Below are 54,663 nucleotides of genomic sequence, written 5' to 3' on the forward strand. Positions count from 1 at the left end.
GGAGTTCGAACGGACCATCACCGAAGCACGCAAGAAGAGCGACCAGAGGTGCCAGGCCGCATAGGAGAGGTCTCTACGAAACCAGGGGATTGACACGCCGCTGTCCATGAACACCTGCCCGGGGCTCGACAGGCTGGCCAGCAGGTAGGTGTGATCCGCCAGTCTCTCGATGGCCTTCTTCCTCCGCCCGATCAGGAGAAGTTGCCGGACCAGGCCCGTGGTGCGCAGAAGGTACTCCTGCCCCGCGCGGATCTCCTCGGTGTCACTGCCTTTGCGGCCGTCGAGGCCGTCCGTGCCCGCCAGGGAGCCGGCCGGCCGCAGCCGTACCGTCTCGTCCGGGACGTCGGCGTCCTTGTCCTTCAGCTCCCAGGGCCCGATGCCCGGGACTCGGATGCGCAGCTCCTCGGAGTCCGGGGAGCACAGCAGGATCTCGTTGCTGCCCGGTTTACCGCTGTACTTGTCCCGGAGCAGGAAGGCCGCCATGCCGCCGTCGGGCCGGAACATCTCCAGGGGCGGCCGGTGCCTCGGCACCTCCTGGACCTCGATCCACTCAATGCTGCCGTCCTCCCGGCGGCGGACGTCGGCGACCTGGCACCGGAAGACCTCGGCGTCCCGGATCAGGAGGTCGATCTGGTTGGTCAGCCGGATGAACTCCGCGAGATCCTCCTGCTTCTTCTGCCGGTCGCTCACCTCGTCCGGCGCGGGGATCACCAGCTCCCAGCTGCGGGCCGACGGCTGGCTGCCCTGATTCTTCGCCGTGGTGATGAAGGCAAGCTGACCGGCAGGGATCGGGATCTCCCAACTCCGCCGCGCATCCGGGTCGAAGAAGTCGCTCACCCCATGACAGAAGGCCTTTTCCCAGCTCTGGATGTCCCCGTCGTCGTGCTTGCCCAGCTCGAGACGCAGGCACTTGCCGGACAGCACCACCCTCCCGCCGGTATTGCCGGGGGACAGCAGGCCGCCGTCGGAGAAGTCGTCGTAGAGGAAGCCGAGCAGCTTCGTCACGTGCTCGCTGTTGAGGGAACTGAATGCGTCGCCGGGCTGAAGCCCCAGTGCGGTGCGCAGCCCCAGGGCTTCCATCGCCTCCATCAGCCGCGCGTTGCGCGTATTGACCACGACGAAGTACCGGTCACTGGCGTCCCCGCTGCCGGAGAGCTCTTCAAGGGAGTTGACGACGTCCCTGACCAGCGCCAACACCTCGTCGCCGCGCCGCAGTCGGTCCGTCGGCTCCTCGGCGATCAGCCTGCCGATCGCGTCCTGTTCCAGTTGTGTCAGGCGGGTGTTCGGGACGGCAGCGGTTCGTCTGCGCCTGTCCCCCACCCGGCCTTTGCTCAGCCGGTCCTGGACGAGCCGGTAGCGCTCGGCCGGGTCCTCGACGGTGCCCAGGTGCTCGATGTCCAGCATGCAGCGGGCTGCCAGCATGCCGAAGGCGAACCAGTCGGCATCGGGGCCGAACGCCTGCCGGCCAAAGGCCCACTCGGGCGGTGTCTCCCACCCGCGCCGGGTCCGCGCCACCGCGGGAGGGCGGCCCAGCCGGACGCTCCACTCGAACCCACCGAGCCGCGCGGACTCGGGGCCTGTCTCCGGATCCAGGAACACGGTCTCCGCGGACACACAGCGGTGGACGACCTGTTGCCGGTGCAGCAGGTCCAGGCCCGAGGCCAGGCGGCCGAGCATCCGCCACAGCGAATGTCGGTCGGACTGCCGTCCCGACAGCCAGGGCCAACTGCGCCGGTCGGCCAGCATGGCCGCCAGGGTCCGGTGACCATTCGTCTCGAACACCATCACGAAGCAGCGGTGCTCGTGATCGATGCCCACGTTGTGCAGCTGAAGGAGCGAACGCTCCGAGCCGGGACTGCTCCTGACCTGGTAGAGAGAGCGCAACTCGGCGTCCCATAACGCCCTTTGTACCTGGTCCGGCCCGTCGTCGGAGAAGTGCCAGGTCTTCAGCAGGTACGGTTTCACGTACTCCTCGGTGTCTTTGGCCGTCCACAGCCTCCCTTCGTCGGACGGGGAGTCGAGCGGGCGTAGGAGTTCGTAGCGCCCTCTCAAAAGGGCATCTCCCGGGCCGGGTTTCACGCATACCTCCTGTCGGCACAGGCAACAGGGCTTGTGTCCAGCCGCCTGGTGAGTCGGCCTCACATTGTGAAGGTGTTTTACTCCCTTGGTGAGCAGGGTCACAAGCGGTTCGGGCAACTTGTGGGTGAGGGGCGCCCAGTAGGGTGGCGGCAGCAGGAACATCTGCGGAGCGGTGAGGAGGTTGCACAGTGGCCACTGGCACGCCTCAACGGATGCGTGGCGGCACGCGGCGCGCACGACTGCGCGAGCAACTCATCCAGGACTGCAGGGACTCGGCCCGGGAGATCATCGCCACGGACGGACTGAGCGGTCTGACGGTGACGGCGGTGGCCGGCGAGGTGGGCGTCACACCGGCCGCCCTCTACCGGTACTTCGACGGCAAGCGCGGACTGGTGCGCGCACTGTACGGCGACATCACCGCCGAACTCATCCGTACGGTTCAGGCTGCCGTGGACCACCAGGAGCCAGACGACCTCAGTGCCAAGCTGCACGCCGCGACGCACGCCGTCCTGGTCTGGTCCGTGGCCCATCCTGGCGAATTCAGCCTGCTGATGGGGGCCGGCTTCCCGGAGGCCACCGAATCCGGGGACGAGATACCACAGGCGATCTCCCGTGCACTCGGCGGACTGTTCGCCGAGCTGTTCGCCGAGTTGGTCCGGCAGGGGCTGCTCGACGGCGAGGTCGACGAAGGGGTACCGGAAGACCTGCGGAACCAACTCGTCGTCTATCAGCAGGCCGTCAGTCCGGGACTTCCGCTGGGCGCCATCAGGGCGATGATGTACTGCTGGCGCCAGATCTACGGCCTGATCTGCATGGCCGTCAATCACCATCTCGCCTTCGCCTTCGACGACGGCTACGAGGCCATGTTTGAGGACATGATGGCTGATTTGCTGCCCAAGCTGGGGGTTCTGCCGAGTCCAAAGCGTCGATACCTGAACCTCGGCCCTGAGCAGCCTGTGGTGGCGGAGAAGTCGCGAGGAGAAGGGGTTCTTCGCAACAGCAGATGACACCCCCAACCGTTCCGGCGTGCTCGTTGGTCCCACAACGGAAGCGGCGGCGCCGGAATCCTCCGGTGCCGCCCCTTCCGGCTGTCTGTCTACGTGCTCAGGAGCCCGACATGGCGTCCCCGAACATGGGGTCGGCCCCCGAGTTCCCGATGCCCACGGACGACGCACCGAGGCTCACCGCGCCGGTGGCCGTGACGCCTCCGGTGGAGCCGCGCAGGACCCATACGGCGCCGTCGTCGCTGTTCTCGCCGGCCGCGCCCACTGACAGATCGGCACGGCCGTCCTTGTTGTGGTCGGCGAGGTGGATGGCATCGCCGAACAGGTCCGACGACTCGTTGGCGCCCGGGACACCCGAGGTGCCCTGGTTGAAGGACTGGGCGCCGGTCCCCGTCAGGCCGGAGGCGCCGCCGCGCAGCACCCAGACGTTGCCTGCGTGGGTCGCGGAGCCGATGGTCTCGAAGTTCGCGCCGACGGCGAGGTCCGGGTAGCCGTCACCGTTGACGTCGCCCGCTGCGAGTGCGCCGCCGAACGAGTCGTAGGACTCGTCCGCTCCCGGCACACCCGCGGTGTCCTGGCTGAAGACGGCGCTGCGAGTGGTGTCGACGCCCGCCGTACCGCCGTAGAACACGGTGGCGTAGCCGCCCTTCGCCGTCTGGTCCGTGACAGAGACGGAGTCGGAGCCGACGACCAGGTCGTCGTGCCCGTCGCGGTCGAAGTCGGCCACGGTGAGCGCGCCCGCGTACCCCGTGCCCGCCTCGGTCTGCAGCGTGAGCCCGGTCGAAGCGCCCCGGTAGACGAAGTTGCCCGCGGAGGACCCCACCACCACGTCGTCCGCCCCGTCGTTGTCGAAGTCCCCGTCGGCCAGTTGGACGGCGCCCTTGGGGTACGCGCCGGACTCGATGTGCGCGTCGAAGCGCAGCTTCCCGGCCACGCCGCCGGACTTGGTGAAGCCGCCCTTGAAGATCCACACGTCCTTGCCGGTGGAACCGACCGCCAGATCGGCCTTCCCGTCACCGGTGAAGTCGCCGACCACGAGGGACTGGCCGAACCGGTCGTGACCCGACGCGTTCGGGTCGCTGATCGTCGTGCCGCCTGACAGGCCGGACGAGCCGCCCCACAGGATCGTGACCGAACCGCCGTCGACATCGCCGCTGACGTCCTCCAGCGGTGTGCCCACGACGAGATCGCCGTAGCCGTCGTTGTTGAGGTCGCCGTGCGCGAGTTCGGTGCCGAAGCGGTCGGAGGTCTCCGAGGCGCCCGGCACGCCGGAGGAGCTCTGCGATGTGGTCTTGTGGCGCGCGGCGCTGATACCGCTCGACGAGCCGTAGTTGACGACTACGGCACCCGCCTTCGCTTTCCCGCCCGCGACAGCACCCGGGGCGCCGGTCGCCAGATCGCGGTAGCCGTCACCGTTGAAGTCGTCGGCGAGGCCCGACGCGGCGGCACTCGCCCCGCCGGGCAGGGTGATGAGCAGGCCACCGGCCAGGGTGGCCGCGATGGCGGCGGCGCCCAGGACGACGGGACGCCGGGAGCGCCTGTGGTGAGGCCGGGGCATGGGTTCCTCTCCAGGACATACGTGCGGACTCAGAGATGACCTCTGGTGAGCCTGAAGGGTTGTACGGGAGAGGGGAGGCAGCACTACAGCAGCGAAGTACAGACGGTCTCCCGGACGAGCTCAGGGAGCTGAAGGCGCTGGCCAAGGAGGTGCGCGGCACGTTGTCGGGCGAGCGGGCCCGCGTCGAGGCGCTGATGTCGGCCGGGCGCAGCTGGCCGTACGACGAGTGGCGCCGACACTATCGCGGCCATCCGGTCACCGGCGTCCTCGTCCGTGGGCTGATCTGGGAGTTCCAGGGCGCGGACGGTGTGTGGCGCCCGATGGCGCCGATGGGCGAACCGCACGGCGAACCCGAGCGCGTCCGGTTGTGGCATCCGATCCGGGCGTCGGCCGACGACATCAGGGAGTGGCGGGCGCGGATCGTCGCCGAGCGGCTGCGACAGCCGTTCGAACAGGCGTTCAGGGAGATCTACCTGCTCACGCCGGCGGAGGAGGAAAGGGTCCATCGCCCGCGGCGGGGCAGTCGCGGCGGCCGGCCGCCCGGCTACGACCGCGAGACCTGAACCTTCGACGACTACGCCTGGAACGGCCGCCGTACGACACCGTACGTGCTCAAACGCTCAATGCTCGCCAGTGATCACCGAGGTTGCCGGATCCGTTCATCTAGTCTGGCCGTATGATCACGCTCGCTCAGTTGGCCGAGGACCCTCACCCTCACCTGGCCCGACTCCGGGACACCGCCCCGGTGGCGTGGCTTCCGGCTCTGGGCGGATGGATGGTCACCTCTCGGGCCCTCGCGCTCACCGTGATGCGCGACGCCGAGACGTTCACCGTGGACGACCCCCGGTTCACCACCGCGCGGGTCACCGGACCCAGCATGCTCTCCCTCGACGGGCCCGAACACGCCCGCCACCGGGAGCCGTTCACCGAGCCCTTCCGCCCGGGCGCCGTTCACGGATCCTTCGCGGACACCGCGCGGCACGAGGCGGACCGCCTGCTCGACGGCCTCGCCGGACGCCAGGAGGCCGAGCTGCGGCGGGAGTTCGCCGGACCACTGGCCGCCACTGTGATGGCGGAGGTACTGGGTCTGGACGGCGTCCCCGTAGCCCAGGTGCTGCGCTGGTACGACGCCATCGTTCACTCCGTGCACGAGCTCACCGAGGGCCGTTCGGCTGGTCCCGACGGCCCCGCTGCCTACGCGGCGCTGCGCTCAGCCGTCGCCGGCACGGTGGACGCCGGGGCGCCTCGCTCCCTGCTGGTCACCGCCGCCCAGGCGCTGGACCTGTCGGACCTGGCCGCCAACGCGGCCGTCCTGCTCTTCGGCGGAATCGAGACGACCGAAGCGATGATCACCAACCTCGTGCTCCACCTCCTGAGCGTCCCTGAACAGTTGACGGAGCTTCAGGCGGAGCCGGAACTGATGGACAACGCGGTCGAGGAGTCGCTGCGGCTCGAACCCGCCGCCGCCGTGGTCGACCGGTACGCCACCCGGGATGTGCAGCTGGCCGGGGCGGATATCCGCGAGGGCGACCTGGTCACCGTCTCGCTCGCCGCAGCCAACCGCGACCCCGAGGTCTTCCCCGACCCCGACCACTTCGATCTGCGCCGCCCCAACTCACGACAGCAACTCGCCTTCGCCCACGGTCCGCACTACTGCCTTGGAGCCCACCTGGCCCGGCTGGAGACCCGCATAGCGCTCCGTTCCTGCCTCGACCGCCTGACCGGACTGCGCCTCGACCCCTCTCGGCCGGCCGCCGCCCATGGCCTTGTCTTCCGCAAACCGCCTGCCCTGTGGGTGCAGTGGGCAGCTTGATCGGCGCGGGTTGGGGAATCCGCGGAACCGGCCGGGCGAAGGCCGGCGACCGACCAGGGTGTTCAGCCGGTTCGCCGGGTGGCCGGAGCATCCACCGCTCGCTTCGTGCCAGGCTGCCGGGCGCCTCGATCGGCAGAGCGCGCCCGGCCTTGCGGACCGCACGGCATTCCCCTGCAGCGCATAGTGATCGCTTGGGCGCCGGCCCCTGTTCGTGTGCGGCGGCCCCGTCGCACACGAAAGGGGCCCGGCCTCGGCCGCTCAGCCCGAGTTCTCCGCCTCGGACGCCTCGAACGTCACCTCCGCCGTGTCGACGGTCCCGCCCCGGCGCCCGGGTGCGCTCTGCCACTTCCAGTAGAGATTGGTGTGCGCGATCACCTGCTCCGGGGCCGGCGCGCCGTACTCGGTGAGGTCCTCCGTCGTGTGTGCATCGCCGACAAGCGTCACGTCGTACCCGCGGACGATGCCCCCGTGGAGGGTGGAGCGGATACAGGCGTCGGTCTGGGCGCCCGTGACGACGAGCCGGCCCACGCCGCGCTCGGCGAGCACCGCCTCCAGCTCGGTGTCCTCGAAGGAGTCGCCGTAGAGCTTGTGGACAAGCGGTTCCTTGTCGTGGCGGACCAGCTCCGGCACGTACTGCCAGCTCTCACTGTCCGGCTTGAGCTGGTCGTCGGAGTGCTGCACCCAGACCACGGGCACGTCCTCCGCGCGGGCCTTGTCGATCAGGGTGTTGATGTTCGCGATCACGCTGTCGCGGTTGTGGCTGCCTGCCACCACCCCGTTCTGCACGTCTATGACGAGCAGCGCGGTGTGCGGCCGGTCGGGCAGGGTCGTCATGGGAGCTCCGTTCTCGTCAGCGATCCTGTGCCGGCTCCACGGTAGGGCGGACCACTGACATTGACGGAGCGTATTCGGGCGTTTCGTCAGCGCAGCAGCTCGGCCAGGCGGCGCCAGGCGGCCCGGGGGAGCGAGTCGCGCGACCCTTCGTCGAGCACTTGGAGGGCGACGTGGTCCGCGCCCGCCTGACGGAAGGCCTGGATCTGTGCGCGGATCCGGTCGTCGTCGCCCCAGGCGAAGAGCGCGTCGACCAGGCGGTCGCTGCCGCCGTTCGCGAAGTCGTCCTCGGTGAAGCCGAACCCGAGGAGGGCCTTCGTGTAGTTCGGCAGGCCCAGGTAGAAGGCGAGGGTGTCACGGGCCGTGGTACGGGCGCTGTCCGGGTCCGTGTCCAGGATCACCTTCGTCTCCGGCGCGAGAAGCGGCGCGTCGCCCAGGGTCCCGCGGGCCATCGTGGTGTGTTCCACCGTCATCAGATACGGGTGCGAGCCGGCGGCGCGGTCGCGGGACAGCTCCAGCATCTTCGGCCCGAGCGCGGCCAGGACGCGGCGCCCGGCGGGCACCCCGGCGGCGTCGAGTGCGTCCAGATAGGCGACCATGGCCGCGTACGGGCGGCGGTACTGGTCCGCCATTTTGGCGTGGCTCACGCCGAGTCCCAGCAGGAAGCGCCCGGGGTGGGTCTGCTCCAGCTCGTTGAAGTGCGCCGCTGTCTCGGCGGCCTCGTACTGCCAGATGCTCTGGATACCGGTCGCCACGACGAGGCGCGAGGTCGCCTCGATCAGCGGCACCGCGTGGCGTACGGCGCTGCTGCCGCCCAGCCAGACGGCGCCGAAGCCGAGTTCCTCCAGTTCGGCGGCACCTTCTGCCAGTTCGCCGCGCCGGGCCGGGTCCTCCGAACGCAACCCCACACTCCAGATGCCGTACCGCCCGACGGTCTCCTTCAGCAGACTGCCGCCGCCGGCGCTCGTGACGTCGCTCATCGGTTCAGACTCCTCCGTACTCGTGCCGTGCCCTGCCCGTGGATCACTTGATCACAGCAGAGCCGAACGGGCAGCCGTTGTGGGGTATTCCACGCCGGAGATACTCCCAGTGAGTCATATGCGGCCGAGAACGCCGGGCGCACCGGGTGTGCGCACACCGCGTCGTCGGCGTTCGCGCGGGTCACCGCCGGGGTGGGATGACCTCCCCGGAGCCTGCGCCGTTCGGAGTCTTCACGCGGCGCACCCCTTGGCTTCACAAGACCCCCGCGCGACGTTCCCTGACGCTACATCAGAAACCCGGCCACGCTTCGGGGAGTACCGCACCGTACCGAGATCACGCGCAGAACACCGCACGCGCCACCGTCCCCGCGCCCCCGGTCCCCGACGCCTGTGACTCCGGCGCCGCCCACAGGGCCTGGACCCTGGACGCCCTGGCCGGTCGGATCGGCGTCCCCGCCGCCGTGCTGCGCACCACCGTCCATCGCTTCAACTCCCTTGTCCTGAAGGGCAAGGACACCGACTTCCACCGCGGCGACAGCGCGTACGACCACTACTACACCGACCCCGCCGTCCTCCCGAACTCCTGCCCGGCGCCTCTGTGGTTCGCCCCGTACTACGCCTTCAAGATCGTCCCGGGCGATCTGGGGACGAGGGCGGGATGCGCACCGACGCCCGGGCGCGCGTGCTGCGGCCGGGCGGCTCGGTGATCCCGGGTCTGTACGCGGCCGGACCTCCAGTGCCGCCGTCATGGGCCGCAGCTACGTGGGCGCGGGCTCGACGATCGGCCCGGCGATGACGTTCGGGCACGTCGCCGCGTTGGACCTCGCGACAGTGCAGTGAGGCCCTTGCCGTGGGGGAGTCCGGTGCAAAGCCATGGGAACGGGCTCATATAGGCTCCTCGCTTGGGTTCCACACAGTCCGCGAGTGCCCGGGAGTGTTCCCTGTGACCGTAGCGATCGACCCGTCCGGGGCGGCCGGTTCGCCCGATGACGAGAAGTCCGCGAAGGAGGCGTCGATCGTCGGCGTCCCCGCCGCCGGGGAGCCTTCCGCAGACGAAGGGTTCTGGGTCGAGCCGGGAGCAGCCGGTGCCGGGGAGCCGTCGTCGGCGGAGTCCGAGGTGGCCGAGACGGTGGCGCGCGACGCCCGTGAGTTCGGGGTGTACGCCCGGACCGGCGGCTGGGCGTTCGCGCTGAAGGTGGCGCGCAGCGTACGGCCCGGCGGGCAGCCGGCCGGGGAGACCCCGAAGATCTCCGCCAAGCGCTTCGCGGAGCTGGCAGGGTGCTCCGCGGAGCGAGTCATGCGCTACTACAAGGCGTGGGACAGGGCGGCCGACGACGGTCTCGTACCGCATTTCGAGATCCTGGTCCCCGGCCAGGAGATCGAACTGCCGGACTCCGACGTGTGGCACTCGTACTACGCCTCCCGCTCCAGCGCCGCCTCCGAGCGCGGCACGGCCATCGCCGCGGCTGCCGAGGCCGAGGGCATCCGGCCGACCAAGGCGCTGGAGGTCGCCGAGAACCCCACCGCGCTCCGCGCGGCCATCCTCGCCGACCCCGCCACCGCCCAGACCGCCCGCGCCGCGTTGCTCGACCGGCTCAGGGAGGACCCGGCCCTGCAGACCGAGCTGGCCCGTGACATCGCGCGAACGGACGAACTGAAGAAGGCGGTGGCCACCGAGACCCGGGCCGCGGACCGCATCGGCTATGTGCGGCAGATCATCGAGAACGGCCAGGTCAAGACCCCGGCCGGGCAGACGATCGACGCGCCCGCCGAGCTCCGCGCGGAGGCCGAGCGCCATCTGTCCCTCATCGACGAGCTGGACGACGGCGAGGAGGCCGGACCGTGGGCCACGGAGGCGTACGACACGGTGAAGGAACTCGTCGCCCAGGCCGTGGAGGCCGATCCCGAACTGCGCCTTCAGGAACGGCGTACGAAGTTCTACAGCAGCCTGCAGCGTGCGACGAAGGTCTTCGAGGAGCTGACCCTCGATGACGCCGACGACCTCGACGACCTTTACGAGGACGACATGCTCCAGCGCCTCGAGGAGCTCCAGGCAGCCATCGGCACGTGCATCTCGACGCTCCGCAAGGCGGCTCCCGCACAGCCGTGACCTTACGGTGCGGGGCCCGACCGGCCCGGGCGCCGCAGGCCGACGAGAGGTGATGAGGGCCGCAGAGACCGTCGCATACCACCGGTGAGGAGGGGACCGGGATCTTCGGTGCGACGGTCCACGCGTTTCTGCTCGGGAAGGTCATCGCGGGCTTCGAGTACGGCGAGGGCGGAGCCGACCCGGGTGGCGACCTGCCGGGCGATCAACCCACGAGCAACTCGGCCCATCGACTGGACCCGCCGGAGTGCACTACCACACCGCACCTGGCCGACAGCGCGGTGACGATGCAGATCCCCCGGCCGTGCTCGTCCGGGTCGATCCTGGAGGCCGACAGCCCGGCGGGAGCGGCAGGCCCCGTGTCGGTGACCTCGACCCGTACGGCCCTGTGCCCGTCCACCCGGACTCTGGACAGCCGCAGCGAGGCCGGCGGCAGGGCATGGACGACCGCATTGGTGAGCAGCTCCGAGATCACCAGGAGCACGTCGTCGGCGACGTTCCCCGGCAGGTTCCAGCTGGTGAGCACCCTGTCCGCGCGTCCGCGTACGGCCGAGACGGCCCTGGGGGCATGCGGGAGCGGAAAGACGTATTCGACTCCCTCGCCGGGTGCGGCGCTGAGCTGCGCAACTGTCATGTACCCTCCTCTGCCCGTCGCGCTGTCGGTCGGCTGCCGGGCGTTCTGGCACGCTAGGGACGGAAATGAGCCGGGTCAATGAACCGGGGTCGGCATTACCGAACGCTGTCCTGAACCGGGGCACGATCCGGACTAGGATCGCTTCATGGCCGGCCCAGTCCAGTCGATCGAGAGGGCGGCGGCGATCCTGCGTCTGCTCGCCGGCGGTCCGCGTCGGCTGGGCCTCGGCGAAGTGGCCTCCTCGCTGGGGCTGGCCAAGGGCACCGCCCACGGCATTCTGCGCACCCTTCAGCACGTGGACTTCGTGGAGCAGGACGAGGCGACGGGAAAATACCAGCTCGGAGCGGCGCTGCTGCACCTGGGCACCAGTTACCTGGACGTCAACGAGCTGCGGTCGCGCTCCATCAACTGGGCCGACGCCCTGGCCGCCCGCAGCGGGGAGGCCGTCCGTCTGGGCACGCCCCTGGAGGGCAGGGTGCTCGTGGTCCACCACGTCTTCCGGCCGGACGACACCTTGCAGACCCTGGACGTGGGAGCACTTCTGCCGCTGCACGCCTCCTCACTCGGCAAGGTCCTGCTGGCCTTCGGGGCCGAACCTGTCGAGCCGCTGCTGGAGACCGGACTGGAGGCGTACACCCGGCACACCCTGGTGCTCCAGGAGGACCTCAACCGGGCGCTCGCCGAGGTCCGCGAGCTCGGCTGGGGCGCCGAGGTGCAGGAAATGACCATGGGTGAGGCCGGAGTCGCCGCGCCGATCCGGGGCCACGGCGGCCTCGTGGTGGGCGCCATCGGAGTGTCCGGTCCGGTCGAGCGGATCTGCGACAGCAAGGGCCGGCCGCAACCGCCCCTGATCACCTTTCTGCGGGAGGCAGCGCGGGCGATCTCCAGAGACCTGGGCGCGGCTCGCTGGTAGCTCCCGGCGCCGCCGCGACGCTTCGGAAGGCAGGCCCGATCATGGTTGAACGGTATGTGATGTCCATCGACCAGGGCACCACCTCGACTCGATGCATCCTGTTCGACCACCGCGGCCGACTGGTGTCGGTGGTCCAGCGAGAGCACCAGCAGTACTTTCCCCGGCCCGGCTGGGTCGAGCACGACGCCTTGGAGATCTGGCGCAATCTGCAGCGCATCGTCCCCGAGGCGTTGTCCAACGTCGGCATCGACGCCGGGCAGATCGCCGCCATCGGGATCGCCAACCAGCGCGAGACGACGGTGCTCTGGGACCGGCGGACCGGCCTCCCGTTCGGCAGGGCGATCGTCTGGCAGGACACCCGTACCGCTCCGCTCATCGAGGACCTGAGAAAACAGCCGGGGGACGAGTTCTTCCTGGAACGCTGCTGTCTCCCTCCCTCGACCTACTTCTCCGCACCCCGGATCCGCTGGCTGTTCGACCACGTCGAAGGGCTGGAACAGCGCGCCCACGACGGCGATGTCCTGTTCGGCACGATGGAGACCTGGCTGATCTGGAACCTGACCGGCGGTCCGGACGGCGGCCTGCACATCACCGACGCCACCAACGCCAGCCGCACCATGCTCATGAACATCCGGACGCTGACCTGGGACGGAGAACTGATGGAGTTCTTCGGTGTCCCGCGTGCGATGCTGCCGGAGATCCGGCCCTCGATCGAGAACTACGGTGAGGCCAGTACGGTGCTTCCGGGCGTCTGCATGACGGCGGCCCTCGGCGACCAGCAGGCGGCCCTGTTCGGACAGACCTGCTTCTCGCCCGGGGAGGCGAAGTGCACCTACGGGACCGGCAGCTTCCTGGTGATGAACACCGGTTCCGACCTCGTACGGTCCCGGCACGGGCTCCTCACTACCGTCGCCTACAAGATCGCGAACCAGCCCACGGTGTACGCCCTGGAAGGCCCGATCGCCGTCACCGGCTCGCTGGTCCAGTGGTTCCGCGACCGTCTGGGCCTGATCAACAGCGCGCCCGAGATCGAGACCCTGGCACGTACCGTCGAGGACAACGGCGGCTGCTACATCGTTCCAGCGTTCTCCGGTCTGTTCGCACCCCACTGGCGCAGCGACGCCCGCGGCGTCATCGTCGGGCTCACCTCCTACATCACCAAGGGCCACCTCGCGCGGGCCGTCCTCGAGGCCACCGGGTGGCAGACGCGTGAGGTCGTCGACGCCATGAACGCCGACTCCGCGCTCGCTCTGAAGGAACTCAAGGTGGACGGGGGCATGACGTCCGACAACCTGCTCATGCAGTTCCTGGCCGACGTGCTCGACGTTCCCGTAGTACGCCCCCTGGTCGCCGAGACGGTCTCGCTGGGCGCGGGCTATGCCGCCGGCCTCGCGGCCGGCTACTGGTCGGACCTGGAGGTCCTGCGCCGCAACTGGCACCGGGCCGCCCAGTGGCTGCCGGACATGGACCCCGAACGGCGGGAGCGCGAGTACGAATCTTGGCAGCGAGCCGTCGAGCGGTCCCTGGGGTGGATCCGGCCCTAGGAACGCTGGTGCTCCGGCTCGCTCTGGCGACGCGCGTGCTGTCTGCCGGCGCGCAGGGGACATGATCGGCCCGGCGCGGCAGACGGGATCGTCCCGCTCCGGACGCACCGCCATGCCCCCGGCTTGTGGTTGAAAGTTGCATGACATCGGCAGTGGCGCCTTTTGTTCCCATTGATGCGGTGACGTCCGCCAAGGCCATCTGGCTCACCTTTCAGGTCTTTGTGCACGCTACGTCCGAGCCATGTCTTCCATTCCATTCCCGCTGATTCAGGTGATTTGTTTCACGCGGGTGGTTCATTGTTCAACTACGTGGGAATGCGTAGCTTGAACAGCGCCGGGACAACGGCAGGTCCCACCGTTCGCAGTCACAGAGCGATGGGCTGTGCAAGGAGGAATGACCATGAACAAGCTGGCGCGGCGTCTCGCTACCGCAGGCGTCTCCGCTGTATTCGCCGGAGGCGCTCTCTTCGCCACCGGTGGCTCCGCGATCGCAGCCACCCCTCAGGCAGCCGGGCACGCCCCCGTTCGCACCCCTCTGGTCGAAAACACGAAGATCGTCACAATTCGCGACGCGCACCGCACCGACCCCTGGATCGCGGACCAGCTCGCGATGATCGACCCCTGGATCACGGATCAGTTCGAGCTGTTCGCCCCCTCGGACAATGCCGGCCATAGCTACGTCCTGAGGGATCTTCCGGCCGCGGGCTACCGCCGCTGACGCCAGGTGCCTGCCGACCGCGCCGTGGGCGATGCGCCTGGGCGAGATCCGAGGCTCGGCAGAGCCAGGACGTTCTACGAAGGTCCGCGGGTGAGGACTGGACGCCGACTTCGTCGCCGGTGAGGGCGTTCGCGTGGTGCGGTCGACCTCGGCCGGTTCGCGGTGCTCGATCTTCCTCTACGCTCCGGCTGTGATAGTGCGCTGCCACCAGATCCTCAGCCCTGTCAGCGGTGAGGCCGTGCCGGACCATCCGGGCATACGGATCGGAGCGGAGTACCCCGTTCTGGAGATCATCACCACAGCAGGTCGGGTTCTCCTGCGTCTTCCAGAGCAGGGCTACAGCGGAGGGTTCAGAGAAAACCCCGGGGCTTGGGGACGCGGCCATGTTCACGGTCGTCGGCGACAGTCTTCCGAGGTGCTGGGTTACCGACCTCGACGACGGAAGGTTGACGCTGGCGCCCCCCGAGTGGCAGCGACCTGGGTTCTGGGATGACTACTTCGACGGTGTGCCGCAGGCGGTCGCAGAGTACGACCGTCTGCGGGCCGAAATCCTGGCCCAGGCTTGACCCCTGTCTTGCAAGCCGGCATTCGCGTCGGCAGCGGGCAGCGGGCAGCGGGCCGCTTCAGCTGACGGCAATGTGATGGCAACGGCGACGGACGTTACGGTACGCAGCGGTAGGTCACGGCTGTCGACCTCGGTGGCAGTCCGGCGCCAGGGGTCTACGCGTCGACCCCGTAGGTCCCGTACTCCGGAAGTCCCGTCGATTCGAAGACGTGCACCGACAGGCCGCCCGGTGTCGTTTGAGGGCTGACCAGTCGCAGACCGGCCGGTGCGCCGCCGTCTGGGAACAGGCGTCGGCCCTGGCCCACCACGACCGGGGCGATCACGACCCGCAACGTGTCGATCAGTCCGGCGGCCAGCAGGGACTGGGCCAGTCGGGCGCTGCCGTGGATCTGCAGTTCGCGTCCGGTCTGCCGCTTCAGTTCGGCGACCTGGGTGGGGATGTCGCCGGACAGGATCGTGGCCGGGTTCCAGTCGGCCTTGGTCAGGCTGTGGGAGGCCACGTATTTCGGCAGGCCGTTCAAGATGCCGGCGAAGGGGTGCTCGGTCATCTTCGGCCAGTCCCGCGCGAAATTGCGGTAGGTACGGTGGCCAAAGAGGAACGCGTCCGCCTCGCCGAGCCAGGTGCCGGCCAGCCGCTCGAACTCCTCGTCCAGGTACGGCACGAACCAGCCGCCCCGCGTGAACCCGTCGCTGGTGTCCTCGTCCGGGGACCCCGGGCTCTGCGAGACACCGTCGAGCGTCAGGAACTCCTGCAAAACCAGCTTCATCGAGCATCACTCTCTTCGGCTGCTATGGCCGATTCAGCCTCTTCGATGGGGGTCGCGACCGTCCCTACTCCTTGGACGTCGTGACACGCGGAAGAGACGGCGTCGAGCCCTACTTCGTCGCGTATTACTCGTGCGGATCAGGAGGGCGTGAGGGGGGTGGATGCGGAGCCATTCGGTGTCCCGGGGCCCAGCGGATTCGGGGATCCCTATCCGGCCACCCCCCTTGGCCGCCATGTTCCTCTTCGCGAACATCGAACCGGCTCATCCCTGCACTGGAAGCTAACACCCGCCACTGACAACGCCATCCGGGAGTTCAGCGCCAGCGTCCCCGCCGGGCCGCCCCTGGGTCGTCTGTGGGCCCGTCCAAGGGCGGCCGACGACGACCGATGAGACCCCCGACAAGCGTCCGCCGCAGGGGCGCATGTCGGCGCATCTCCAGGCAGAACGGCAGCTAGACCCAGGTATCCAGCCACATCCGCGACCGCCAGTAGTCGATCGGGATCGTCGCGCCCGTGTACAGGGGCCAGAACTGGATGAAGTTCCAGAGGACCAGGAGCGTGAGTGTGCCCGCGCTCACCAAGCCATGGAGGCGGCGTCGCCGACTGGCTCCAGGCGGTCCGATGAGGGCACCGGCCGTCATCGCCACGGTCAGGCACAAGTAGGGCAGGAAGACGACCGCGTAGAAGGAGAAGATGGTGCGGTCCTGGTAGAGGAACCAGGGCAGCCAGCCCGCCGCCACGGCGCACAGGATGGCGCCGGCGCGCCAGTCGCGTCGCAACGCCCACCGGTACAGCAGATACACCAGGGCGCAACACGCCGACCACCACAGCATCGGTGTGCCCAGAGCGATGATCTCTCGCACACAGCCACCGGATGCCGCGCAGCCGTGCTGTCCGTAGGGTGATTGCTCGAAGTGGAACGGCACGGGGCGACCGAGCACCGGCCAGCTCCAGGGATGTGACTGGTACCGGTGGGGCGTCTCCAGCCCGACGTTGAACTGGTACACCTGGTGTTCGTAGTGCCACAGGCTGCGCAGGGACGCTGGAATCCACGCCCACGTGCCGCCCCGGCCGTCCGCCCAGTGCCGACCATACCCCTTGTCGGACAGGAACCATCCGGTCCATGTCGTCACATACGTGGCCAGAGTGACGGGGATGAGGGACGCCACGGACCAGCCGAGGTCCTTGCGCAGCGCCGCGCGGTACGGGTGCCCTGCACCGGCGACGCGGCGGGAGGCCACGTCCCACAGCAGGGACATCGCCGTGAAGCCCAGCAGGAAGTAGAGAGCGTTCCATTTGCTTGCCGCCGCCAGGCCCAGGGAGACTCCGGCAGCCAATCGCCAAGGTCGCCATCCCGTGCCGGCCCGGTCGGCTGTGCGCCGATCCGGCCTTACGCTGCCCATGTCGTCCCTTGGCAGCGCCTGGACCAGCCGTGCCCGTGCCCAGTCACGGTCGATCAACAGGCAGCCGAACGCGGACAGGACGAAAAACATGACAACGATATCCAGCAGCGCGGTGCGGCTCATCACGTAGTGCAGGCCGTCCACGGCCATCAGCAAGCCGGCCAGGCAGCCGAGGAACGTCGAGCGGAACAGACGCCGTCCGATGCGGCACAGCATCAGCACGGACAGCGTGCCAAGGAAAGCCGTCATGAAGCGCCAACCGAACGGATCGAGGCCGAACAACCACTCACCGACTGCGATGACGTACTTGCCCAGCGGCGGGTGCGCGACGAACGCCCCGGTGTCCGAAAGGGGGATGACCTGGGGGTCGGCGATGATCTGGGGGTCGGCTGTCTTGCGGTCCGGCCACACACCTTCGTAACCGAGCTGCAGTTGAGCCCAGGCGTCCTTGGCGTAGTACGTCTCGTCGAATATCAGCTCGTGAGGCCGGCCGAGTCGCCAGAAGCGGATCATTCCGGCGAGGGTGGCTATCAGCAAAGGTCCCAGCCAGCCAGTGGCCTTGACGGCACGGTGGGCGACTTCCGCAGGACAGCCCAGAGCCTGCCACAGACGAGTCGGTGGTTGAGGGTAGCCCGGCGTCAGGCGTTCCGCTGTATCCGTCCGCGGAAGTGCCACGTAACCGAAGCGGCGCAAGCGGTCCACCCATGCCGGGGATTCACTCAACGCTGCCCGCTCGGTGTCGCAGCCGCAGTGCTGCCTGCCCGGACGCTTCCGCTGCCGGCCGTGCTCAGCGCGCAGTACGGACATGCCTGAACCGGGCTGCTCGCCAGGCCGCTCTCGTTCCCCCACCACCACACCTCTCACTCATGGCCCAGCTCGTCACGAGTCCTCCGACGACCGGGGTGTCGCGGTCGGAGGGCGCCGCGACGGCAGCCGCCGCAGGCCCGGCGGAGACCAGGCGCGCGGCGGCGCGGGCGGCCGGAACGTGCGCGCGATCGATCTCATGTTCCTTCCTTGCCCCTCGGGCTCGAAGGTGCGGGGGAGCGGGTCGGTGACGTGTGCGCACTTCCTGACCTGCCCGACCGGACCCCGGAAGGAGCGCTTGGGGACGGTGACGGCTCCCCTGCCACGGGCTTCGTGGGTGCGCCGCTTTGGGACTCGGACGGACGCGCGGGCTCGATCGGCCCGAACGGCTGACGTCCGATCACAGCGAGCAGGATGCATACGGCCATTGCCACGAGGCCGAGGCCGAAGGGGACGACGCGTCGCGCCGGGAATCGCGGTCGGGCGCGTCCCGTGGGTGGGAAGGCGGGCCGCAGGTCGTTGACCTCGACGATTCGGGCCTTCGCGTCGAGAGCGGCTCGCAACCGGTCTTCGAGCTGTTCATGCCTGAGTTGAGGACTTGATCCGTTCACCGCGCTGCCCCCAGGTGTCTGCCCAGGGCGTCCAACGCCCTGCTGGCCGTGGACTTGACCGCCCCGCGGGACAGTCCGAGTGTCTCGGCGATCTGCGCTTCGGAAAGATGCGCCCAGTACCGCAGCACGAGAACCTCGCGCTGGCGTCTGGTGAGTCTGCGCAGTGCGTCGAGGACCTCGCGGTGCTCTTCTCGCAGCAGGACGTGCTCTTCCGGCGGCGGAGCGTGGCCCTCCCTTTCAGGGACATGTGCGCGTGCGGTTCTGCGCCGACGCAGCACCGACCGCGCGCCGTTCACGACACTCGTCCGGACATAGGCCGCCGGGTCGTCCACGCCGGTCAGACGGGCGCCGTGCTTGCGGAAGAGCGAGGCGAACGCGTCCTGCACCAAGTCCTCGGCCGTGGGCAGGTCATCGACCAGCAACAGCGCGAGCCGGACCAGTTCCAGCCGGCGGTCATGGTAGAGCTCGTCGATTCCCGGCGTGCCGTCCGCCGCGTACGCGGCGGGGGATCTACTCGAGGAGGGTCGCGACAAGGCAGGGTCGGGTTGTTGCCGCCTCTGCACCACGCTGCGAAGCAGCCGTGCCCATCCGCTTCGTACCGTGTATCTCGTCAGGAAGGGCAGTGGGAAGGCGTACATGGCTGTCGTCATGGTTCTCCTGGACGTGACGGGCCGAGGTCGGAAACGGGCGGGCGGGCTTGCCGCAGTGTCCGGCAACCTCCTTCGCCGCGTAGGGGTTACCGCGGCGGAACCGGCGCGGTAACGGCAACGTCCGAGGCACAGGCACAGGCCGGACCGCCGTGAGCTGGTGCCGATCCGCCGTCGACCACATGGGAAATGCGGCAGGGCGGGGCATGACGTGCGGACATGACGGTTCCTCAACGATCTCGGCTGTAGCCGGCAGTTGCTGCTGGTCGTGTGTCTGCTGGCGGGTTCCCACGGGACGGCCCTTGAACGAAGGCGCCTTCACCTCGACAGACGTGTGGACCGGGCCCAGGTTGCAGGTGGTGGAGAGAGTCAGCGCGAAGATTCGGTGTGATCTACGCCACTTCAGAGTTTGCCCGTTGCTGGGAAGGCCGCGGCTCTGACGCATCGCGGCACCGCGTGGCGGCCCTCAGGGACTCCGGAGGAAGCAGCCGGCCGCCGGGACGACCTGGCCCAGGGTCTTGGTGCAGACGTGCCGACCGTGCGGGGCCGTCGGCGACTCGCCGTTCGGCAGCTGTCACGGGGCTCCGGTCTGCGGCCCGTCACCCGTGATCCCGGCACGGGCCAGACAGCGGGCGAGGTCCGAGCGTGAAACGGACGCCCAGCTTGCGGTATATACGGGTGAGATGCGCCTCGAGCGTCTTGCGCGACAGGAACAGCGACGCGGCGGCCTCGACATCGCTGAGTCCCTCACCGATGGCACGCGCCACCTGGAGCTCCTGCGGCGTGAGCATTGCCACCGGTGGCGGTTCGTTCCCGTGTATGACGGATCGGCCCACTGCAGGTCGTCGACAAGGACCAGCCATGGCCCCACGCCTCGCCGGCGGCGGCCAGGACGCCGAGCGCGCCCGCACACGCGGCGTACGGGTTCGCCTCGGCCATGTCCGCGAGCGCGAGACAGCCCTCTACGGCTCGCCGCTGGGCCGGCGGCAGCTCGCCGAAGTGGCGGCGGAGCGGCAGCAGGACATCGGCCAGCACCGCGTACGGCAGCACGGCCTCCGACTCCACCCCGCCGGCCCATAACACCCGGGCGCCTTGGCAGCGGGCTGCCGCGTGGCGCAGCATCGTGCTCTTGCCGATTCCCGGTTCACCGCTCAGCAGCAGAGCTCCGCCCCGATGGGGCAGTGCGTCCACCAGGCCGGCCACCCGGTCGCGTTCGGCGCTCCGTCCGACGAGGGCGTCGGGTCCGGGGACGGGCGTCGCCTCGTCGGGTGCGGCGGTGACCGAGACACAGCACGGCTCGTGTCTCGCGGTGGGCGTCGACCCGTTCACACCCATGTCGCCCGGTGCGCGGACCGCTTGCCCTTCCGGCGCGCCGGTCATCGTTGTTTCGTCCATGACGCCCCCGGTTGCCTACCGCTCCCTGCGGACGTCCGTCACTTCTCACCAGAGTGCCCCCGGGAGGATGATCGGCGTGGGCGGTCGGGCCTCCTGGTCCGGGGTCGCGCGCGGTCCCCGTGCCACAGGCAGGGACCGGCACCCGGCGGCGACAGTGGATCGCCGTCGTACGACGGGCGCCGCCTGAGGCCATCGGCCGCACGAGAGCGCAGACTCCTCTGGTGGTACGGGGTCCGCAGGGCCCGGGGCCCGGCAGCATCGTCGAGACCGCGTGCCCTACGCCCCCGCCAAGAGCCCTACGGCCGCCTCCGTACGGTGCTGGCGCGATGGTGCCGAGACCCTGCCATGTGCATTGCGTATGCGTCCCACGCCCCCGTCGAGCTGCTTCGGCGGGGGCGCACGTCCGCTCTAGTGATTGCCTCGAAGCGCGGGGCGTCCCGGTCTGTGGAGCCTGCGCGCATGGACCTACGACAGCAGCAGCGGAGCATGGCTGTGAGTGCCTCGCCCTCTCTGTCGGGTCGCGGGCCGTAGGCAGTGAGCACTCCTCCCGACTCAGGGCGGCTATTGCTGGGGTCGAAACTGACCCAGCAGTAGCCGCCCTCCCGCGCCCGCCCCTGTCGGCCGGAGCGCGAGGCGCCCGTTTCCCCTTCCTACTTCGCGAGACGGGTGCCCGAAATGTGAGAAAAGTTCTTATTAATCCAATACATTCATGTACCCGCTTCGTATACAGGCCATGACGTCAGAACCGAAGCTCGCGTCAAGCCCACCCGGACCCGTTGCCGGCGACGGCGGGCCACGGGGCCGACCCGGCGTCCGTGAAGCACCGGCCGAAGCGGAAGCTGCCTCGACTTTCGCGCACCCCGATATGGAGCACGCTCTCGCGGAGGTGCTGGCCGGAGTCTTGGGTGTCGAGCCGGTACCGGTCGACAGCCACTTCTTCGACGACCTGGGTGCGGATTCCCTGGTGATGGCGCATTTCTGTGCGCGACTGCGCAAGAGAGCAGATCTGCCCTCGGTGTCGATGAAGGAGATCTACCAACATCCCACGATCAGGGGTCTGGCGGCGGCGGTGCCGGAGGTAACCCGAGACGGGCCCCCGCTCCCCGCGCTCCCGCAGGCTCCGGCCCGGGAGTTGCCGGCTCCGGGCGGGCAGCCTGGTGACGTGGCGGGCATGCCGCATTACGTCCTGTGCGGATTCCTGCAGGCCCTCGCCTTCCTCGGCTACACATATCTCGTGGCGGTGGCCACCGCTCGGGCGTACGAGTGGATCTCCGCCGCGTCCGGCGCACTCGATGTGTATGTGAGGTCGGTGCTGGTCGGCGGCGCCGCCTTCGTGGGATTGTGTGCCCTCCCGATCCTCGTGAAGTGGACGCTCATCGGTCGGTGGAAGCCTGAGCAGTTCCGCATCTGGTCCCTGCGATACGTCCGCTTCTGGATAGTCAAAACTCTGATCTATTCGAGTCCGCTGGTGTTGTTCCTCGGCTCGCCGTTGTACGTGCTCTATCTCCGCGCGCTGGGCGCCCGCATCGGGCGGGGTGCCGTCATCCTCTCCCGCCACGTGCCTGTCTGCACCGACCTGCTCACCATCGGTGAGCGCACCGTCATCCGGAAGGACTCCTTCTTCCCCTGCTATCGCGGCCACGCGGGCCTGATCCAGACGGGGCCGGTCGGCATCGGGACATCAGTACTCATCAGCGAAGCCACGGTGATCGACATCCGGACAGCGCTGGGCAACGGAGCCCAGCTCGGCCATGCCTCCTCACTGCACAGCGGGCAGGTTGTGCCCGACGGCGAGCGCTGGCACGGATCCCCGGCACAGCGGGCCGAGACAAATTTCCAGGTCGTCGGCGAGACGCCCCACGCCATGCTGCGCAGAACCCTGCACAGTGTCCTGCAGCTGGTGGCCGCCGTGTTCGTGTACGTGCCGTTCGCGGTCGGTGGCGCGGTCATGCTGCTGGTGACGGTTCCGCGACTCAGAACGGTCATCGAGCCGGGGCCCGCGGTCCTGATCAGCGGCACGTTCTATCGCGAGGTCGCGGTGGCTGCTGCGGTGCTGGTCTTCGGGGGTGTGCTGCTCGATCTCCTACTCGTCACCGTTCTGCCCCGTGCGCTTCGTCGCGCCCTCGTACCGGACCGCGACTACCCTTTGTATGGATGGCGCCATTCGATACACCGAGCTGTCGGGCGGCTCACCAACAGGAGACTCCTCACCCGCCTGTTCGGCGACAGTTCCTGCATCGTCCACTATCTGCGCGGCATCGGCTACCGCTTCTCCCACATCGAGCAGACGGGGTCGAATTTCGGCACGCTGGTGAAGCAGGACACCCCCTTCCTGAGTGTCGTCGGCGGCGGAACCATGGTTGCCGACGGGCTGTCGATCGTGAATGCCGACTTCTCCAGTACCGCGTTCCGGGTGTCCCGGACATCGATCGGGGCGCACAGCTTCCTGGGAAACTGGATCGCCTATCCGGCGCGGGCACGCACGGGCGACAACTGCCTGCTGGCGACGAAGGTCATGGTTCCTGTCGACGGCGAGATCCGGGAAGGCGTGGGGCTGCTGGGCTCACCCAGCTTCGAAATCCCGCGGTCGGTCCTGCGCGACAGACAGTTCGACAGGTTGAGGAGCGGTGAAGCGTTTCGCCGCGGTCTCGCGGCGAAGAACAGGCACAACGCCGCCACCATGGGCTGGTACCTGCTGGTGCGGTGGATCTACGTTCTCGGTGCCGTCCTGATCACCGCTGGGGCGGCCGACACCTATGCCCTGCTGGGCGCGCCCGCCATTGCGCTGGCCGATGCTCTCCTTCTGTTGTTCACAGTGGTGTACTACGTGCTGGTCGAGCGTGTCATCACTGCGGTGCACCCTCCATGTGCTCTGTACTGCTCGATCTACGATCCCCGCTTCTGGTGGCGCGAGCGCTACTGGAAGGTGCCGTCGGAGACGTATTTCCGCATCTTCAACGGCACCCCGTTCAAGAGCGTGATCTGGCGGCTCCTGGGGGTCCGGATCGGGCACCGGGTGTTCGACGACGGCTGCTACCTGTCCGAGCGGAGCATGGTGGCCATCGGCGACGCGTGCACGCTGAACGCGGGAAGCACCATCCAGTGCCACTCGCAGGAGGACGGCACGTTCAAGTCCGAGACCTCCGCCATCGGCCGCGGCTGCACGATCGGAGTCGGTGCCCTTGTCCACTACGGCGTGACGGTGGGCGACGGCGCGGTGCTCGGCCCTGACTCCTTCCTCATGAAGGGTGAGGTGGTCCTCCCGCACTCCCGGTGGGGCGGGAACCCGGCCCGGGAGCTGGATCGGGGCCGGGACGACGCAGGAAGGTGCAGCCGATGACTGTCGCACCCAACGTCCATGTGGTCGAGCCCGGCGACGAGGACGTCCGGCGGTCCGTCCTCACTCGGGGCGGGATCACCACCATTCCGCGCTGGTCCCTCACGCCGGTGTCGGGCGTTGCAGAGCACGAGGTGTTGATCCCCGAAAACGTCATGACCGCAGCGCACCGTTTGGCCGACGACCTGGCGGTGCCGTTCAGCTCGGTTCTGCTGGCGGCGCACGCCAAAGTGCTGGCGGCGTTGTCAGGCGAGCACGACGTCACGACCGGCTACGTCGCCGAGCCAGGTACCCGGCCGCTGCCTTGCAGGCTGACGACGGATCTCCCGTCGTGGACGGCACTGGTGCGGGAAGCCCGGCGCGGCGAAACGAACCTGTCGGCGCACCAGCAGGCTCCGGTCCAGGACCTTCAGCGCGAGTTGGGCGTGACCGGAACGCTCGGTGAGGTGTCGTTCGTTCCGTTCCCCGCCGACCGCGAGGCCGATGTCCGCCGGGATGGCGAAGTCCCCGAGCTCCCCGCCGGCACGGTGTTGCAGGTCATGTCCGCATGGAGCGACAGCGGACCCATCCTGCGGTTGCAGTACCGCCGCGATGCACTGGACGCCCAGTGCGCCGCGCGGATCGCCGGCTACCACCTGACCGCCCTGTCCTTGATGGTTGCCGACCCCAGCGCACCGCACGGGCCGCAGAGCCTGCTTTCCGCCCAGGAGATCCGCTTCCAGCTCGACGGACTCGCGGGGGCGCGGCGAGATCTCCCGCAGCGCTGTGTCCACGCGCTGTTCGAGCAGCGCGTACAGGACCACGCGAACACCGTGGCCATAGTGCACCGGGCCCGGCAGTGGACGTACACCGAGCTCAATGAGCGTGCCAACAAACTGGCTCGGGCCCTTCTCGGGCGAGGAGTTGGTCGCGAGGACGTCATCGCAGTGGTGACGGAGCGCAACCTGGACTGGGCGGCCGCCGTCCTGGGAGTCTTCAAGGCCGGTGGTGTCTATCTGCCCATCGAGCCGCACTTTCCCGCCGACCGCATGGCGACCACGCTCTCCCGCGCCGGGTGCCGACTCGTGCTGACCGAGCCAGGCAGCACCACGACCCTCTCCCAAGCCGTCGCCACCCTGCCCGAGGTGCGGACACTGTTCATCGAGGCGGCCTATGACGAGATGCACGCGGCCGGCAACCTCGACATCGACGTCTCCCTGGACCAGCTCGCCTACATCTTCTTCACCTCTGGATCCACCGGAGAGCCCAAAGGCGCGATGTGCGAACACGCAGGCATGCTCAACCACATCCATGCCAAGATCGACGACCTGCGGATCGGCGACGGGCAGGTCGTCGCCCAGACCGCGCCTCAGTGCTTCGACATCTCCTTGTGGCAACTGCTGGCGGCGCTGGTGGTCGGCGGCCGGACACTGCTCGTTCCTCAAGAGGTGATCGAGGACGTCCCGCGCTACGTCGACACCGTCACCGACGGCCGAGTCAACGTTCTGCAGGCCGTGCCCTCGTACCTGGACGCGGTGCTGTCGTCGCTCGAGAAGCGCCCGCGCCAGTTGCCGGACCTGCGGTGCGTATCGGTCACCGGCGAGGCCCTGAAGAAGGACCTCGTACAGCGCTGGTTCCGCACCCAGCCCGGGATCAGGCTCGTCAACGCCTATGGGCTCACCGAGACGTCGGACGACACCAACCACGAAATCATGGACCGGACACCGGGCACCGAGCGGATCCCCCTCGGCCGGCCGGTCAACAACGTCCAGGTCCGCGTCGTCGACGAAAACCTGTCACTGGTACCGCTCGGCGCCCCCGGCGAGATCGTCTTCGCCGGAGTCTGCGTCGGTCGCGGCTACGTCAACGATCCCGAACGTACGCGCCGGTCGTTCACGACCGATCCCTACCGAACGAGCGACCGGCTGTACCGAAGCGGTGACTACGGCCGCTGGCTGCCCGGGGGCAAGCTGGAGTTCCTGGGCCGCAGGGACAGCCAAGTCAAGATCCGTGGGTTCCGCGTCGAGATCGAGGAAGTCGAGAACGCCCTGCTGCACGTCCCCGGCGTTCACGCCGGCGCAGTCACGGTCGCCCAGGGCGGTCGGGGCCACCGCCTGGTCGCCTTCTGCTGCGGTGAGCGCCCGCTTGCGGACAGCGCCATGCAAGACCACTTGGGCAGGCGGCTGCCCGGCTACATGGTCCCCTCAGCCTTCCACTGGCGCGATGACCTCCCGCTGACCGCGAACGGCAAGGTCGATCGCAAGATCCTGGCGTCGCTCGCCGGGGAACTCGACAACACCGGGCCCCACGGCACCTCCGACGCGACGGCCTCGGAGGCCGGCCAACCGCCGCGCACACCGACCGAGGAGCGCCTGGCCGTCGCCTGGGCCATGGTGCTCGGCATCCCGCAGCACCGGATCGGTCGGCACGACCACTTCTTCGACGCGGGTGGCACCTCACTCACCGCGCTCCAACTCGCCATCCGGCTCGACCGCGCGGTGTCCCTGAAAGACCTCACCCGCCATCCGGTCCTCGCCGACCTGGCCCGACTGATCGACGTCCGAGGCGCGTCGTCCTCCACCGTTTCGTGAACCACTACCGGAGGAAATGCGAAATGTCCTTCTCATTCACCACGCGACCGGTCCGGCTGGGCCTTCGGCTCGGGGCCGTACCGATACCGGCCAGCGGCCCCACTGACGATCCGCCCGGCCGGGCGGCCGATCACCGGGACCTGCTGCGCAGCCTTGTCGAGGCGCACGGTGCCGTCGTGGTGTGTCCGAGTTCGCCCACCAGCGGCGTCGCGACCATCCTCGCCGACGCACCCGCCGTACTCGACGCCCTTCCCGAGGAATGCGTCGATCGGTTCGAGCACGAAGGCGGGACAGCAGAAAAGCCCAGGAAGGACCGCGCAACGTCATGGCAGCCCTGGCCGCCCCCGTGCAACCGGCCGACTGCTCGCCGACCGTGGAGGTGATCACTTCATGACCACGACCTATTCGTCCGTCACCCGACTCACGCCGTACGGGACGCTGCGTGTGCCTCCCTTCGCCGTCATCTCCGGCGCGCAGGTGCAGCATGTGCTGCAGGGACGCGAACAGCACGTCGTGGAGCTGGTCCAGGACGCCTATCGGCTGCACGCCGCAGGCGACTCGGTGGACCCTCCCTCATGTTTCCTGCGTCTTGACGATCGTCCGTACTCGCGGATCGTCGCGCTCCCCGCGTCGCTCGGTGGCGAGACACGGGTGGACGGCCTCAAATGGATTTCCAGCTTTCCTCAGAACGTGACGGCCGGCATCCCTCGGGCATCGGCGGTGCTCATTCTCAACGACCATGACACCGGCTACCCGTTCGCATGCCTGGAAAGCTCGATCATCAGCGCTTCCCGAACGGCTGCGTCGGCCGCGCTGGCGGCCGACTGGCTCAGCCGAAAGCGGCCACACCCGACGCACCTCGGTTTTGTCGGAACGGGGCTGATCGCCCGTTACATCCACAGGTTCCTGACGGGCACCGGCTGGACGTTCGAGAACATCGGTGTGTTCGACCTGTCGCCCGACAACGCGGCAGCCTTCCGTTGCTGCCTGGAGCAGGCCGGGGCTGCGGGACCCGTCACCGTGCACGACAGCGCCGAGCAGGTGATCCGCCTCAGCGACCTGGTGGTCTTCGCCACGGTCGCCGCCCGTCCTCACATCCACGACCCGGCATGGTTCGCGCACGGTCCACTCGTGCTCCACATATCGCTGCGCGACCTGGCACCGACCGTTCTGCTGGAGTCGGCCAACATCGTCGACGACACAGAACATTGCCTGCGAGCCGACACATCACCGCACCTGACCGAACAGCTCACCGGTGACCGGCAGTTCCTCGACGGCACGCTGGAAGACGTCATGGCCGGGCGCCTCACTCCGCCACCGGACCGTTCCGTGGTCTTCTCACCTTTCGGCCTGGGCGTACTCGATCTTGCCCTCGGCAAGTACGTCTACGACCAGGTCGCCGAGTCGGGAGAGCTGCACATCGTCGACGACTTCTTCCACCAGCTGAACCGCTACGGATGAGCGGCTTGCGGCACCACCGGGCGCCGAGCCGCTCTTCAACCCACGGAGGCCATCGTGCCAGTCATATCCGACCCCTACAGCTTCAATGAGGAGGACCTCTACGTCGACTTGCAGTCGATCTTCGGGCATCCCCTGTTCCTGAAATGCGAGGGCTTCAACTTCGCCGGCTCCATCAAGCTGAAGCCGGCCACGGAGATGGTCGAGGCCGCGGAACGGGCAGGGGTCATGAGGCCCGACTCGATCCTGGTGGAGTCCTCGTCGGGCAACATGGGCGTGGCCCTGAGCGTGATCGCGGCCGGCAAGGGCTACCGGTTCCTGTGTGTGACGGACTCGCGCTGCAACCTGTCGACCCGGTTGCTGATGGAAGCGCTCGGAGCCCAGGTCCACGTCGTCACCGAGCCCAGCCCGCAGGGTGGTTTCCTCGGTGCCCGTCTCGACTACGTCCGTAGGCAGTGCGCCCGGAACGAGCGGTACGTGTGGTTGGGGCAGTACACCAACGCAAACAACTGGAAGGCGCATTATCACAAAACGGCGCCGGCGATCGCGCGCTCGTTCCCCCAACTGGACGTCCTGTTCGTCGGTGCGGGCACCACCGGCACGCTCATGGGTTGTGCCCGCTGGTTCAGGCACTGGCACCGCCCCGTGCGGATGGTTGCGATCGACAGCGTCGGCTCGGTGACCTTCGGCGGAGCGCCTGGACGCCGGATGCTCCCTGGCCTGGGTATGAGCATGCAACCGCCACTGCTCGACACCTCGTACGTGGATGAGGCGATACAGGTCGAGGAGGCCGACAGCATCCGGGCCTGTCATCACCTGGCCAGGCACGGTTTCCTCTTCGGCGGCTCCACGGGCACCGTGGTCAGCGGGGCGATCGACTGGCTGACCCGATGTGACACGCAATACCTCACCGCGGTGGCCATCGCCCCGGACCTCGGTGAGCGCTATCTCGACACTGTCTACCAAGCCAACTGGATCCAGGATCTCTACGGCGACGATGTCTTGACAACGGATACGCAGTTCCGTGCCGATCCCCGTGAAACCCACTCAGTACCGTCGGCGCGGTCGCCGGGCGGACGGCCGTAGGCGTCGAATGGGGCTTCGGTTGTCACTGCCCGGGCCCGGCGGACCCGAGCGACCGGACCGATCACGAGCACCCGCCGCGGACCCGCGGCCAGCCTTCGCATCAGCCGCGCCGCGTCGTCTCGGGTACGCAATACGAAGACGCCGTCGAGCGCCGCCTCAGCCAGGACGAACCAGGGCCGGGCGCGGACCCCGGTGGTGATCAGCAGCCGGTCGTACGGGATCCGCGTGCCGTCCGCGAGACGGACCTGCCGGGTGGCCCGGTCCAGGCCGGTCGCGGCCACGCCGAGCGCCAGTCGGTGTCGATCCGGCGCAGCCTCGGCAGTGGGGTGTCCTCCGGCGGTACCCGGCCGAGCAGCACCTGTTTGGACAGCGGCGGCCGGTCGTAGGGCTCGTACGGCTCATCGCCGACCATGGTCAGCGAACCGGTGAAGCCCTGCTCGCGCAGCGCCTCCGCGGCCCGCAGGCCGGCCAGCGAGGCGCCGACGACGACGATGCGGCCGCTGCGCCGGAAGGTTTGGACGTCCGTCTCAGCCGACACGGGACTCGACCTCCTTGGTCGGCTCGTCGGACCAGTCGACGAGGATCGCCTGAACCGGGCAGGCCGCCGCGGCCCGCTGGGGTGCCGACGAGTGCGGTGTCGTCCCGGAGATCGTTCAGGCCCCACTCGGAGAGCCGCTCGGTGACTCTTTGCCGGGCGTCGTTGACCACCCGAGGATCGTTGGGGAGGGTCCACGACGCCGTCCGGCTCGCGTCGAGCGCCCGGTCCGGGCGAGCAGCAGAACGACGTCCTGCTGCGGCTGCCCCGGGACCAGGGCGTCGATGATCGCGTCGCACCGGGCCTGAAGCGAGGAGTGGGCCGCCGCCACGCGGCGCAGCTCGTCCAGGGGGATGTGCTGCGGTCCTGGACCGGCGCCGGCCGGGAGCAGGGCGAGGTTGTAGAAGGCGAGGATGCTGCCCTCGGCCAGGTGCGTTCGGTGACGGCGTACTCGCCGAGACCTTGGCCCAGGGGTGGTCCCGGGGCGACGTCGATCAGTTCGACGTCGCCGTCGGGCAGGGCGAGCGCCGGCGGTGCGTGCCCGGCGGCGGCCATGGAGCAGGTCCTGGTCACCGGATCGTAGACCGCGTACACACACGTGGCCGGCCAGGTCTGGGCGGGCGACTCCTCGGAGTCCGGACCGCGTGGGGCACGTGCGAACCGGCTGGTCAGATCGTGCAGGCGGGCGAGGATCTCGTCGGGCGGCAGGTCGAGCTCGGAGAGGGCCGTGACGGCGGCGCGCAGTTCGCCCATGGCTGCTGTGGCGTCGATGAGCCGCCCGGTGGTGTCCCCGGCCGCCAGGGCGACACGCGAGCCCGATAGCGGGATGACGTCGAACCAGGCCCCTCCGGCTCCCGCGGGAAGATAGACGTGTGCTGTGTCGACGGCGGCGTGGGACGGCGATTCGGGGTGCGGCAGATTGCGCTGGACGATGCGGGCGACCGAGTGCTCCCGGTGGTAGAGGCGGGCGTTGTCCAGGCACAGGCCCGTGCCGGCTGCCAGCTGCTCGGCGAGTGCCAGGTCGTCCCGGTCGAATGGCACGGGGTTGTGCGAGCGGTAGAAGCAGACCAGGCCGAGCACGACCCCGCGGGCGCGCAAGGTCACCGTGATCATGGAGTGCAGTCCGGCTGCGATCAGCGCACTGTCGTTCGCATGACCCGGATGCAGGACGGGGACCAGCTCGGGTTCCAGGTCCAGCAGGACGTCTCGGCGGGAAGGGGCGCAGATCTGGCAGGCGGCGCCGGTCGGGGGGTCGTGCCGACGGCCCGCGTCGTCCACCGATCGGGAGGCCGCGCGACGGAGCGGCAGTTTCTCGTTCACGGTGCCGAGGGCGGGTGCGTCGCCCCGCAGCACGAAGTCGAGCACGTCCACCGTCACCGCGTCGGCCAGCCCCGGGACCACGATGTCGCACAGTTCCTGGGCGGTGCGGAACACGTCCAGAGTCGTGCCGACACCGGCGCTGGCCCGGTTCAGCAGGCGGAGACGATCTTCGGCCCGAACCCGCTCGGTGATGTCCGTGACGACGGAGGCCAGGCCCTGCACGGTTCCGTCGGCTTGCTGCAGCGGGAAGAAGGATGCCGAGGTCACATGCTCCCGCACAGGGCCTTCCTGGTTCCGCACCCGGAACTGCACGTCGAGGACGGGGAGGCCCGTCTCCAGCACCCCACGTGCCACCTGTTCGACGGCCTCCGGTTCGTCGGCCTGGTAGGCGCGTAGCACGTCGAGCATCGGGCGCCCCAGCATGCGGTCGACCGGAAACTCCTGGATGAACCGTGCCCCGGTATTGACCCGGACCAGTCGCAGTTGTGTGTCGAACACATGCAGCCCGTTCGGCGACTGCCGGAACAGCACTCCGATCAAGGCCTCATCCAGCCCGAACCCGCTGGATACGCCAGACGCGGATGTGCGGGGTGAAGCGGTCACGAAGAGTCCCTGTCGGCGAGGGTCCAAAACGAACATAACGAGCAAATCACCGCACCGTACCTCTCGCCAACTCTGGCTGTCGGCCGTCACCAGTGCTCTGCGTCCGGGAACACTCGTCCCCTGCGAGCCGGTCTACGACTCCTTGCGGGACCCCGTCCGGTCGCGCGCATCGTCGAACAGCGCCGGCAGGGCGAAGCCCGAGGCCAGCTCGGTCAGAATGTGGTGCAGCGCCGTGCGGTCGGCCGGGGCCGGGTCGGTGAACACCTGCGTGTCGAGCTCGTCGAGTTTGCCGTTTACGCGGCTGAGCGCGGTCGTTCCGGCGGGGGTGAGTGCGGCGACGGACCTGCGCCGGTGCTTCCGGTCGCGTACCCGAGTCACGTAGCCCCTCTCCAGCATGCCGAGACTGCCGGCCATGGTGGTCGGGTCGATGCGCAGATAGGTTCGGAGGCGCAGCTGTGGCTGGGGACCGTTGTCCGCCAGTGCCTGCAGGATGCGGTAGTGGCACACTCGAAAGGCCCAATTCGTCCTGGCTGTCCTCACTCAGCCGGAAGGCCACCTGGCCGAGCTTGACGAGCAGACAGACCGTGTGCTCGGCCACGGTCCCCGGGACCAAGGACACCCCGGACACTCTTCACCGCTGACGATTCGCTCCGCGTATGATTCCGTCCTCGTGGTGCGCGCACACCCCAAACCGTCGACCGCCTGGTCGAGGCCGCACTGGCTACCGACGGCATCAATGCCCCCCGAGAGGCTCTTACCGCCGCATTCGCCTAAGCGGGACCTCGGTACGGAAATGCCCCGGAACAGCTGGTAAGAGCTGGGATATCAGTGGGAGACATCGGGAGTAAGGGCGCATCTCGACTTACCGTTTGGCCGTGCGCTGCGACGGGCGCCTGACGGGCATCTTGCCTGGTCAGGCGCCCTTTTTTGCCCTAGAAGAAGCCCAACTTCTTCGGCGAGTACGACACCAGCAGGTTCTTCGTCTGCTGGTAATGCTCCAGCATCACCTTGTGCGTCTCGCGGCCGATGCCCGAGCCCTTGTAGCCGCCGAACGCCGCGTGTCCCGAGTTTGACGAAAGTACGTAGTCTGTGCTTACCAGCACACCTGGACACATAGCTATGGGTGAAGGTGGAACAGGTGATCGAGGCAGACACCCCGCTCCAGTCCCAGAACCCGTACGGCGTTCACCGGACGCGAGTCGAGTGGATCGACACCGATGCGGGGGGCATCTACCACAACAGCGCGGTTGTCCGATTCGTGGAGGCGGCAGAGGCTTCTCTCATGGACGAGGTGGGTCTTCACGACTACTTCCCGGTCGCACCGCGCGTCCACTACGAGGTCGACTTCGAGTCGCCGCTCTTCTTCGGCCAGGATGTGTGCACGGTCGTGGAGCTGGCACGGATCGGCACCGCTTCGATGTCCTTCGTCTTCGAGGTGTGGGGCGAGGAGTTCCGGGGACTGCCGCGGCGCCGGGCCGCGCGCGGCCGCTATGTGACCGCGCACAGCGACCGTAACCACCACAGTGGCGCCAGGAGCGCGCCCTGGCCCGAAGAGTGGATCGACGCGCTGCGCAAACCGATGCGATCGCGGGAGGCGCCCCCGCCGTGCTGACCGGCACAGGCGCCAGGAAGCGGCCCCCGGGCCACACCGCGCCTCGACACGCACCTTGGAGGAACCATGAGCGCCACGCCTGAGAACGTCCCCACCGTCACGGTCGAGCGGGACGGACACGTGCTGCTGATCGGCCTGAACCGCCCGGCCAAGCGCAACGCCTTCACCCGGCAGATGATCAGAGAGCTGTCGATCGCCTATGGACTGCTGGAATCGGACGACGACCTGTGGTGCGGAGTGCTGTTCAGCCACGGCGACCACTTCACCGGCGGCCTGGACATGCAGGACGTCGGCGGCGACCTCGCCTCGGGAGGCTTCGAGATCCCGACCGGCGGCCGCGACCCCTGGCGGCGCGACGGAACGTGGTCCAAGCCCCTCGTGGCGGCCGCGCAGGGCTGGGTGATGACCGCGGGCATCGAACTGCTCCTGGCCGCCGACATCCGCGTCGCGGCCCGGGACTCCCGCTTCAGCCAGCTCGAGGTCCGCCGCGGGATCTACCCCTTCGGCGGAGCCACCTTCCGGTTCCCCCGCGAAGCCGGATGGGGCAACGCCATGCGCTGGATCCTGACCGGCGAGGAGTTCGACGCCGCCGAGGCCCACCGCATCGGTCTTATCCAGGAAGTCCTGCCCGACGGGACCGCGGCGACCGAGCGGGCCAAGGAGATCGCACGCGTCATCAGTGAACGCTCGGCACCGCTCGGCGTCCGCGCCGCCCTCGCCTCGGCCCACCAGGCCCGCGAGCAAGGGGACGCCGCGGCCATCGCCCAGTTCAAGCCCGACCTGGCCCGGCTCATGACCTCCGCTGACGCCGCCGAAGGCGTCAAATCCTTCGTCGAACGCCGCGACGCCGTCTTCACCGGCCGCTGACATCCTGGCCGGCCTCCGGAGCGCGCAGCTGCGCGCCGTGGAGGGCGCCTGGCGGGTGTCTTGCCCGGTCAGGCGCCCTCTTCCGGGTCTAGAAGAAACCGAGCTTCTTCGGCGAGTACGAGACGAGAAGGTTCTTGGTCTGCTGGTGGTACACGGCTCAGATGCAGTTTGACCAGCGAAAACAGCTCCGATCGCCACAAACTGCGGACGGCTGGTCCGGGTATGGTCCGGATCTTGGTTCGACGTGTTCGTGGTGATGAGCGCTGCTCGCATGTTGCGCTGGTACGACGATGACGGCCTCGGCACTGCTTCGAGAGCCGACGACGGGTCGCAGAGGACTGTCCTGACCGGGCTGCACCAAGGCTGGTTCCGGCGCTGGCGGAGGCCAGCGCGGTTTCTTCGGCCCGGCCCTACAACCGTGGCGCTGTCCTCGCAGGACCGCGACGACACGGCGTTGAGAATCGTCCCGTGGGGGCTCGGTTGGCCGAGGCGTCGCGGCGGCGGGCTGATCACCAGTGCCTACCAGCTCGGTGACCTCCGCGCCGGTGCGCAGGGAGCCGTCCTGCTCCAGCGCGGGATGCCAGACGTGCTGGGGCAGGGCGCGGATCGCGCGGCGGACCGGTTGGGTAACGGGGTATCCGACCGAGAAGAACGTCCGGATGCCGCGCGAGCACAGGGCGCGTATGTGGTGCAGGAATGCCTTGGCACCTCCGGCGCTGTCGGTGCGGATGAGGAGGGGGGTGCCGTGGCGGTGGGCCTCGGGGATCTGGACCATGGCCTGCTCGAGGACGGCGATGTGATCGGCGGCGGTGTTGGCGCCGGTGTTGCCCGGCCGCAGCACTGCTGCCAGGGCTTCGCCGGTGTTGTCCAGGAAGCACAGGAGCGGGTGGTAGCCGAAGCCGCGTATATAGGTGGCAGCCGCATGCTCCTTCTCGGAGTGGCAGGTGACGAGTGTGGCATTGATGTCCAGGACCAGGCCCGCAAGGTCGCGTCCGCCCGCGTGAGCCGCGGGTATCCCAGGGCCGGTGTCGGCGGCCTGTATCCAGGCGACTTCGCGGGCGGCAGCGCGCGCCGCCCGCAGTGCCGCGAGGGCGGCAGGATCGATGCCGGCCAGCAGCCGCCAGGCGGTCGGAGTGGAGGCCACCGGACCGAACACCTCGGCCTGATCGCGCAGTAGAGCCAGGTCCGTGATGGCCTCGCCGCCGTCGGCGAGCATCACCGCCAGATCCACCGCGATGCTGCCCGGACTGTGTCCCGTCCCGCGAGGCCGCGGCCATGTCCGCCCCCTTCAGGCCGCGAGGGCGACGGCCGGAGCGGGAGCCTGGGAGCGGTCGGCGAGATAGGCGGCCAGTGCCTCGGCCGGCACCCGGCGCAGGCGGCCGATGAGGACGGAGCTGATCTCGCCGGAAGCGATGAGCGCCTACATGGTGGTACGGCCGATGCCGAGGCGGCGGGCGGCCTCCTCGACGGTGAGCGCGACGAGGGTGGCGTCGGGGGCGGGGGCTGTGTGCTCCAGCACAAGGGCGCGTAGCCGCTGCTCGGGGACGCCGAGCGCGTCGGCGATGCGGGGGAGCGGGGGCAGGGTCGAGGGCGTGAAGGAGACGCCTTTCGGCGGTCACGGGGCAACGTGACCGCTGGACTGTTCGGGATGGGCGGTGGGCTTGGTTGGGCGTCCGCGCTGGTGCCCCTCGGTGTTCGTAGCACCGGGGGACGGTCGGCGGATGGGTAGGCGAGAAGGTTAGGGACCGTGGCCAGACGCCTGGAAGATCTTGGCCGAGCAGCTCTACTCGTCGTCCGTGGAGCCGCTGCGGAGCGGGTCCCCGGGCGAGTTCGGTGCCGGGTAGAAGGAGAAGTCCCCCGGGTCCGGCTCGACGCCGAGGCGTTCGGCGATCTCGTCGTATCTGGCCTCGGCCGCCTCAAGTCTGGCCTTGGCGGCGTCGGCGAGGTCCTGGGCGACTTGGTGCTCCCGCTCGGCCTTCTGGATGTCGAAGGCCGCCTCCTGCGGCTCCCCGTGGGGGTCTTCGGGGCCAGCGACGGCTTCGAGCATGAAGTTACCGGCAGGGACGCTGAGGGCTTGGGCGAAGCCGAGGGCCTCGTTGAAGCTGATACTCCGGGTGCCGTTCTCGACCTTGGCGATCTGGGTCTGGTGCATCTTGAAGCCCAGGCGGCGCATGCGCTCGGCCATGTCCTCCTGGGAGAGGCGGGCTGTCACCGCTGAGCCGGGACGCGCCGAGCTGAAGCGGTGCCGGTCACGAGGCAGCAGTGGCGACCAGGCACCCCGGCTGCGGGGACGCGGTGGTCTCAGTCTTGGTCTCATTCGCCCCGTCCGGCTCCGTCGGGAGCAGCCCCCAGCGATCACCGCACTGCAGGTCAGCGACCCAGGGCGGCTCCGCCGCCCGCCGTGGGACGGGTAAATGGGCGGCACAAACGCCCCGTAGCCCTTGATCAACACCGCAACGCGGGAGGCGAGGTCAGCTACCTGCGGTTTTGCCCACACTGGTTCGTATTCACGCGTCAGAACGCATACGTTTCCCTGCGGACGGACGGGCGGAGAAGATGTGGAGTCCTTGGCCACGGTCGTGGCCAAGGACTCCGCATCTCGTCATCAACGCGTCGAGCAGCATGCCGACTGGGCGGCTACGACGGAAGGGCCCATCCGACCCACAATGAGCGGTGAGCATCGTGAAGCTGCAGGTCCCGGGGATGGTGCGGACGATCGGGGCCGTAACCGGCAGGCACCCGGCGACATGTTTCCTGGGACGCGGATCCACTCAGGCACTGTTGCGCGCTGAAGATCCGGCAACGCGATCACACCGTTCGTCGAGTTGCGCGCAGTACGACGTCGCTGACGTGGTGGGTGCTGGCCGCGCCGGGGGGTCGTTGCCGGGTTTCGTGGGTCTCGACATGCCAGGTGCCGGGGTCGGCGGTGAGTGCGGCGGCGATCTCGTCGACCCCGACGAACGCCTCCGGGTCGTACATCCGGGTCTGGGTCGCCACGTCCACCGGGTCGCGCAGGGGGGTGAGGTCGTGGTGCACGACCAGGAGCGTGCCGCCGGGGGCGACGGCGGCGAGCAGGCTGCGCAGGCCGCGCTGGTCGGGCGTGCGCTTGAACGAGCCGTACTGCAGGGAGACCAGGTCGAAGGTCTCGGTGCCGAAGGGTGCTGGATCGTTGGCGTCGCCGCGTACGAGGGTGACGGCGAGCCCGCGGCGTTCAGCCTCGGCGCGCACCCGGGCAAGCGCGTTGCCGGAGATGTCGGTGGCGGTCACCTTCCAGCCGTGCTCGGCCAGCCAGAGGGCGTCGGCGCCCTCGCCGGTGCCGACGTCGAGCGCACGGCCCGTGGCCAGGGGGGCGACCTCGTGGACGAGCGTGCCGTTGGGGTTGCCGCTCCACGCTCGATCGGGGCCCCCGTAGCGGTGGTCCCAGTCGGCCTCCTCGCCCGAGTGCCGGACAGCGGCGCGTAGATCCTCGTCGGCGAGGCTGAAGGCGATCATGGCGCCGACCTGGCTGCCCTGGGCGGCCGACGGCAGCACCTGCAGGCTCGGGTCGGTGACGTTGCCGGCCGCGTAGATCCCCGGTACGGCGGTCTCGCCGCGCGCATCGACCGCGAGGACGTCCCCGGCGCCGGACGGGTGAGGGGTGGTGGTGAGCCCTACTCCGGCCAGCACGTCGGCGCGTGCCCGGAACCGCGAGCCGACCACGACGGCGTCGGCCTCAAGCACGCGACCGTCGACGAGCTCGACCCCGGACACCTCGCCGCCCGGCCCGGTGAGGACCCGGCCGACCTCGCTGCGCTCGACGCTGACGCCGGAGGCAGCAAGGGCTTCGACGGCTCCCTCGTCGAGCCCGGTCGGGTCGTGCAGCACGACGGCCAGCTGGTCGGTCAGGTGCCGAAACAGCGGGGTCGGGTGGAGCCCCAGGGGGTTCGTGACGATCTGCACCAGGCGCTGGTCGCGCACCTCGAAGCCGTGGCAGAACGGGCAGTGGATCACGCCGCGCCCCCACCCCTCGGCGACGCCGTCGATCGCGGGGAGCTCGTCGGACAGGCCGGTCGCGGCGAGAACGCGGCGGGCCACCAGCATGTGCCCACCGGTGAGGTCGAGCCGGAACCGGCCGTCGTCACGACGGTGCACCCCCACAACTCGGCCGGAGAGGACCTCCCCGCCATACGTGCGTACCTCCTCGCGACCAACCTCCATCAGCTCGCCTGGCGCGGCCCCCTCGTACCCCAGGTAGCCGTGCATGTGCGCGGCCGGGGCGTTGCGCGGGGCGCCGTCGTCGACCACGACGACGCTGCGCCGCTGGCGGGAGATCTGCAGGGCGCCGGCGAGACCGGCGGCCGAGCCGCCGATCACGGCGACGTCGCAGTGCCGCTCCAGGGTGGGGTGCTGGGCGTGGCTGACAGGCTCGGTGGGCTCGGACGGGGCCGAGTGCCGGCTGTGTGTGTGGTGATCGCTCATGAATCCGACGGTACAGCGCCCGGCATTATCCGCAAGGACCCTTGCATAATCCGCAAGACGAGCCCAAGATGGACGCATGAACGGAGTCGCCGACGTCGAAGCCCTGGCACGGTCGCGCCTGCGCAGTATGCGCACCACCCTGGGTTACTCCCTGGATGAGCTGGCCGAGCGCACCAACCTCAGCCCGTCGACCATCAGCCGCGTCGAGACGGGTAAGCGCACGCTCAGCCTCGACGTGCTCGTGCCGCTGGCCAACGCCCTCCAGATGAGTCTCGACCTACTCCTCGAGGTGCCCACCGACGACGACGTCGTCATCCGTCCGGTCGCACACAGCAGCGGCACGCGGACGACGTGGCCGCTGAGCCGCCCAGACGGCCGCACGGTCGCGATGAAGATGCGCCTCGAGCCGTCCGACGCGTCGCCCAGCCAACGGGTCCACCCGGGCCACGACTGGTTCCTCGTGCTCGAGGGGCGCGTGCGGCTGTGGCTGGGTGAGCGGCAGATCGACGTCGACGCGGGGGAGGCGGCGGAGTTCGCGACGATGGTCCCGCACGCGATCACGGCCCTGGACGGTCCGGCCGAGTTGATCATGATCTTCGACCGTGACGGACAGCGCGCGCACGTGCACCAGTGAGCTCGACGACCCGCGAAGAGGTCATGGACCTGGTGCCAGCGTTCCAGGGTGGTTCGGGCACGGGGCCCGTCGTAGATGGGTGCGTCCAGTACGGTGGCCCAGCAGTTGCTGTGCGCCTTCACCTCGCTGAGGGCGGCTTCGCGCAGGTTGTGCCACAGATGCCACCTGTCCGCGACCTGGACCGTGTCGGGCAGGGCGCGGCGGATGGCCTCGGCGTAGGTGGCTGAGCCGTCGCGGCACACGACCTCGACACCCGGATGCTCGCGCAGCCACGCTTCCAGTGTGTCGGCCGTGCGGTCGGGCAGCACGTCGATCCGCTCATGGGTCTCGGCGTCGATCACCACGGTGGCATAGCGGTGACGTCGGCGCAGGGCGAAATCGTCGACGCCGATCACGCGGGGCACTCGCCCGGTGGGCAACGGGATGCGCAGCAGGGTGCGCAGGGTTGTGTGACGGGACAGGCCCACCGCGAGTATCGCCAGCAAACGTGATCCCGCCCGGCCCGCTAACTCTTTGACCACGGCCTTGACCTGCGTGGTCAGACGAGCGGTGCGTCGCTGTATCGCTCCAGCACCCCGGGCACCTGTTCGCGGAAGGTGTGGCGGCAGCCTCGCGTGGGGCACACCAGACGCCGCACCCGCACACGGACCACCACCCGTCGTCCGTCGACCGGAACGTCGGCCACCGTCCGCCGGTGATAGCCGTGCACCCGTCCCGACGAGGCCCCGCACACCGGGCAGGCCGCGGTGTCCAGCGGCGTCCGAGCCCGCACCAGGATTCGCTCACCCTCGTCGGCGACATCCTCGATGACCAGCGGCGACAGACCCGAAAACACCGTCAGCACAAGCTCGTTGACACTCATCACATGAAGGTCAACGACCCTGACAACTCTCCGTCACCACCGAATGTGAGACAGGGCCGAACGTCTTACAGTCCCTCGGCGGGCCGGTCCGTCGGGTGTTCACTGACCTCCACAGCGCCCTGTCACTTGCTGGAGTACGGGAGGAGGGCCATTTCGCGGGCGTTCTTGATGGCTGCGGCGAGTTGGCGCTGCTGTTGGGCGGTGACGTGGGTGACGCGCCGGCTGCGGATCTTCCCCCGGTCGGAGATGAACCTGCGCAGCAGGTCGGTGTCCTTGTAGTCGATGTAGGTGATGCCGGCCGCGATGAGGGGATTGGTGCGGGGCTTCACGGGCTTGCGGGTGTTGACGCGTCGGGTCATGCGGATTCCTCGGGTTGGGTGGTGACGGGTGACGGGTGACGGGTGACGGGTGACGGGTGGACGGGGTGGCTGCGGATCACGCGGCGTCGAGCAGGGAGTCGAAGGCCGCCGGCAGGTGCTGCCACCCTTCGGGTCCGGCCGCGTATTCGGCGTCGGTGAGCAGGCAGGAGTCGAGGAGCTGCTCGATGCCGGAGCGGTCGAGTCCGGGTGAGGTGAAGACGAGGTGCTGGCAGCGGTCGCCGTGTTCGGGATGCCAGTCCAGGGCAGCGGCCGCTCGCCGTACCGGGGGGACCAGCTCCCATGCGGCGTCGGGCAGGGAGGCGAGCCAGGGGCCCGCGCCTTCGACGCACAGGGCGCCGCCGGCCGCGTCCCAGGAGAGCAGGGTGTCAGGGCGGTCGGCGAGCCAGAAGCGGCCCCTGCTGCGGGCGGCGGCGCAGCACAGGTCCTCCAGAGCCTGGTAGAGGCGTTCGGGGTGGAAGGGGCGGGTGCGGTGCCAGACCAGCGTCGCGACGCCTGCTTCGTCGGCCTCCTGAGGCAGGAGTGCACAGGCCGGGTGCTGGGCCGTGGCTGCCGCTTCCACGTCGAAGCCGGCGAAGGCCAGGTGCGCGAGTTCGCCTGAGAGCGCGTCGACGTGGCGGGCGGTGGGGTGCAGCTGGGTGAGCAGGGCGTGGTCGTGTTCGTCCGCGTCCTCGCTGTCCACGAGGGCGAGCACCGGCGCGTACTCCAGTTGGCGGGCCCAGGTGTCGCCGACGGTGCGTTGGTCCGTCGCCGCTGCCGCGAGTCCGGCCTCGGCCAGGTCGTCTCCGTTGGAGAGGTACGGCAGGACCAGTGCCGGGTCCACCGCGGTGATCACGTTGGTGAGCGTCAGGTCGTCGCCGCTGTGTGCTGCCACGACCTCGGCCATGGCCTTGGGCTCGACCGAGTCCCACAACTCGACGATCGCCAGCCGTGTCAGGCCGTGGTCGGCCAGCCGCTCCAGCTCCGGGACGAGGTCCTCGCGCAGTGCGCAGCAGGCGCAGTCGTTGACCAGCGGCGTTTCGCCCGACGCGAGCACGCCGGACGCGTCGCGCAGGAGCCGTCGTACGGTTCCCTCGGCCGCGGTGGCGAGGTCGTGGTGAAGCGTGACGCTGCCCGGTACCGCTCGCAGGAGGCGGTCGACGACGTGCCGGCGGGCGTCCGCGTGCAGGCCGGCGACGATGACGACCGGCAGTCGGCCTTCCTCGCGCATCACCGGTCTCCGGATCGGCCGTAGCGGCGTTCGAAGCGCTCGACGCGGCCCGCGGTGTCGAGGACCCGGGCGGTACCGGTGTAGAAGGGGTGGCTCGCCGAGGAGATCTCGACGTCCACGACGGGATAGGTGTTGCCGTCCTCCCACTCGATGCGCTTGTCACTGGAGAGCGTCGAGCGGGTCAGGAAGGCGAAGTCGGCGGCTTTGTCGCGGAAGACGACGGGGCCGTAGGCGGGGTGGATGCCGGGCTTCATGGCGGGCTCCCTCAAGAGGTGGGTGGTCGGATCAGCGTTCTTCACGGAAGTCGACGTGCCGGCCGACGACCGGGTCGTACTTGCGCAGGACCATGCGGTCCGGGTCGTTCCGGCGGTTCTTCCGGGTCACGTAGGTGTAGCCGGTCCCCGCGGTGGAGCGGAGCTTGATGACCGGGCGGAGTTCGTTGCGAGCCATGAGCGCTACTATATGGGAATGGTTTCCATTATCGATAGCCGCCCGTCCAAGGAGAGGCAGGTCACCCCGTGTCCGCCCACTGCCAACTGACCGGCGCCCAGCCGGGTTTCGGCAACAACATTTCCCACTCGCACCGGCGTACCTCCCGCCGCTTCAACCCCAACATCCAGCGCAAGCGGTACTGGCTTCCCAGTGAGTCCCGGCATGTGCGGCTGACGTTGAGCGCCCGTGGAATCAAGATCGTCGACATCATCGGCGTGGAGGCGGCGGTCGCGCGCATCCGTGCCCGGGGAGGAAGGGTCTGATGGCCAAGCGAAGCAAGATCGCGAAGAACGAGAAGCGCAAGGCCGTCGTCGAGCGGTACGCCGCCCGGCGGGCCGAACTCAAGGAGATCATTCGACGTCCCTCCTCGACGGAAGCCGAGCGAGCGGCCGCGATCGCCGAACTGCGCCGGCAGCCCCGCGACGCCAGTGCCACCCGCGTCCGCAACCGTGACGGCGTCGACGGCCGCCCCCGGGGGCACTTGCGAAAGTTCGGGCTCTCCCGTGTCCGCATGAGGGAACAGGCACACGCGGGATTCCTGCCCGGTGTCACCAAGTCCTCCTGGTGACACCGTCCCTCCGTGCTCGCGGAGGGAGACCGGGGGCGCGTCCCACGTCCGGGCCGTGCCCCCGCCCAAGGCGGTGCGACCACGCTCGAAGAGTCCTGGCGGGGTCGTCGTCGCCATTTGTGCCTATGCGAGAGGTGAGGTCGAAGTGCAAGCCGTCCACCGTGACATCCGGCAGGAGTGCACGCATGAGTGATGCCGCACGCGGCCTTCGGGGCCGTCCCTTCACCCTTGTCATCTGCGTCGCGTGTCAGTCCGCCACCGACCGGCTGATGGACGAGCTGCGCCGGGCGGTCCGTGACAGCCCTCACGGGGTCATGATCTCCACGGGATGTCTGCGGAAGGTCCTCGACTGCGCGGGCCGACGCGGGCTGCACGCTGTGGCCCAGCCGTGCACGGCCGATCGCAGCCCCACGGGAGCAGCTGTGCGGCTCGGCCCGCTCGCCACCGTGGCCGACGCCGCAGCGGTCGGAGCGTGGCTGCGGGCCGGAATGCCGGACGACGGCACACTGCCCGGCAGACTGCGGGCGGCGCCCGGTCCGCAGCATGTCGCGCACCTCAACTGAGGGCGGATGGCGTGAGCAAGGGTCTGTTGAGCGTGGTGACCGGCAACACGCCCGGCGCGCGCGGTGCCGTGGTCGACCAGTTGCTGACGCTCGCTCCAGGTGCCGTGGTCCTGGCGGTGTCGATCCAGGAGCGGGGCAAGGGACACCCCACCGTCCAGCGCTGCCTCTCCGGCACGGGGATCGCGCTTCCGGGCGAGGCGCTGCAGGGTGCGACAGGTGATCCGGTCGTCATCCTGCGCCAGGACCTGCTGGCACTGCGCCGTTCGCCGGGAGCCGCACACGTCGTCCTCGCGCTGCCAGAAAACGTCGACGTCCTCCCGTTCCTTGTAGAGCTGTGGCGTCCTCGGATGAGCAGCGGATCGCTGGGGGAGTACTACGACCCGGCTCCGGTCGTGGTCGGTATCGACACGGAGTCGTTCATGGGGGACATCGGCTGCGTCCACCGGACGGCACGACTGTGGAGCGGGGGCGACCAGGGTGAGTCCGTGACCGCCGCTGAGGCCGCCGCCCGCCAGATGGAGGCGGCGGACGCCCTGATCGTGTCGCGGCCTGCGGGCCGCGTGCATGATCCCGGCGGAGTGGAACTCATCCGCCAACTTAACGGGCCTGCGCTGCTCGTGACTCCCGCCGACACGAAGGGAGCGGGAGGGGGACTTCCCGTGCCGCTCGTCCACGCCCTGCCGAAGGACACCGACGAGGAGTGGCGGTCCCAGCTGGAGCCGGTAACACTGCCGCGCCCCTGCCGAGGCGGCAGCCATGAGGTGGGGTCCCTGTACTGGCATGCCCGCCGACCCCTGCATCCCGGGCGCCTGGCCGACGCGCTTGCCGTCATCATGTCCGGTGTCATGCGCGGCCGGGGCCATCTCTGGCTGTGCAGCCGACCTGATGCCGTTGTGACCTGGCGGTCTGCCGGCGCGTATCTGGAAATGCGCGAGGCGGACCGCTGGCTGGACGAGGACGACGCGCGCGGATGGCAGACCGCCTCGCCGCAGCGACGCACTGTGGCCTCGTGGTTCTGGCACGACTACTACGGCGAACGCCGCAACGAGATCACCCTCACCGGAATCTGCCTTGACCAGGAGGCGGTTCGCTCCGCGCTGGACCAGGCTCTGCTCACCGACGTCGAACTCTCGCTGGGATGGCAGGGCTGGACGTCGATCCCGGACCCCCTGCTCGGCGACGTCGATCGAGGGTGAAGAGATGCCCCGGCTCGTGTTCGGCGTCAGGGCAGTCGGACGAGACTGAGCCGATACGCCTCGGCCTGGGGCGGTTGTTGGGCGGCGAGGCCGGACAGCGCCTGCTGACATGCGGCCAGCAGGTCGTCGTACATCCCGGGCGGCGGAAAGCTGTTGAGCGTGTGGGAGGCGAGGATCTGTTTCCCCGGTCACCATTCGGCGAGCTCCGCCGGGTCTTCGCAGGTCCACTGCATGCGGGCGTAGACCTTGCTCTTCGCGTAGGGCAGGTCGGGGCCGAACCGGCGCGCGGGTGTTGTCGAACGCGTTCGTACCTCGTGTTGAGCCCGGTGCCGTCCCCACCACGGTGCCGACGGGATGCGTGGTGAGGAAGTCTCCGTCATCCACCGGTTGAAGCGGCTGGTTCGCAGTACCACTCCGGTCGGGCTGGGCAGTTGCCGAAGCGGGCGAAATGTGGTCGATCGACGCGACGATCTCCTCGGCCCGGGCCTCGCGCAGCGCAGCCTGCTCCTTGCGGTTCTCCGCCGCGCGGCTGTACAGCGTGATCAGCAGGGACTCCGGGACGCTGCCCAGGCGTATGCCGTCCTCCGCCACGCCAACATTCCGGATCGAGGTCCTTACCGGGCCGGACGGCGCCGTGGCTGTGACCACCGCCCGACCCGGAGACCTCAGGGCCCCGCGACGGGTGCGGGGTGCTCGTGTTCGCAGGTGTCGTCGATACCGTAGGTGTCCCAGGTGGGGAACGGGTCGGCGGAAGGCCGGGCCTCGCCGTCCGCCATGAGACAGTCGGTGAGGGCCGCCTGCAAGGCATCCGCGTGCAAGTGGGTTCCGATGAAGACCAGTTCCTGACCGTCCGGGCTCTCCGCGTCGCGGGCGGCGGACGGTTCGAAGCGGGCCACGGACCCGGCCTGCGACCACAGGCCCGTCACGTGCGGACGGCTGGCCAGGGTGAAGAATCCCTTGGAGCGCAGGATCTGCCCGTAGGCCCCGCTTTCCAGCTGCTCGGTAACGAACGTCCACAACCGCCCGGGGTGGAAGGGAACTTCAGTGCGGAAGACGGTGCAGGAGATGCCGTACTCCTCCGTCTCGGGTACGTGGTCTCCGTTGAGCTCCATGACCCCGCCCGGGGCCTGTTGGGCTCGCTCCAGGTCGAACAGCCGAGTGCCGAGGACGTCGCCGACCTGGACGCGACCGTGGACGGCGGGGACGATCCGCGCCGCCGGGTTGAGGCGGGTGAGGGCCGCTCACAGCCGGTCGGCGGCTTCGGCGTCGACGAGGTCGAGCTTGTTGAGGACGAGGACGTCGGCGAACTCGATCTGGTCCATCAGCAGGTCGCTGACCGTGCGTTCGTCGTCCTCGTACTGGTCGAGGCTGCGCTCCACGAGCTCGTCCCCACTTGCGAGTTCGGTCAGGAAGTTCGCCGCGTCGACGACCGTGACCATGGTGTCCAGGCGGGCGAGGTCGCCAAGGGTGGCGCCGTCATCGCGCGCGAACGCGAAGGTGGCGGCCACCGGCATGGGTTCGGAGATGCCGGACGACTCGATGAGCAGGTAGTCGAAGCGGCCCTCACGGGCCAGCCGGTCGACCTCTTCGAGCAGGTCGTCGCGCAGAGTGCAGCAGATGCAGCCGTTCGTCATCTCGACGAGGCGTTCCTCGGTGCGCGAGAGTGCCGCCTCGCCGCCGCGCACCAGGGCGGCGTCGATGTTGACCTCGCTCATGTCGTTGACGATGACCGCGACCCGCAAGCCTTCGCGGTTGCCGAGGACGTGGTTGAGGAGAGTGGTCTTGCCCGCTCCGAGGAATCCGGACAGGACAGTGACGGGCAGTCTGGCGGCGGGATCGGAGGGCATGGACGGTCAGCCCTCGGGGCGCAGCAGACCGCGCTCGTACGCCTTCTTCAGCCGCTGCGGTACCAGGTACGAGACTCCGTCGACGGTGACCGGGACGAGCGTGGGCGTGGTCGCCTTCCACTGGGCGCGGCGGTGGCGGGTGTTGCTGCGGGACATCTTCCGCTTGGGAACGGCCATGGGGTCCTCCTGGTTGGGATGACGGAGGCTATATGAAAATGAACACCATTACCCAATGGCTACAGTTCACGGTTCCCTGAATTCAGAAATCTGTGTATCGTTGGCGGGGTGCTGACTGTTGCCTCCGACATCGAGGTCCTCGTCCGGTTCGGCCGGGCGCTCGCCGATCCGATCCGCTGCCGCATCCTGCTCGCCCTGCAGGAAGCACCCGCCTATCCCGCCGACCTCGCCGACGCGCTGAACGTCTCCCGCACCAGGCTGTCCAACCACCTCGCCTGCCTGCGTGACTGCGGCCTGGTCGTCACCGTCCCCGACGGCCGCCGCACCCGTTACGAACTCGCCGACGAACGCCTCGGTCACGCGCTCGACGACCTGCGCACCGCCGTGGTCGCCGTCGAGGGCGACCGCACGTGCGTCGATGCCGACGACAAGGGGTGCTGCTGACCGTGAGCGCAGAGATGTCCCTGTCCCTCGGCCCCGACCCGGCCAGGCGCGGTGTGCTTGCCCGGCGGATACGGTTGCTGGTCGCCGCGACCATCACCTACAACGCCGTCGAGGCGGCCGTCGCCCTCACGGCTGGGACACTGGCTTCGTCCACCGCGCTGATCGGTTTCGGTCTCGACTCCGTCATCGAGGTCTCCTCCGCCGCCACCGTCGCCTGGCAGTTCTCCGCGCGCGAGCACGCGGTGCGCGAGGCCCGCGAGAAGACCGCGTTGCGGATCATCGCGCTGTCGTTCTTCGCGCTCGCCGCGTACGTCACCGTCGATGCCGTACGGGCCCTGACCGGCACAGGTGAGGCCACGCGTTCGCTGCCTGGGATCGTGCTGGCTGCCTTGTCGCTCGTGGTCATGCCGGTCCTGTCGGCGGCCCAGCGCCGCGCCGGACGGGAACTGGGCTCCGCATCGGCCGTGGCCGACTCCAAGCAGACTTTGCTGTGCACCTATTTGTCGGTGGTGCTGCTGCTGGGCCTGGTCGCCAATGCCGTGTTCGGCTGGTCGTGGGCCGATTCGCTCGCTGCCCTGGCCGTCGCCGCGGTCGCGGTGAAGGAGGGGCGTGACGCGTGGCGTGGGGAGGGGTGCTGCGCAACGCCGTCGGCCGTCGCGCGGGGCGCCGGGCCGGCGGGAGGCGGATGCCTGTGGCTGTGCTTTGGGGTGCGATTGCTGCCCTTGACGGGGATCACGCCGGAAGGGGAGTGGCGCTGGTGTTCACTGGGGTTCGGCCGCCGTCTGCCGCTGGCCGCAGTCCGGGCATACTCCGGACAGCTCGACCGTGTGCCGGACGTTCGCGAACCCGGAGGTTCGTGCGATGGTGTCGGCCCATTCCTCCACCGGGCCGGAGTCGACGGGTCGGCTCAGGCCGCATTTGGTGCAGATGAGGTAGTGGCGGTGTTCGGGTCCCGGGCGGTAGCGGAAGAGGCGTTCGCCGCTGGTGTCGCGGACCATGTCGGCCCGGCCGGCGGAGGCCAGGGCGGTCAGGGTGCGGTAGACCGTGGAGAGGCCGACCGGTGAGCCGTCGGCGGCGAGACGGTTGTGGAGCGTCTGGGCGCCGACGAATCCCTGGGCCTGGATGAGCGCCTCGACCACGACGGTGCGCTGCTGGGTATGCCGACCGATCAGCGTGACGTCGGCCAATGGTGTGGGGGCGTGCTGTCGGTCGCGTTCCATCAGCGGGCCTTCACTCAGGTGCTGGCGGGGACGGTCGTTCGCGTACGAGGACCGTGGGCGGGTCGTCGTACAGCGAAGGTCGCGGCGTATACGGCCGTGGCGGCGGCCATGATGGCGAAGCTCGGTGGCATCTTCGGCACCGTGTAGGAGGCGAACAGTCCCGCCCACATCTCCAGCACGGCCAGGCCGGCGGAGAGGGCGAGCGCACGGTAGGGGCGGTCGGTGAGGCGGATCGCGGCGCCGGCGGGGGCGGCGAGCAGGCCGAGCAGGAGCAGGGAGCCGACCGCCTGGGTGGCCTCGGCGGCACTGATTCCGGCGAGAGCGAGGAAGCCGTACCCGAGCAGCCGTACCGGTACCCCGCGGGCGGCGGCCACGGCCTCGTCGAGCGTGGCGAACAGCAGTGGTCGGGCGATGAGGACCACCAGCAGGCCGACCGCGGTGGCCACCAGGGCGGCGACGATCGCGCTGCCGGCGGAGATGCCGAAGATGGAGCCGAACAGCACGCTGACGCCGGCGGTGCCGTTGGTGGTTCTGCGGGAGGTGGTGTAGAGGGTGATGAAGAAGGCGCCCAGGCCCAGGATCCAGGAGAGGACGCTCCCTATGACCACGTCGTCAGGCCGTGCCCGGCGGCCAAGGGCGCCGAACAGCAGCGCCATGCCGATCGTGGCGGCGAACAGTCCAAGACGAAGGTCGGCACCGCAGGCGAGGGCGGCCATCGCGCCGGTGAAGGCGACGTGGCTGAGCGCGTCGCCGGTGAAAACCTGGGCGCGCAGGACCAGGAAGTAGCCGACCAGTCCGGATGCGGCGGCGACGGCGGTCCCGGCGAAGAGGGCGTGCTGGAAGAACGGCTGGGACAGCGGGGAGGCGGCGAGCAGGATGGTCATACGACCACCTCCCTGCCGGTGGTCACAACCCCGGTCCGGTCGTCTCCGGCCCGGTCGAGCAGCTCGCGCAGCGAGCGCCAGCCCTGGGCGAGCAGGTAGCCGGCGAAGGCGATGGTCGTCACGAAGAAGCCCAGAGGGTAGGGCGAGTAGTAGGCGGCGGTCAGCCCCAGCCAGGTCGCGGCGAAGGCCAGCAGGACGGCCAGGGCCAGGCTCAGCACCGGGCGGGCGGTGAGGACTTGCGCGGTGGCGGCCGGGATCACCATGAGGGCGAAGACCAGGAGGGTTCCGGTGATCTGGCTCGCCTCGGCGGTGGCCGCACCGAGGAGGACCAGGAAGACCACCGACAGGGTGCGGACCGGCACCCCGCGTCCTGCGGCGACCTGCGGGTCGACGGATGCGAACAGCAGGGGCCGTCCGATCAGCGCGAGCACTGCGAGCACCACCGCACCGACCACCATCAGTACGGTCACTTGGGAGGAGGTGATTCCCAGGAAGGTGCCGAAGAGGATGGTCTGCGGTCCCTCCAACAGCCCTCTGTACAGGGCGGTGAACAGGAAGCCGCAGGCCAGCAGGAACGCCTGCACCGTCCCCGTGAGCGCCGACTCCTCGTGCTCACCGCCGCCCCGCAGGGCAGCGATGACCAGCGCGGCGGCCACGCACAGGGCGAAGTAGCCGTAGACCGCGCTCACTCCGAGCAGGAGGGCCCCGGCGGCGCCGGGGAAGGCGACGGTGGAGACGGTGTGCGCGGCGAACGTCTGCCGCCGCAGCACCACGAACCACCCCACGACCCCGGAGACCACGGCCACGACCGCACCCGCGCGGAAAGCATTCACCATGAACGGGTACGACCACATCTCCTGGAAGTCGGCCAGGAGGTTCCACGACCAGGTGGGTGCCCCTGTCTCAGCCAGCAGCATGACCGCTCCCGGGGGTGTCGTGCCGGTCGGTGTGCACCGCGGGCGGCTCCGGCTGGCCCACCACGACCAGCCGACCGTCCGAGGTCCGCAGCACCTCGACCGGTGTGCCGTACAGCCGGGTCAGCGTCTCGGAGGTGATGACCTCGGTCGGTGTGCCGGTGGCGGCGCCGCCCTCGGCCAGGTACACCACCCGGTCCAGGTGGTGGAGTATCGGGTTCACGTCATGGGCGACCATGACCACCGACACGCCCTCCTGGTGGCAGATGCGCCCGATCAGCGCGGCGACCGCGCTCTGGTTGGGCAGGTCGAGGCTGTCCAGCGGCTCGTCGAGCAGGAGCAGTTCGGGCCTTCGGACCAGTGCCTGGGCGATCAGAAGCCGCTGCTGCTCGCCGCCGGAGCACTGCCCGATCGGCCGGTGGGCGTAGGCCGACGCCCCGACCAGCTCGATCACCTCGTCCACCCGCGCACGGGCGGACCGCCGACGCGCGCTCGGGAACGGCAGCGGCACCCCCCACCGGTCACCGTCCAGGCCCATGCGCACCACATCCACGCCGCGGATGCGCAGGTTGGCGTCGAAGCTGCGCCGCTGCGGCAGATAGCCGATGCGGTCGTTGGCCTGCCCGGGGCGGGCCCCGCGCACCTGAACCTCGCCGGCCGCCGTCGGCAGAGCGCCCAGCAGCACCTTGATCATGGTCGACTTGCCGACGCCGTTGGGGCCGAGCACCGCGGTGAACTCGCCGGCCCCGATGCGAAGGTCCACACCCGACCACAACGTCCGGCCGCCGACCCGCACGGCCGCCCCGCGCAGGGCGACCACCGGATCGCCTCCGCTGGCTGATGCCGTGTCGTGGCCGCCTGTGCGGCGGTTAGGGACGGTGTGGGCGTGTGTGACGGCCTCGCGGGCCTTCGCTATCGGGTTCATGGCTTCAGTTCACTTCCCGGTGGCCTTGGCCAGGGCCTGCTCTATGCCCTGGAGTTCGCTGGTCTGCCACTGCTGGAAGGAGGCGCCGGCGGGGGTGAGGGTCTCGGTGACGGTGGCGACCGGGATGCCTTCCGCCTTGGCCTGCTTGACCTGCGCCTGCACGTCCGGCGTGGAGTTCTGGGAGTTGTAGACGTAGATCTTGATCTTCTTGCTCTTGATCTGCTGGTCGATGGTGGCCTTGTCCTTGGCCGTGGGGTCGGAGCCCTCGTTCATGGCGTCCAGGAACGTCTCCGGGGTCAGCATCTTCAGCCCCAGGCTCTCGGCGAGCGGCGTGACGATGGACTCGGAAGCGCCGATCGGGGTGCCCGCGTACTTCGCCTTGATGTCGGCGATGAGCTTGTTGTAGCCGGCGAGCGTCTTCGTCTCGTAGGTCGTCTTCTGCTGGTCGAAGTAGGAGGCGTCGGCCGGGTCGATCTTCTTGTAGTCGGCGGTGATCTTCTCGATGACCTGGTGGACGTTGTCCGGGGAGTACCAGCGGTGCGGGTTGCCGCCCGGCTTGATGCCGACCAGGTCGCCGACCTTGAGCTGGGTGCGTCCGGTGCCGGGGTTGGCGGCCAGGAGCTTGTCGGCCCAGGCGTCGTAGCCGATGCCGTTGACGATCGTGTACCGGGCGCCGGCCACGGTGCGGGCGTCGGCAGCCGTCGGCTCGTAGTCGTGCGGGTCGGTGGCCGGGTTGGTGATGACGCTGGTCACCTTCACGTGGCTGCCGCCGAGCTGCGAGGCGATGCTGCCCCAGAAGTTCTCCGCCGCCACCACCTGGATCGTCTTGCCCGAGCCGCTGCCACTGCCGGTCGCGGCCGTGTTGCTGGTGTGCGAGGAGGAGGTCGAGCAGGCGGTCGCCGTCACGGCCGTCAGGGCGGCCGTCGCGGTGACCAGTGCGATCCTCGCGGTCGGCCGGACGGAACGGGAGGCGGGGGCGGTGGACATGCGGGAGCTCCTTCGGGCGATGCCGGACGCGCGGCGGGCACGCGTCGACCGTGTGGCGACACTCTCCACGCTAGATGGGAATGATTTTCATTTCAACGTGATGAAAATCATTGCCACCTCTCGACCGGGTGTACGACCGCCCGGGAGCGTGTTCGCGATCCACTGACCCCGCCGTCAGCGGTTCAGCAGTCGCGGAACTCCGGCGACTGGTTGAGGATCTGCGCGCGCAGGGAGGTGAAGCGGGTGTGCGTTTCGCCGCCGCGAGCCTCAGGGCGGAAGGCGGCCACCCTGTGGCAGTTCTGGAAAGCGAGGGCGATGTCGAAGTGGCGTTCCAGGCTGCCGCGGATCGCGTCGCTGGACAGTGCGCGCAGCAGCTGGCCGCGTTCCTTCTCGGAGGGCGGCGGGGTCTGGTTGTCCGCGAACTCTGCCTTACCGGAACGCAGTTCGTCCGCCAGGCGGGCGATGAGGCTGTAGGCGTACGGCAGGGACGTGCGGATGGTTTCCACGAAGTCCGCTTCCCGCACCTCGCCGTTCTCGGCTTTGGCGAGCAGCTGCGGGGAGACGTCGAGCGACATAAGGCTGTCCTGTTCTGTGGTTCGGTGCTTGAGACGGGCGAGGGTCAGGCGAGGGCGGCCAGTGCTGAGGGGCCGTGCTGGAAGTCCGGGTCGACCTGGGCGGCGAGGTCCTGACCGGTGGCCTCGTTGGCCCAGGCGGCGGCGTTGCGCAGGTGGAACTCGACGGCGTGCTGCTGGAAGGCCGTCCAGTCCTTGGGGCGGGCGTCCACCGCCTCGCGCAGCCGGTCCAGCGTGTGGGTGTTGTGCGGTTCGAGCGCGCCGTGGCCGCGGCCCTGTTCGTGGGCGCGGACGTAGGAAGACTGCACGCAGTGGGCGAGCAGGTCGTCGCCGACGTGCTCCTTGAGGAAGAGCAGGTCGTCCTCGCCGGTGACTTTGTTGCCGACGACCGCGATGGGGATGCCGAACTCGGCGGCGTGGTCGCGGTACTGGCGGTAGACGGAGACGCTCTTGCGGGTCGGCTCCACGACCAGGAACGTCATGTCGAAGCGGGTGAACAGGCCGGAGGCGAAGGCGTCGGCTCCGGCGGTCATGTCAACGACGACGTACTCGCCGGGGCCGTCGACGAGGTGATTGAGATACAGCTCGACCGTGCCGAGCTTGGAGTGGTAGCAGGCCACCCCGAGGTCGCTCTCGCCGAAGGCGCCGGTGACCATGAGCGGCACGCCGTCGACCTCCTGGACATGGTGGGCGTGGATCTCATCGTCGCCGAGCAGCCGCAGCAGCCGGGAGCCGCGTCCGGGTGGCGTCGTCTTGACCATGGCCTCGCGCGAGGCGATCCGTGGGTTGGTGCCCCGCAGGTAGTCCTTGATCTCGCCGGTCCGCGCGCTGAGCGGCGGGGCGGCGAACGACTCGTCCTCGCCGAGGCCGAGGGCGTGGGCCAGGTGCTGGTTGATGTCGCCGTCGATCGCGACGACGGGCGCACCTGAGTGCGTCAGGTGACGGGAGAAGAGGGCGGACAAGGTCGTCTTGCCGCTGCCGCCCTTGCCCACGAAGGCAACGCGCATAACTCAGCCACTCCTATTGAAAATGGATGTCATGTGCATAGGCTGGTGGCGAGTCGGGATGGTGTCAAATCACGCGTGCTCCAACTTGAGGGATCACCAGGCAAGTTGGGTCACCCGTGGCGCAAACAGGGGATGTCTTTGACCCGTACGGAGGAGGCGCGGAGAAGGGTGATGCGGCAGGCGACCGTCAGGGCCGCCCTTTCGCTCTTGTCGTCTGCGGCTCATGTCATGCAGGGGCGACCGGGCGGGTGATGGACGGGCTGCGCCGCGCGGTCCGGGGCTGCCCGCACGGGGTGATGGTCTCCACAGGTTGCCTGGGGAAGGTGCTGCACTGCCGGAGCGTCCGCGGCCTGCATGCCGCCGTGCAGCCGTGCGGGGCCGACCGCAGGCCCATTGGGGCCGTCGTACGCTTGGGCCCGCTCGTGACCGAGGCCGACGTCGGGGAGGTCGGAGTGTGGCTGCGGGCCGGGATTCCCGACGACGGCACGCTGCCCGACCGGCTCCGCGCGGCCCCTGCGCCGCGACAGGTCGCCCACCTCAACTGACGGGCTACTCCTGGGAGTGACGGATGGCGTCCAACACTATGTGGGCGACGTGGTCATCGGTGAGGACATACTGGATCTCCCGGGCCTGACGCCGCGCCGTCACGATGCGGGAGGTGCGCAGGACGCGCAGGTGCTGGGAGACCAGCGGCTGGCTCACCCCCAGGGCGTCGACCAGTTCGTGGACGTACTTCCCGCCCCGGGACAGTTCACGGACGATGCCGATGCGGACGGGCGAGGCCAGCGCCCTGAGAAGGTCACTGGCCGGCTGCAAGGCCCGCATCGGCTCGTCCATCGGCGGTGTCGGAGAAGCGGGAGTCGTCACATGCATACATTAGCATGTGAAAATGGTTCTCGGTTCGTGAAGCCGCGGATCCAGGGTCGGCTCAGTGGTCGTCCCAGTGTCCCTCGTGGGCGGCGTGGCGGTGGCCGTCGTGCACATAGTCGACATGGCCCTCGTGCGGCACGGCCACGTGGCCGCAGTCCTCGCCGTGCTGGTGGTCGTGGCCCTCATGGGTGGTGTGGCCGACGGTCGCGCACTCGTCGGCATGACCGTCGTGCGACTTGTGAAGGTGGCCGTCGTGCACGTAGTCGGTGTGATCGCCGTGCGGGACGGCGACGTGGCCGCAGCCCTCGCCGTGGGTGTGGGTGTGGCCGTCGTGCGTGCGGTGCTCGGTGGCGCTGGTCATGTCCTGCTCCTGGGTTGCTGTTCGGTGGTCTGCGGGCGGTCTCCCGCAGACCACCCATCGCGAAGTTAATATATAGCAACTCATGCATGTATTCAACGCCTGAGGACGGTGCGACGGCTGGGATCCGCGGTCAGCCCAGGTCGCGCACCCCCAGGCGCAGGTGCTCGATGTGGTGGACGGCCTGGTCGAGGAGCTGGGCGACGTGGTCGTCGTACAGGCTGTAGACGATGCGGCGACCGTCGCGGCGCCCCGTGACCAGGCCGAGCGCGCGTAGCAGGCGCAGTTGGTGGGAGACGGCGGACTGTTCCATGCCGACGGCGGCGGCGAGTTCGCCG

Annotated in this window: 51 protein-coding genes and 8 pseudogenes (1 of these 59 only partly in view); 23 read left to right on the forward strand and 36 right to left on the reverse strand. The window is 69.2% G+C overall.

The window, feature by feature from the left end; translation table 11 throughout:
- On the reverse strand, window positions 1–2,052 hold a 2,052-nt coding region (locus ACZ3TS_RS30985; RefSeq protein ID WP_467624448.1), incomplete at its 3' end, for a serine/threonine-protein kinase.
- Between the two features lie 215 nt (window positions 2,053–2,267).
- Between ACZ3TS_RS30985 and ACZ3TS_RS30990 the strand changes: the two genes are divergently transcribed.
- Entirely contained in the window at window positions 2,268–3,086 is an 819-nt protein-coding gene (locus ACZ3TS_RS30990) for a TetR/AcrR family transcriptional regulator (RefSeq protein WP_467624450.1), read from the forward strand.
- Window positions 3,087–3,183: 97 nt separating this feature from the next.
- Here ACZ3TS_RS30990 and ACZ3TS_RS30995 read toward each other — a convergent pair whose 3' ends face one another.
- Window positions 3,184–4,641 carry an FG-GAP-like repeat-containing protein gene (locus ACZ3TS_RS30995; protein ID WP_467624452.1) on the reverse strand — a complete coding sequence of 486 codons (1,458 nt, stop codon included), beginning with the start codon at window positions 4,639–4,641 and terminating at the stop codon, window positions 3,184–3,186.
- A 59-nt stretch (window positions 4,642–4,700) separates the two neighbouring features.
- Here ACZ3TS_RS30995 and ACZ3TS_RS31000 point away from each other — a divergent pair, with 59 nt between their 5' ends.
- Together ACZ3TS_RS31000 and ACZ3TS_RS31005 are read left to right on the forward strand one after the other, a co-directional pair.
- A complete protein-coding gene (locus ACZ3TS_RS31000; RefSeq protein WP_467624454.1) occupies window positions 4,701–5,204 on the forward strand; it encodes a DUF4132 domain-containing protein in 504 nt (167 codons plus the stop codon).
- A gap of 113 nt (window positions 5,205–5,317) precedes the next feature.
- Entirely contained in the window at window positions 5,318–6,454 is a 1,137-nt protein-coding gene (locus ACZ3TS_RS31005; RefSeq protein WP_467624456.1) for a cytochrome P450, read from the forward strand.
- Between the two features lie 258 nt (window positions 6,455–6,712).
- Here ACZ3TS_RS31005 and ACZ3TS_RS31010 read toward each other — a convergent pair whose 3' ends face one another.
- The gene (locus ACZ3TS_RS31010) at window positions 6,713–7,288 is read right to left on the reverse strand and encodes a cysteine hydrolase family protein (protein WP_467624458.1); all 576 of its coding nucleotides are present in this window, start codon (window positions 7,286–7,288) and stop codon (window positions 6,713–6,715) included.
- An 86-nt stretch (window positions 7,289–7,374) separates the two neighbouring features.
- Window positions 7,375–8,265 carry an LLM class F420-dependent oxidoreductase gene (locus ACZ3TS_RS31015; RefSeq protein ID WP_467624460.1) on the reverse strand — a complete coding sequence of 297 codons (891 nt, stop codon included), beginning with the start codon at window positions 8,263–8,265 and terminating at the stop codon, window positions 7,375–7,377.
- Between the two features lie 383 nt (window positions 8,266–8,648).
- On the opposite strand from ACZ3TS_RS31015, the pseudogene ACZ3TS_RS31020 reads away from it, so the two are divergent.
- Both ACZ3TS_RS31020 and ACZ3TS_RS31025 read left to right on the forward strand, forming a co-directional pair.
- A pseudogene (locus ACZ3TS_RS31020) lies at window positions 8,649–9,105 on the forward strand (FAD-binding protein); the annotation flags it as partial.
- Between the two features lie 103 nt (window positions 9,106–9,208).
- Window positions 9,209–10,375, forward strand: coding sequence for a hypothetical protein (locus ACZ3TS_RS31025; protein ID WP_467624462.1), 1,167 nt, complete (start codon window positions 9,209–9,211; stop codon window positions 10,373–10,375).
- Window positions 10,376–10,577: 202 nt separating this feature from the next.
- Here the strand turns inward: ACZ3TS_RS31025 and ACZ3TS_RS31030 are convergent, their stop codons facing one another.
- Window positions 10,578–11,006 (reverse strand): ATP-binding protein, encoded by a 429-nt coding sequence (locus ACZ3TS_RS31030; RefSeq protein WP_467624463.1) that lies wholly within the window; start codon window positions 11,004–11,006, stop codon window positions 10,578–10,580.
- A 145-nt stretch (window positions 11,007–11,151) separates the two neighbouring features.
- Between ACZ3TS_RS31030 and ACZ3TS_RS31035 the strand changes: the two genes are divergently transcribed.
- The 4 genes from ACZ3TS_RS31035 (at window position 11,152) to ACZ3TS_RS31050 (ending at window position 14,747) form a co-directional block, all read left to right on the forward strand.
- On the forward strand, window positions 11,152–11,919 hold the full coding sequence (locus tag ACZ3TS_RS31035) for an IclR family transcriptional regulator (protein ID WP_467624465.1): 768 nt from the start codon (window positions 11,152–11,154) through the stop codon (window positions 11,917–11,919).
- 41 nt (window positions 11,920–11,960) lie between these two features.
- Entirely contained in the window at window positions 11,961–13,463 is a 1,503-nt protein-coding gene (gene glpK / locus ACZ3TS_RS31040; RefSeq protein WP_467624466.1) for a glycerol kinase GlpK, read from the forward strand.
- A gap of 400 nt (window positions 13,464–13,863) precedes the next feature.
- The gene (locus ACZ3TS_RS31045; RefSeq protein ID WP_467624468.1) at window positions 13,864–14,181 is read left to right on the forward strand and encodes a hypothetical protein; all 318 of its coding nucleotides are present in this window, start codon (window positions 13,864–13,866) and stop codon (window positions 14,179–14,181) included.
- A 383-nt stretch (window positions 14,182–14,564) separates the two neighbouring features.
- Window positions 14,565–14,747, forward strand: coding sequence for a hypothetical protein (locus tag ACZ3TS_RS31050; protein WP_467624469.1), 183 nt, complete (start codon window positions 14,565–14,567; stop codon window positions 14,745–14,747).
- Between the two features lie 154 nt (window positions 14,748–14,901).
- Here the strand turns inward: ACZ3TS_RS31050 and ACZ3TS_RS31055 are convergent, their stop codons facing one another.
- The 5 genes from ACZ3TS_RS31055 to ACZ3TS_RS31075 all read right to left on the reverse strand — a co-directional run bounded on the left by ACZ3TS_RS31055 (window position 14,902) and on the right by ACZ3TS_RS31075 (window position 20,372).
- A complete protein-coding gene (locus ACZ3TS_RS31055; protein ID WP_467624470.1) occupies window positions 14,902–15,513 on the reverse strand; it encodes a dihydrofolate reductase family protein in 612 nt (203 codons plus the stop codon).
- 451 nt (window positions 15,514–15,964) lie between these two features.
- Complete coding sequence (locus tag ACZ3TS_RS31060; protein ID WP_467624473.1) at window positions 15,965–17,722, reverse strand: dolichyl-phosphate-mannose--protein mannosyltransferase; 1,758 nt, start codon at window positions 17,720–17,722, stop codon at window positions 15,965–15,967.
- Window positions 17,723–18,326: 604 nt separating this feature from the next.
- Window positions 18,327–18,980 (reverse strand): RNA polymerase sigma factor, encoded by a 654-nt coding sequence (locus ACZ3TS_RS31065; RefSeq protein ID WP_467624475.1) that lies wholly within the window; start codon window positions 18,978–18,980, stop codon window positions 18,327–18,329.
- A gap of 596 nt (window positions 18,981–19,576) precedes the next feature.
- On the reverse strand, window positions 19,577–19,744 hold the full coding sequence (locus ACZ3TS_RS31070) for a helix-turn-helix domain-containing protein (RefSeq protein WP_467624477.1): 168 nt from the start codon (window positions 19,742–19,744) through the stop codon (window positions 19,577–19,579).
- Window positions 19,725–20,372 (reverse strand): AAA family ATPase, encoded by a 648-nt coding sequence (locus ACZ3TS_RS31075; RefSeq protein WP_467624478.1) that lies wholly within the window; start codon window positions 20,370–20,372, stop codon window positions 19,725–19,727. The genes ACZ3TS_RS31070 and ACZ3TS_RS31075 overlap by 20 nt, the downstream gene beginning before the upstream one ends.
- Before the next feature lie 865 nt (window positions 20,373–21,237).
- On the opposite strand from ACZ3TS_RS31075, the gene ACZ3TS_RS31080 reads away from it, so the two are divergent.
- Together ACZ3TS_RS31080 and ACZ3TS_RS31085 are read left to right on the forward strand one after the other, a co-directional pair.
- A complete protein-coding gene (locus ACZ3TS_RS31080) occupies window positions 21,238–23,712 on the forward strand; it encodes a Pls/PosA family non-ribosomal peptide synthetase (protein ID WP_467624480.1) in 2,475 nt (824 codons plus the stop codon).
- Window positions 23,709–26,279 (forward strand): non-ribosomal peptide synthetase, encoded by a 2,571-nt coding sequence (locus ACZ3TS_RS31085; protein ID WP_467624482.1) that lies wholly within the window; start codon window positions 23,709–23,711, stop codon window positions 26,277–26,279. The genes ACZ3TS_RS31080 and ACZ3TS_RS31085 overlap by 4 nt, the downstream gene beginning before the upstream one ends.
- A gap of 32 nt (window positions 26,280–26,311) precedes the next feature.
- Here ACZ3TS_RS31085 and ACZ3TS_RS31090 read toward each other — a convergent pair whose 3' ends face one another.
- A complete protein-coding gene (locus ACZ3TS_RS31090; protein WP_467624484.1) occupies window positions 26,312–26,560 on the reverse strand; it encodes a hypothetical protein in 249 nt (82 codons plus the stop codon).
- Window positions 26,561–26,669: 109 nt separating this feature from the next.
- On the opposite strand from ACZ3TS_RS31090, the gene sbnB reads away from it, so the two are divergent.
- Together sbnB and sbnA are read left to right on the forward strand one after the other, a co-directional pair.
- Window positions 26,670–27,740, forward strand: a complete 1,071-nt coding sequence (gene sbnB / locus ACZ3TS_RS31095; protein WP_467624486.1) for a 2,3-diaminopropionate biosynthesis protein SbnB — start codon at window positions 26,670–26,672, stop codon at window positions 27,738–27,740.
- 54 nt (window positions 27,741–27,794) lie between these two features.
- Window positions 27,795–28,823, forward strand: coding sequence for a 2,3-diaminopropionate biosynthesis protein SbnA (sbnA, locus tag ACZ3TS_RS31100; RefSeq protein ID WP_467624488.1), 1,029 nt, complete (start codon window positions 27,795–27,797; stop codon window positions 28,821–28,823).
- Between the two features lie 56 nt (window positions 28,824–28,879).
- On the opposite strand, the pseudogene ACZ3TS_RS31105 reads toward sbnA, so the two are convergent.
- The 4 genes and pseudogenes from ACZ3TS_RS31105 to ACZ3TS_RS31120 all read right to left on the reverse strand — a co-directional run.
- A pseudogene (locus ACZ3TS_RS31105) lies at window positions 28,880–29,361 on the reverse strand (FAD-dependent oxidoreductase); the annotation flags it as partial.
- 435 nt (window positions 29,362–29,796) lie between these two features.
- Window positions 29,797–31,317: pseudogene (locus ACZ3TS_RS31110) on the reverse strand (SpoIIE family protein phosphatase); the annotation flags it as partial.
- A 96-nt stretch (window positions 31,318–31,413) separates the two neighbouring features.
- A complete protein-coding gene (locus tag ACZ3TS_RS31115) occupies window positions 31,414–31,788 on the reverse strand; it encodes a MarR family winged helix-turn-helix transcriptional regulator (RefSeq protein WP_467624489.1) in 375 nt (124 codons plus the stop codon).
- Window positions 31,789–32,213: 425 nt separating this feature from the next.
- Window positions 32,214–32,384: a hypothetical protein gene (locus tag ACZ3TS_RS31120; RefSeq protein WP_467624558.1), complete on the reverse strand. Its 171-nt coding sequence runs from the start codon at window positions 32,382–32,384 to the stop codon at window positions 32,214–32,216.
- Window positions 32,385–32,419: 35 nt separating this feature from the next.
- Between ACZ3TS_RS31120 and ACZ3TS_RS31125 the strand changes: the two genes are divergently transcribed.
- Together ACZ3TS_RS31125 and ACZ3TS_RS31130 are read left to right on the forward strand one after the other, a co-directional pair.
- A complete protein-coding gene (locus tag ACZ3TS_RS31125) occupies window positions 32,420–32,893 on the forward strand; it encodes an acyl-CoA thioesterase (RefSeq protein ID WP_467624491.1) in 474 nt (157 codons plus the stop codon).
- A 66-nt stretch (window positions 32,894–32,959) separates the two neighbouring features.
- The gene (locus ACZ3TS_RS31130; protein ID WP_467624492.1) at window positions 32,960–33,760 is read left to right on the forward strand and encodes a crotonase/enoyl-CoA hydratase family protein; all 801 of its coding nucleotides are present in this window, start codon (window positions 32,960–32,962) and stop codon (window positions 33,758–33,760) included.
- A 508-nt stretch (window positions 33,761–34,268) separates the two neighbouring features.
- Here ACZ3TS_RS31130 and ACZ3TS_RS31135 read toward each other — a convergent pair.
- The 4 genes and pseudogenes from ACZ3TS_RS31135 to ACZ3TS_RS31150 all read right to left on the reverse strand — a co-directional run.
- Window positions 34,269–35,030 (reverse strand): annotated as a pseudogene (locus tag ACZ3TS_RS31135) (transposase); the annotation flags it as partial.
- A gap of 18 nt (window positions 35,031–35,048) precedes the next feature.
- A pseudogene (locus ACZ3TS_RS31140) lies at window positions 35,049–35,279 on the reverse strand (helix-turn-helix domain-containing protein).
- A gap of 264 nt (window positions 35,280–35,543) precedes the next feature.
- Window positions 35,544–35,945, reverse strand: coding sequence for a hypothetical protein (locus tag ACZ3TS_RS31145; RefSeq protein ID WP_467624494.1), 402 nt, complete (start codon window positions 35,943–35,945; stop codon window positions 35,544–35,546).
- A gap of 623 nt (window positions 35,946–36,568) precedes the next feature.
- Window positions 36,569–38,218, reverse strand: a complete 1,650-nt coding sequence (locus tag ACZ3TS_RS31150; RefSeq protein ID WP_467624495.1) for an FAD-dependent oxidoreductase — start codon at window positions 38,216–38,218, stop codon at window positions 36,569–36,571.
- Between the two features lie 76 nt (window positions 38,219–38,294).
- Between ACZ3TS_RS31150 and ACZ3TS_RS31155 the strand changes: the two genes are divergently transcribed.
- Window positions 38,295–38,852, forward strand: a complete 558-nt coding sequence (locus tag ACZ3TS_RS31155; protein ID WP_467624498.1) for a helix-turn-helix domain-containing protein — start codon at window positions 38,295–38,297, stop codon at window positions 38,850–38,852.
- Here the strand turns inward: ACZ3TS_RS31155 and ACZ3TS_RS31160 are convergent.
- The 5 genes and pseudogenes from ACZ3TS_RS31160 to rpmG all read right to left on the reverse strand — a co-directional run.
- Window positions 38,831–39,714 (reverse strand): annotated as a pseudogene (locus tag ACZ3TS_RS31160) (ISL3 family transposase); the annotation flags it as partial. The gene ACZ3TS_RS31155 and the pseudogene ACZ3TS_RS31160 overlap by 22 nt on opposite strands.
- Window positions 39,715–39,836: 122 nt before the next feature.
- The gene (rpsR, locus tag ACZ3TS_RS31165; protein ID WP_390929022.1) at window positions 39,837–40,073 is read right to left on the reverse strand and encodes a 30S ribosomal protein S18; all 237 of its coding nucleotides are present in this window, start codon (window positions 40,071–40,073) and stop codon (window positions 39,837–39,839) included.
- A 76-nt stretch (window positions 40,074–40,149) separates the two neighbouring features.
- The gene (locus ACZ3TS_RS31170) at window positions 40,150–41,301 is read right to left on the reverse strand and encodes a CobW family GTP-binding protein (RefSeq protein WP_467624501.1); all 1,152 of its coding nucleotides are present in this window, start codon (window positions 41,299–41,301) and stop codon (window positions 40,150–40,152) included.
- Complete coding sequence (locus tag ACZ3TS_RS31175) at window positions 41,301–41,555, reverse strand: type B 50S ribosomal protein L31 (protein ID WP_467624504.1); 255 nt, start codon at window positions 41,553–41,555, stop codon at window positions 41,301–41,303. Before ACZ3TS_RS31175 ends, ACZ3TS_RS31170 begins: the two co-directional genes overlap by 1 nt.
- A 31-nt stretch (window positions 41,556–41,586) precedes the next feature.
- Window positions 41,587–41,751, reverse strand: a complete 165-nt coding sequence (gene rpmG, locus ACZ3TS_RS31180; protein WP_221753949.1) for a 50S ribosomal protein L33 — start codon at window positions 41,749–41,751, stop codon at window positions 41,587–41,589.
- Window positions 41,752–41,819: 68 nt separating this feature from the next.
- Between rpmG and rpmB the strand changes: the two genes are divergently transcribed.
- From rpmB to ACZ3TS_RS31200, 4 genes are all read left to right on the forward strand, one after another.
- Window positions 41,820–42,056: a 50S ribosomal protein L28 gene (gene rpmB / locus ACZ3TS_RS31185; RefSeq protein ID WP_467624506.1), complete on the forward strand. Its 237-nt coding sequence runs from the start codon at window positions 41,820–41,822 to the stop codon at window positions 42,054–42,056.
- Window positions 42,056–42,361 (forward strand): 30S ribosomal protein S14, encoded by a 306-nt coding sequence (gene rpsN, locus ACZ3TS_RS31190; RefSeq protein ID WP_362717990.1) that lies wholly within the window; start codon window positions 42,056–42,058, stop codon window positions 42,359–42,361. Before rpmB ends, rpsN begins: the two co-directional genes overlap by 1 nt.
- Window positions 42,362–42,546: 185 nt before the next feature.
- Entirely contained in the window at window positions 42,547–42,924 is a 378-nt protein-coding gene (locus tag ACZ3TS_RS31195) for a hypothetical protein (RefSeq protein WP_467624509.1), read from the forward strand.
- A gap of 11 nt (window positions 42,925–42,935) precedes the next feature.
- Window positions 42,936–44,120 carry a GTP-binding protein gene (locus ACZ3TS_RS31200; protein WP_467624512.1) on the forward strand — a complete coding sequence of 395 codons (1,185 nt, stop codon included), beginning with the start codon at window positions 42,936–42,938 and terminating at the stop codon, window positions 44,118–44,120.
- A gap of 665 nt (window positions 44,121–44,785) precedes the next feature.
- Here ACZ3TS_RS31200 and ACZ3TS_RS31205 read toward each other — a convergent pair.
- Together ACZ3TS_RS31205 and rpmF are read right to left on the reverse strand one after the other, a co-directional pair.
- Window positions 44,786–45,967, reverse strand: a pseudogene (locus ACZ3TS_RS31205) (GTP-binding protein).
- Window positions 45,968–45,973: 6 nt separating this feature from the next.
- Complete coding sequence (gene rpmF, locus ACZ3TS_RS31210) at window positions 45,974–46,144, reverse strand: 50S ribosomal protein L32 (RefSeq protein ID WP_467624514.1); 171 nt, start codon at window positions 46,142–46,144, stop codon at window positions 45,974–45,976.
- A 108-nt stretch (window positions 46,145–46,252) separates the two neighbouring features.
- On the opposite strand from rpmF, the gene ACZ3TS_RS31215 reads away from it, so the two are divergent.
- Window positions 46,253–46,588 carry an ArsR/SmtB family transcription factor gene (locus ACZ3TS_RS31215; RefSeq protein WP_467624516.1) on the forward strand — a complete coding sequence of 112 codons (336 nt, stop codon included), beginning with the start codon at window positions 46,253–46,255 and terminating at the stop codon, window positions 46,586–46,588.
- A 14-nt stretch (window positions 46,589–46,602) separates the two neighbouring features.
- Window positions 46,603–47,314 (forward strand): annotated as a pseudogene (locus tag ACZ3TS_RS31220) (cation efflux transmembrane domain-containing protein).
- A 35-nt stretch (window positions 47,315–47,349) separates the two neighbouring features.
- Here the strand turns inward: ACZ3TS_RS31220 and ACZ3TS_RS31225 are convergent.
- The 7 genes from ACZ3TS_RS31225 to ACZ3TS_RS31255 form a co-directional block, all read right to left on the reverse strand.
- A complete protein-coding gene (locus tag ACZ3TS_RS31225) occupies window positions 47,350–47,808 on the reverse strand; it encodes a Fur family transcriptional regulator (protein WP_467624518.1) in 459 nt (152 codons plus the stop codon).
- 14 nt (window positions 47,809–47,822) lie between these two features.
- A complete protein-coding gene (locus ACZ3TS_RS31230; protein WP_467624520.1) occupies window positions 47,823–48,692 on the reverse strand; it encodes a metal ABC transporter permease in 870 nt (289 codons plus the stop codon).
- On the reverse strand, window positions 48,689–49,609 hold the full coding sequence (locus ACZ3TS_RS31235) for a metal ABC transporter permease (RefSeq protein ID WP_467624522.1): 921 nt from the start codon (window positions 49,607–49,609) through the stop codon (window positions 48,689–48,691). Before ACZ3TS_RS31235 ends, ACZ3TS_RS31230 begins: the two co-directional genes overlap by 4 nt.
- Complete coding sequence (locus ACZ3TS_RS31240) at window positions 49,596–50,531, reverse strand: metal ABC transporter ATP-binding protein (RefSeq protein ID WP_467624525.1); 936 nt, start codon at window positions 50,529–50,531, stop codon at window positions 49,596–49,598. The genes ACZ3TS_RS31235 and ACZ3TS_RS31240 overlap by 14 nt, the downstream gene beginning before the upstream one ends.
- 9 nt (window positions 50,532–50,540) lie before the next feature.
- Window positions 50,541–51,518 carry a metal ABC transporter solute-binding protein, Zn/Mn family gene (locus ACZ3TS_RS31245; RefSeq protein ID WP_467624526.1) on the reverse strand — a complete coding sequence of 326 codons (978 nt, stop codon included), beginning with the start codon at window positions 51,516–51,518 and terminating at the stop codon, window positions 50,541–50,543.
- A gap of 182 nt (window positions 51,519–51,700) precedes the next feature.
- On the reverse strand, window positions 51,701–52,093 hold the full coding sequence (locus tag ACZ3TS_RS31250) for an SCO5389 family protein (protein WP_467624528.1): 393 nt from the start codon (window positions 52,091–52,093) through the stop codon (window positions 51,701–51,703).
- A 44-nt stretch (window positions 52,094–52,137) separates the two neighbouring features.
- Window positions 52,138–53,097 (reverse strand): ATP-binding protein, encoded by a 960-nt coding sequence (locus tag ACZ3TS_RS31255; protein WP_467624531.1) that lies wholly within the window; start codon window positions 53,095–53,097, stop codon window positions 52,138–52,140.
- A 422-nt stretch (window positions 53,098–53,519) separates the two neighbouring features.
- Between ACZ3TS_RS31255 and ACZ3TS_RS31260 the strand changes: the two genes are divergently transcribed.
- Window positions 53,520–53,642, forward strand: coding sequence for a hypothetical protein (locus ACZ3TS_RS31260; RefSeq protein WP_467624533.1), 123 nt, complete (start codon window positions 53,520–53,522; stop codon window positions 53,640–53,642).
- A 4-nt stretch (window positions 53,643–53,646) separates the two neighbouring features.
- Here the strand turns inward: ACZ3TS_RS31260 and ACZ3TS_RS31265 are convergent, their stop codons facing one another.
- The 3 genes from ACZ3TS_RS31265 to ACZ3TS_RS31275 all read right to left on the reverse strand — a co-directional run.
- A complete protein-coding gene (locus tag ACZ3TS_RS31265; RefSeq protein WP_467624535.1) occupies window positions 53,647–53,922 on the reverse strand; it encodes an ArsR/SmtB family transcription factor in 276 nt (91 codons plus the stop codon).
- A gap of 103 nt (window positions 53,923–54,025) precedes the next feature.
- Window positions 54,026–54,328, reverse strand: coding sequence for a hypothetical protein (locus ACZ3TS_RS31270; RefSeq protein WP_467624537.1), 303 nt, complete (start codon window positions 54,326–54,328; stop codon window positions 54,026–54,028).
- A gap of 130 nt (window positions 54,329–54,458) precedes the next feature.
- Window positions 54,459–54,663: the 3' portion of an ArsR/SmtB family transcription factor gene (locus ACZ3TS_RS31275; protein WP_467624540.1), read on the reverse strand. It continues 158 nt past the right edge of the window; only the last 205 of its 363 coding nucleotides appear in the window; its start codon lies beyond the right edge, outside the window — the gene reads right to left on this strand; its stop codon occupies window positions 54,459–54,461.

Source organism: Streptomyces sp. NPDC022910 (assembly GCF_055561075.1).

What these genes read in the sequence shown, in the direction of transcription:
- ACZ3TS_RS30995 (WP_467624452.1), bottom strand. Translation starts at nt 4,641, where the DNA reads ATGCCCCGGCCTCACCACAGGCGCTCCCGGCGTCCCGTCGTCCTGGGC.
- ACZ3TS_RS31005 (WP_467624456.1), top strand. Translation starts at nt 5,318, where the DNA reads ATGATCACGCTCGCTCAGTTGGCCGAGGACCCTCACCCTCACCTGGCC.
- ACZ3TS_RS31010 (WP_467624458.1), bottom strand. Translation starts at nt 7,288, where the DNA reads ATGACGACCCTGCCCGACCGGCCGCACACCGCGCTGCTCGTCATAGAC.
- ACZ3TS_RS31015 (WP_467624460.1), bottom strand. Translation starts at nt 8,265, where the DNA reads ATGAGCGACGTCACGAGCGCCGGCGGCGGCAGTCTGCTGAAGGAGACC.
- ACZ3TS_RS31030 (WP_467624463.1), bottom strand. Translation starts at nt 11,006, where the DNA reads ATGACAGTTGCGCAGCTCAGCGCCGCACCCGGCGAGGGAGTCGAATAC.
- ACZ3TS_RS31035 (WP_467624465.1), top strand. Translation starts at nt 11,152, where the DNA reads ATGGCCGGCCCAGTCCAGTCGATCGAGAGGGCGGCGGCGATCCTGCGT.
- glpK (WP_467624466.1), top strand. Translation starts at nt 11,961, where the DNA reads ATGGTTGAACGGTATGTGATGTCCATCGACCAGGGCACCACCTCGACT.
- ACZ3TS_RS31045 (WP_467624468.1), top strand. Translation starts at nt 13,864, where the DNA reads ATGAACAAGCTGGCGCGGCGTCTCGCTACCGCAGGCGTCTCCGCTGTA.
- ACZ3TS_RS31050 (WP_467624469.1), top strand. Translation starts at nt 14,565, where the DNA reads ATGTTCACGGTCGTCGGCGACAGTCTTCCGAGGTGCTGGGTTACCGAC.
- ACZ3TS_RS31055 (WP_467624470.1), bottom strand. Translation starts at nt 15,513, where the DNA reads ATGAAGCTGGTTTTGCAGGAGTTCCTGACGCTCGACGGTGTCTCGCAG.
- ACZ3TS_RS31060 (WP_467624473.1), bottom strand. Translation starts at nt 17,722, where the DNA reads ATGTCCGTACTGCGCGCTGAGCACGGCCGGCAGCGGAAGCGTCCGGGC.
- ACZ3TS_RS31065 (WP_467624475.1), bottom strand. Translation starts at nt 18,980, where the DNA reads ATGACGACAGCCATGTACGCCTTCCCACTGCCCTTCCTGACGAGATAC.
- ACZ3TS_RS31075 (WP_467624478.1), bottom strand. Translation starts at nt 20,372, where the DNA reads ATGGACGAAACAACGATGACCGGCGCGCCGGAAGGGCAAGCGGTCCGC.
- ACZ3TS_RS31080 (WP_467624480.1), top strand. Translation starts at nt 21,238, where the DNA reads ATGGAGCACGCTCTCGCGGAGGTGCTGGCCGGAGTCTTGGGTGTCGAG.
- ACZ3TS_RS31085 (WP_467624482.1), top strand. Translation starts at nt 23,709, where the DNA reads ATGACTGTCGCACCCAACGTCCATGTGGTCGAGCCCGGCGACGAGGAC.
- sbnB (WP_467624486.1), top strand. Translation starts at nt 26,670, where the DNA reads ATGACCACGACCTATTCGTCCGTCACCCGACTCACGCCGTACGGGACG.
- ACZ3TS_RS31130 (WP_467624492.1), top strand. Translation starts at nt 32,960, where the DNA reads ATGAGCGCCACGCCTGAGAACGTCCCCACCGTCACGGTCGAGCGGGAC.
- ACZ3TS_RS31145 (WP_467624494.1), bottom strand. Translation starts at nt 35,945, where the DNA reads ATGGCCGAGCGCATGCGCCGCCTGGGCTTCAAGATGCACCAGACCCAG.
- ACZ3TS_RS31150 (WP_467624495.1), bottom strand. Translation starts at nt 38,218, where the DNA reads ATGAGCGATCACCACACACACAGCCGGCACTCGGCCCCGTCCGAGCCC.
- ACZ3TS_RS31155 (WP_467624498.1), top strand. Translation starts at nt 38,295, where the DNA reads ATGAACGGAGTCGCCGACGTCGAAGCCCTGGCACGGTCGCGCCTGCGC.
- rpsR (WP_390929022.1), bottom strand. Translation starts at nt 40,073, where the DNA reads ATGACCCGACGCGTCAACACCCGCAAGCCCGTGAAGCCCCGCACCAAT.
- ACZ3TS_RS31170 (WP_467624501.1), bottom strand. Translation starts at nt 41,301, where the DNA reads ATGCGCGAGGAAGGCCGACTGCCGGTCGTCATCGTCGCCGGCCTGCAC.
- ACZ3TS_RS31175 (WP_467624504.1), bottom strand. Translation starts at nt 41,555, where the DNA reads ATGAAGCCCGGCATCCACCCCGCCTACGGCCCCGTCGTCTTCCGCGAC.
- rpmG (WP_221753949.1), bottom strand. Translation starts at nt 41,751, where the DNA reads ATGGCTCGCAACGAACTCCGCCCGGTCATCAAGCTCCGCTCCACCGCG.
- rpsN (WP_362717990.1), top strand. Translation starts at nt 42,056, where the DNA reads ATGGCCAAGCGAAGCAAGATCGCGAAGAACGAGAAGCGCAAGGCCGTC.
- ACZ3TS_RS31195 (WP_467624509.1), top strand. Translation starts at nt 42,547, where the DNA reads ATGAGTGATGCCGCACGCGGCCTTCGGGGCCGTCCCTTCACCCTTGTC.
- rpmF (WP_467624514.1), bottom strand. Translation starts at nt 46,144, where the DNA reads ATGGCCGTTCCCAAGCGGAAGATGTCCCGCAGCAACACCCGCCACCGC.
- ACZ3TS_RS31225 (WP_467624518.1), bottom strand. Translation starts at nt 47,808, where the DNA reads ATGGAACGCGACCGACAGCACGCCCCCACACCATTGGCCGACGTCACG.
- ACZ3TS_RS31230 (WP_467624520.1), bottom strand. Translation starts at nt 48,692, where the DNA reads ATGACCATCCTGCTCGCCGCCTCCCCGCTGTCCCAGCCGTTCTTCCAG.
- ACZ3TS_RS31235 (WP_467624522.1), bottom strand. Translation starts at nt 49,609, where the DNA reads ATGCTGCTGGCTGAGACAGGGGCACCCACCTGGTCGTGGAACCTCCTG.
- ACZ3TS_RS31240 (WP_467624525.1), bottom strand. Translation starts at nt 50,531, where the DNA reads ATGAACCCGATAGCGAAGGCCCGCGAGGCCGTCACACACGCCCACACC.
- ACZ3TS_RS31245 (WP_467624526.1), bottom strand. Translation starts at nt 51,518, where the DNA reads ATGTCCACCGCCCCCGCCTCCCGTTCCGTCCGGCCGACCGCGAGGATC.
- ACZ3TS_RS31250 (WP_467624528.1), bottom strand. Translation starts at nt 52,093, where the DNA reads ATGTCGCTCGACGTCTCCCCGCAGCTGCTCGCCAAAGCCGAGAACGGC.
- ACZ3TS_RS31255 (WP_467624531.1), bottom strand. Translation starts at nt 53,097, where the DNA reads ATGCGCGTTGCCTTCGTGGGCAAGGGCGGCAGCGGCAAGACGACCTTG.
- ACZ3TS_RS31265 (WP_467624535.1), bottom strand. Translation starts at nt 53,922, where the DNA reads ATGCGGGCCTTGCAGCCGGCCAGTGACCTTCTCAGGGCGCTGGCCTCG.
- ACZ3TS_RS31270 (WP_467624537.1), bottom strand. Translation starts at nt 54,328, where the DNA reads ATGACCAGCGCCACCGAGCACCGCACGCACGACGGCCACACCCACACC.